General features: G+C 59.5%; 54 protein-coding genes and 1 tRNA gene (2 of these 55 only partly in view). 28 read left to right on the top strand and 27 right to left on the bottom strand.

Features of this window, described 5'->3' with window-relative positions:
- From O3S81_RS05445 to O3S81_RS05465, 5 genes are all read left to right on the top strand, one after another.
- A protein-coding gene (locus O3S81_RS05445) for a tripartite tricarboxylate transporter substrate-binding protein (protein ID WP_269341452.1) crosses the window boundary here: on the top strand, positions 1 to 371 show its 3' portion. 613 nt of this gene lie to the left of the window's left edge; the window shows 371 of its 984 coding nt (coding positions 614-984); the start codon falls outside the window, past its left edge; it ends in the stop codon at positions 369 to 371.
- A 99-nt stretch (positions 372 to 470) separates the two neighbouring features.
- Positions 471 to 932: a tripartite tricarboxylate transporter TctB family protein gene (locus tag O3S81_RS05450; RefSeq protein ID WP_269341453.1), complete on the top strand. Its 462-nt coding sequence runs from the start codon at positions 471 to 473 to the stop codon at positions 930 to 932.
- Between the two features lie 9 nt (positions 933 to 941).
- A complete protein-coding gene (locus O3S81_RS05455) occupies positions 942 to 2,447 on the top strand; it encodes a tripartite tricarboxylate transporter permease (RefSeq protein WP_269341454.1) in 1,506 nt (501 codons plus the stop codon).
- A gap of 149 nt (positions 2,448 to 2,596) precedes the next feature.
- The gene (locus O3S81_RS05460; protein WP_269341455.1) at positions 2,597 to 2,809 is read left to right on the top strand and encodes a SlyX family protein; all 213 of its coding nucleotides are present in this window, start codon (positions 2,597 to 2,599) and stop codon (positions 2,807 to 2,809) included.
- 11 nt (positions 2,810 to 2,820) lie between these two features.
- Positions 2,821 to 3,372: a DUF924 family protein gene (locus O3S81_RS05465; protein ID WP_269341456.1), complete on the top strand. Its 552-nt coding sequence runs from the start codon at positions 2,821 to 2,823 to the stop codon at positions 3,370 to 3,372.
- 67 nt (positions 3,373 to 3,439) lie between these two features.
- On the opposite strand, the gene dnaJ is transcribed toward O3S81_RS05465, so the two are convergent.
- The 4 genes from dnaJ to O3S81_RS05485 form a co-directional block, all read right to left on the bottom strand.
- Entirely contained in the window at positions 3,440 to 4,576 is a 1,137-nt protein-coding gene (gene dnaJ / locus O3S81_RS05470) for a molecular chaperone DnaJ (RefSeq protein WP_004439156.1), read from the bottom strand.
- 90 nt (positions 4,577 to 4,666) lie between these two features.
- A complete protein-coding gene (dnaK, locus tag O3S81_RS05475) occupies positions 4,667 to 6,568 on the bottom strand; it encodes a molecular chaperone DnaK (protein WP_269341457.1) in 1,902 nt (633 codons plus the stop codon).
- Between the two features lie 539 nt (positions 6,569 to 7,107).
- On the bottom strand, positions 7,108 to 7,923 hold the full coding sequence (locus tag O3S81_RS05480; RefSeq protein ID WP_442864874.1) for an APH(3')-I family aminoglycoside O-phosphotransferase: 816 nt from the start codon (positions 7,921 to 7,923) through the stop codon (positions 7,108 to 7,110).
- A 116-nt stretch (positions 7,924 to 8,039) separates the two neighbouring features.
- Positions 8,040 to 8,129 (bottom strand) — tRNA-Ser (locus O3S81_RS05485).
- Between the two features lie 222 nt (positions 8,130 to 8,351).
- Here O3S81_RS05485 and O3S81_RS05490 point away from each other — a divergent pair.
- The 10 genes from O3S81_RS05490 to deoA all read left to right on the top strand — a co-directional run bounded on the left by O3S81_RS05490 (position 8,352) and on the right by deoA (position 17,570).
- A complete protein-coding gene (locus tag O3S81_RS05490; protein WP_269341458.1) occupies positions 8,352 to 8,669 on the top strand; it encodes a hypothetical protein in 318 nt (105 codons plus the stop codon).
- A gap of 68 nt (positions 8,670 to 8,737) precedes the next feature.
- Entirely contained in the window at positions 8,738 to 9,388 is a 651-nt protein-coding gene (gene msrA, locus O3S81_RS05495) for a peptide-methionine (S)-S-oxide reductase MsrA (protein ID WP_269341459.1), read from the top strand.
- Positions 9,389 to 9,601: 213 nt separating this feature from the next.
- Positions 9,602 to 10,594, top strand: coding sequence for a BMP family lipoprotein (locus tag O3S81_RS05500; protein ID WP_269341460.1), 993 nt, complete (start codon positions 9,602 to 9,604; stop codon positions 10,592 to 10,594).
- Positions 10,595 to 10,677: 83 nt separating this feature from the next.
- Complete coding sequence (locus O3S81_RS05505; RefSeq protein WP_269342390.1) at positions 10,678 to 12,183, top strand: ABC transporter ATP-binding protein; 1,506 nt, start codon at positions 10,678 to 10,680, stop codon at positions 12,181 to 12,183.
- A 7-nt stretch (positions 12,184 to 12,190) separates the two neighbouring features.
- Entirely contained in the window at positions 12,191 to 13,294 is a 1,104-nt protein-coding gene (locus O3S81_RS05510; protein WP_269341461.1) for an ABC transporter permease, read from the top strand.
- 6 nt (positions 13,295 to 13,300) lie between these two features.
- Entirely contained in the window at positions 13,301 to 14,272 is a 972-nt protein-coding gene (locus tag O3S81_RS05515; RefSeq protein ID WP_269341462.1) for an ABC transporter permease, read from the top strand.
- Between the two features lie 4 nt (positions 14,273 to 14,276).
- The gene (locus O3S81_RS05520) at positions 14,277 to 14,681 is read left to right on the top strand and encodes a cytidine deaminase (RefSeq protein WP_269341463.1); all 405 of its coding nucleotides are present in this window, start codon (positions 14,277 to 14,279) and stop codon (positions 14,679 to 14,681) included.
- Positions 14,681 to 15,481, top strand: coding sequence for a purine-nucleoside phosphorylase (locus O3S81_RS05525; protein WP_006309954.1), 801 nt, complete (start codon positions 14,681 to 14,683; stop codon positions 15,479 to 15,481). Before O3S81_RS05520 ends, O3S81_RS05525 begins: the two co-directional genes overlap by 1 nt.
- A gap of 2 nt (positions 15,482 to 15,483) precedes the next feature.
- Positions 15,484 to 16,257, top strand: a complete 774-nt coding sequence (gene deoC, locus O3S81_RS05530; RefSeq protein WP_269341464.1) for a deoxyribose-phosphate aldolase — start codon at positions 15,484 to 15,486, stop codon at positions 16,255 to 16,257.
- On the top strand, positions 16,254 to 17,570 hold the full coding sequence (gene deoA, locus O3S81_RS05535) for a thymidine phosphorylase (RefSeq protein ID WP_269341465.1): 1,317 nt from the start codon (positions 16,254 to 16,256) through the stop codon (positions 17,568 to 17,570). Before deoC ends, deoA begins: the two co-directional genes overlap by 4 nt.
- Here the strand turns inward: deoA and O3S81_RS05540 are convergent.
- The 9 genes from O3S81_RS05540 to cyoA all read right to left on the bottom strand — a co-directional run bounded on the left by O3S81_RS05540 (position 17,563) and on the right by cyoA (position 26,362).
- Positions 17,563 to 18,084, bottom strand: coding sequence for a TIGR02281 family clan AA aspartic protease (locus O3S81_RS05540; RefSeq protein ID WP_269341466.1), 522 nt, complete (start codon positions 18,082 to 18,084; stop codon positions 17,563 to 17,565). The genes deoA and O3S81_RS05540 overlap by 8 nt on opposite strands.
- A 133-nt stretch (positions 18,085 to 18,217) precedes the next feature.
- Positions 18,218 to 18,847 (bottom strand): uracil phosphoribosyltransferase, encoded by a 630-nt coding sequence (upp, locus tag O3S81_RS05545; protein WP_269341467.1) that lies wholly within the window; start codon positions 18,845 to 18,847, stop codon positions 18,218 to 18,220.
- A gap of 95 nt (positions 18,848 to 18,942) precedes the next feature.
- The gene (locus O3S81_RS05550; protein WP_269341468.1) at positions 18,943 to 19,920 is read right to left on the bottom strand and encodes an adenosine deaminase; all 978 of its coding nucleotides are present in this window, start codon (positions 19,918 to 19,920) and stop codon (positions 18,943 to 18,945) included.
- On the bottom strand, positions 19,917 to 21,137 hold the full coding sequence (locus O3S81_RS05555; protein WP_269341469.1) for a phosphopentomutase: 1,221 nt from the start codon (positions 21,135 to 21,137) through the stop codon (positions 19,917 to 19,919). Before O3S81_RS05555 ends, O3S81_RS05550 begins: the two co-directional genes overlap by 4 nt.
- Positions 21,138 to 21,251: 114 nt before the next feature.
- Positions 21,252 to 22,013, bottom strand: a complete 762-nt coding sequence (locus tag O3S81_RS05560) for an SURF1 family protein (protein ID WP_269342392.1) — start codon at positions 22,011 to 22,013, stop codon at positions 21,252 to 21,254.
- A gap of 179 nt (positions 22,014 to 22,192) precedes the next feature.
- A complete protein-coding gene (gene cyoD / locus O3S81_RS05565; RefSeq protein ID WP_269341470.1) occupies positions 22,193 to 22,576 on the bottom strand; it encodes a cytochrome o ubiquinol oxidase subunit IV in 384 nt (127 codons plus the stop codon).
- Complete coding sequence (gene cyoC / locus O3S81_RS05570) at positions 22,576 to 23,202, bottom strand: cytochrome o ubiquinol oxidase subunit III (protein WP_269341471.1); 627 nt, start codon at positions 23,200 to 23,202, stop codon at positions 22,576 to 22,578. The genes cyoD and cyoC overlap by 1 nt, the downstream gene beginning before the upstream one ends.
- Before the next feature lie 6 nt (positions 23,203 to 23,208).
- A complete protein-coding gene (gene cyoB / locus O3S81_RS05575; protein WP_269341472.1) occupies positions 23,209 to 25,212 on the bottom strand; it encodes a cytochrome o ubiquinol oxidase subunit I in 2,004 nt (667 codons plus the stop codon).
- A gap of 76 nt (positions 25,213 to 25,288) precedes the next feature.
- Positions 25,289 to 26,362, bottom strand: a complete 1,074-nt coding sequence (gene cyoA / locus O3S81_RS05580) for a ubiquinol oxidase subunit II (RefSeq protein ID WP_269341473.1) — start codon at positions 26,360 to 26,362, stop codon at positions 25,289 to 25,291.
- Between the two features lie 306 nt (positions 26,363 to 26,668).
- Here cyoA and O3S81_RS05585 point away from each other — a divergent pair, with 306 nt between their 5' ends.
- From O3S81_RS05585 to O3S81_RS05595, 3 genes are all read left to right on the top strand, one after another.
- The gene (locus O3S81_RS05585; protein WP_269341474.1) at positions 26,669 to 27,991 is read left to right on the top strand and encodes an MFS transporter; all 1,323 of its coding nucleotides are present in this window, start codon (positions 26,669 to 26,671) and stop codon (positions 27,989 to 27,991) included.
- 406 nt (positions 27,992 to 28,397) lie between these two features.
- Positions 28,398 to 33,902 carry a glutamate synthase-related protein gene (locus O3S81_RS05590; RefSeq protein ID WP_331284183.1) on the top strand — a complete coding sequence of 1,835 codons (5,505 nt, stop codon included), beginning with the start codon at positions 28,398 to 28,400 and terminating at the stop codon, positions 33,900 to 33,902.
- The gene (locus O3S81_RS05595) at positions 33,899 to 35,668 is read left to right on the top strand and encodes a diflavin oxidoreductase (protein WP_331284184.1); all 1,770 of its coding nucleotides are present in this window, start codon (positions 33,899 to 33,901) and stop codon (positions 35,666 to 35,668) included. Before O3S81_RS05590 ends, O3S81_RS05595 begins: the two co-directional genes overlap by 4 nt.
- Before the next feature lie 39 nt (positions 35,669 to 35,707).
- Here the strand turns inward: O3S81_RS05595 and O3S81_RS05600 are convergent, their stop codons facing one another.
- From O3S81_RS05600 to fabA, 5 genes are all read right to left on the bottom strand, one after another.
- On the bottom strand, positions 35,708 to 36,301 hold the full coding sequence (locus O3S81_RS05600) for a TadE/TadG family type IV pilus assembly protein (RefSeq protein ID WP_269341476.1): 594 nt from the start codon (positions 36,299 to 36,301) through the stop codon (positions 35,708 to 35,710).
- Positions 36,298 to 36,891 carry a TadE/TadG family type IV pilus assembly protein gene (locus O3S81_RS05605; protein ID WP_269341477.1) on the bottom strand — a complete coding sequence of 198 codons (594 nt, stop codon included), beginning with the start codon at positions 36,889 to 36,891 and terminating at the stop codon, positions 36,298 to 36,300. Before O3S81_RS05605 ends, O3S81_RS05600 begins: the two co-directional genes overlap by 4 nt.
- Positions 36,892 to 37,078: 187 nt before the next feature.
- Positions 37,079 to 37,885 (bottom strand): enoyl-ACP reductase FabI, encoded by an 807-nt coding sequence (fabI, locus tag O3S81_RS05610; protein ID WP_065114546.1) that lies wholly within the window; start codon positions 37,883 to 37,885, stop codon positions 37,079 to 37,081.
- 6 nt (positions 37,886 to 37,891) lie between these two features.
- Positions 37,892 to 39,115 (bottom strand): beta-ketoacyl-ACP synthase I, encoded by a 1,224-nt coding sequence (gene fabB, locus O3S81_RS05615; RefSeq protein ID WP_269341478.1) that lies wholly within the window; start codon positions 39,113 to 39,115, stop codon positions 37,892 to 37,894.
- Between the two features lie 76 nt (positions 39,116 to 39,191).
- Positions 39,192 to 39,707 (bottom strand): 3-hydroxyacyl-[acyl-carrier-protein] dehydratase FabA, encoded by a 516-nt coding sequence (gene fabA, locus O3S81_RS05620; protein WP_269341479.1) that lies wholly within the window; start codon positions 39,705 to 39,707, stop codon positions 39,192 to 39,194.
- Between the two features lie 317 nt (positions 39,708 to 40,024).
- On the opposite strand from fabA, the gene irrA reads away from it, so the two are divergent.
- Positions 40,025 to 40,444, top strand: coding sequence for an iron response transcriptional regulator IrrA (gene irrA, locus O3S81_RS05625; protein WP_006309975.1), 420 nt, complete (start codon positions 40,025 to 40,027; stop codon positions 40,442 to 40,444).
- Positions 40,445 to 40,518: 74 nt separating this feature from the next.
- On the opposite strand, the gene O3S81_RS05630 is transcribed toward irrA, so the two are convergent.
- The gene (locus tag O3S81_RS05630; RefSeq protein ID WP_269341480.1) at positions 40,519 to 41,157 is read right to left on the bottom strand and encodes a trimeric intracellular cation channel family protein; all 639 of its coding nucleotides are present in this window, start codon (positions 41,155 to 41,157) and stop codon (positions 40,519 to 40,521) included.
- A gap of 77 nt (positions 41,158 to 41,234) precedes the next feature.
- Here O3S81_RS05630 and O3S81_RS05635 point away from each other — a divergent pair, with 77 nt between their 5' ends.
- Positions 41,235 to 41,753 (top strand): hypothetical protein, encoded by a 519-nt coding sequence (locus tag O3S81_RS05635; RefSeq protein WP_269341481.1) that lies wholly within the window; start codon positions 41,235 to 41,237, stop codon positions 41,751 to 41,753.
- Positions 41,754 to 41,765: 12 nt separating this feature from the next.
- On the opposite strand, the gene O3S81_RS05640 is transcribed toward O3S81_RS05635, so the two are convergent.
- A complete protein-coding gene (locus tag O3S81_RS05640) occupies positions 41,766 to 42,476 on the bottom strand; it encodes a YoaK family protein (protein WP_269341482.1) in 711 nt (236 codons plus the stop codon).
- Between the two features lie 206 nt (positions 42,477 to 42,682).
- On the opposite strand from O3S81_RS05640, the gene O3S81_RS05645 reads away from it, so the two are divergent.
- The 8 genes from O3S81_RS05645 (at position 42,683) to O3S81_RS05680 (ending at position 49,939) form a co-directional block, all read left to right on the top strand.
- Positions 42,683 to 43,624 (top strand): ABC transporter substrate-binding protein, encoded by a 942-nt coding sequence (locus tag O3S81_RS05645; RefSeq protein ID WP_269341483.1) that lies wholly within the window; start codon positions 42,683 to 42,685, stop codon positions 43,622 to 43,624.
- Between the two features lie 136 nt (positions 43,625 to 43,760).
- On the top strand, positions 43,761 to 44,534 hold the full coding sequence (locus O3S81_RS05650; protein ID WP_269341484.1) for an ABC transporter permease: 774 nt from the start codon (positions 43,761 to 43,763) through the stop codon (positions 44,532 to 44,534).
- Entirely contained in the window at positions 44,534 to 45,319 is a 786-nt protein-coding gene (locus tag O3S81_RS05655) for an ABC transporter ATP-binding protein (RefSeq protein WP_269341485.1), read from the top strand. Before O3S81_RS05650 ends, O3S81_RS05655 begins: the two co-directional genes overlap by 1 nt.
- Positions 45,320 to 45,354: 35 nt before the next feature.
- A complete protein-coding gene (hutC, locus tag O3S81_RS05660; protein ID WP_269342396.1) occupies positions 45,355 to 46,092 on the top strand; it encodes a histidine utilization repressor in 738 nt (245 codons plus the stop codon).
- A gap of 194 nt (positions 46,093 to 46,286) precedes the next feature.
- The gene (gene exbB, locus O3S81_RS05665; RefSeq protein WP_269341486.1) at positions 46,287 to 47,375 is read left to right on the top strand and encodes a tonB-system energizer ExbB; all 1,089 of its coding nucleotides are present in this window, start codon (positions 46,287 to 46,289) and stop codon (positions 47,373 to 47,375) included.
- Positions 47,376 to 47,381: 6 nt separating this feature from the next.
- On the top strand, positions 47,382 to 47,891 hold the full coding sequence (gene exbD, locus O3S81_RS05670; protein WP_269341487.1) for a TonB system transport protein ExbD: 510 nt from the start codon (positions 47,382 to 47,384) through the stop codon (positions 47,889 to 47,891).
- Positions 47,888 to 48,811, top strand: a complete 924-nt coding sequence (locus tag O3S81_RS05675) for an energy transducer TonB family protein (RefSeq protein WP_269341488.1) — start codon at positions 47,888 to 47,890, stop codon at positions 48,809 to 48,811. The genes exbD and O3S81_RS05675 overlap by 4 nt, the downstream gene beginning before the upstream one ends.
- Before the next feature lie 138 nt (positions 48,812 to 48,949).
- Positions 48,950 to 49,939 (top strand): Ldh family oxidoreductase, encoded by a 990-nt coding sequence (locus O3S81_RS05680; protein ID WP_269341489.1) that lies wholly within the window; start codon positions 48,950 to 48,952, stop codon positions 49,937 to 49,939.
- Positions 49,940 to 50,221: 282 nt separating this feature from the next.
- Here O3S81_RS05680 and O3S81_RS05685 read toward each other — a convergent pair whose 3' ends face one another.
- The 7 genes from O3S81_RS05685 to phnE (O3S81_RS05715) all read right to left on the bottom strand — a co-directional run.
- Entirely contained in the window at positions 50,222 to 50,467 is a 246-nt protein-coding gene (locus O3S81_RS05685; protein WP_331284187.1) for a transcriptional regulator, read from the bottom strand.
- Between the two features lie 455 nt (positions 50,468 to 50,922).
- On the bottom strand, positions 50,923 to 51,963 hold the full coding sequence (locus tag O3S81_RS05690; protein WP_269341491.1) for an AraC family transcriptional regulator: 1,041 nt from the start codon (positions 51,961 to 51,963) through the stop codon (positions 50,923 to 50,925).
- An 87-nt stretch (positions 51,964 to 52,050) separates the two neighbouring features.
- A complete protein-coding gene (gene phnN, locus O3S81_RS05695; protein ID WP_269341492.1) occupies positions 52,051 to 52,650 on the bottom strand; it encodes a phosphonate metabolism protein/1,5-bisphosphokinase (PRPP-forming) PhnN in 600 nt (199 codons plus the stop codon).
- Complete coding sequence (locus tag O3S81_RS05700) at positions 52,647 to 53,783, bottom strand: alpha-D-ribose 1-methylphosphonate 5-triphosphate diphosphatase (RefSeq protein ID WP_269341493.1); 1,137 nt, start codon at positions 53,781 to 53,783, stop codon at positions 52,647 to 52,649. Before O3S81_RS05700 ends, phnN begins: the two co-directional genes overlap by 4 nt.
- A complete protein-coding gene (locus O3S81_RS05705; RefSeq protein WP_269341494.1) occupies positions 53,780 to 54,478 on the bottom strand; it encodes a DUF1045 domain-containing protein in 699 nt (232 codons plus the stop codon). The genes O3S81_RS05700 and O3S81_RS05705 overlap by 4 nt, the downstream gene beginning before the upstream one ends.
- A 301-nt stretch (positions 54,479 to 54,779) precedes the next feature.
- Positions 54,780 to 56,129, bottom strand: coding sequence for a phosphonate ABC transporter, permease protein PhnE (gene phnE, locus O3S81_RS05710; protein ID WP_269341495.1), 1,350 nt, complete (start codon positions 56,127 to 56,129; stop codon positions 54,780 to 54,782).
- Positions 56,129 to 57,004 carry the 3' portion of a phosphonate ABC transporter, permease protein PhnE gene (gene phnE, locus O3S81_RS05715; RefSeq protein WP_269341496.1) on the bottom strand. Its footprint extends 111 nt past the window's final position, so the window shows 876 of its 987 coding nt (coding positions 112-987); its start codon lies beyond the right edge, outside the window; the stop codon is at positions 56,129 to 56,131. Before phnE (O3S81_RS05715) ends, phnE (O3S81_RS05710) begins: the two co-directional genes overlap by 1 nt.

A 57,004-nucleotide genomic window follows, 5' to 3' on the forward strand; every position in this document is an offset into this window, starting at 1 on the left:
ACCAGACCACCAACACCACCAAGCAAATCCAGGGCGGAACCGTGAAGGCCTATGCCGTGACCACGGCCAAGCGGCTTGATGTGCTGCCGGACGTTCCGACGGTTGTCGAAGCTGGCCTGCCGAAACTCGAAGTGGGCATCTGGCACGGCATCTATACGCCCAAGGGCACGCCTGCCGAAATCAACGAGAAGCTTTCCAAGTCGCTGCAGGTCGCGCTGAAGGACAAGAATGTCGCGGCCCGTTTTGCCGAACTCGGCACCACGCCCTCGTCGGAAAGCGATGCGACGCCGGCGGCGCTGAAGGCCAAGCTTGAAAGCGAAATCGCCCGCTGGAAGCCGGTGATCGAGGCTGCCGGCCAATATGCCGACTGATGGTAAAGGGATGACCGGCGGCACTCTGCCGCCGGTCTCCAGCCATCATTTTAACGCGCGGAACGGTTTGTCACTGGCCGCAGTGGAGGGGCATCTTTCATGAAATCGTTTATTGTTGACCCTGCCGAAGCAATCTGTGGGGCAATTTTTATCGGGCTTGGCGCATTTTTCGCCTTGCAGTCCTACGGGCTGGAGATCGGAACCGCCTTCCGGATGGGGCCGGGTTATTTTCCGCTCGTGCTGGCGGTCATTCTGGTCCTGCTTGGCGGGGTAATATTCCTGCGGTCGACCCGCGTGCAGGGCGAGGCCGTAGGCGCCATCGCCTGGCGGGGAATATTTTTCATCCTGCCCGCGCCGATCTTCTTCGGTCTCACCGTCCGGGGTCTCGGCTTCGTGCCGGCGCTGTTTTTCAGCGCGCTCATCGCAGCCTTCGCCTCGCACAGGATGAACCCGTTCATGGCGGTCATTCTTTCCGCGGCCATCACGGTCTTTTCCGTTGCTGTTTTCAATTATGGTCTCGGCCTGCCGTTCCAGCGCTTCGGCCCCTGGCTTAAATTTTGAGGTGCCGTGATGGATTTGCTCGATAATCTTGCTCTCGGTTTCGTCACTGCCTCGTCTTTGGCGAACCTCTTCTTTTGCCTGATCGGCGTGCTGCTTGGCACGTTGATCGGCGTACTGCCCGGTATCGGCGCGACGGCAACCATCGCCATGTTGTTGCCGATCACCTTCCAACTTGAGCCGGTCTCGTCGCTGATCATGCTCGCCGGAATTTATTATGGCGCGCAATATGGCGGCTCGACCACGGCCATCCTGATCAACATGCCGGGCGAATCGTCGTCGGCCGTTACCGCCATCGATGGTTATCAGATGGCGCGCAAGGGCAAGGCCGGTGCCGCGCTCGCCATCGCCGCCATCGGTTCATTCTTTGCCGGCACGGTCTCCACCTTCCTCGTGGCGATCTTCGCACCGCCCTTGACGGCGATTGCGCTGGAGTTCGGCGCGGCGGAATATTTCTCGCTGATGGTTGTCGGCCTCGTCTCGTCCATCGCGCTTGCCCATGGCTCCATCGTCAAGGCATTGGCCATGGTCGTGCTGGGGCTGTTGCTCGGTCTCGTCGGCACGGATATCTACAGCGGCACACCGCGCTTCACCCTCGGCATCCGTGAATATGCCGATGGTCTGAATTTCGTGGCCGTGGCCGTGGGTGTGTTCGGTATCGCCGAAATCCTGCGCAACCTCGAGAATGAACGGACCCGCTCGGTGCTGATTGCCAAGGTCAGCGGGTTGATGCCGACCAAGGATGATTTCAGACGCATGGTCGGTCCGGTGTTGCGCGGCACCGCCATTGGCTCGGCGCTCGGCATCCTTCCGGGCGGCGGCGCCATCCTCGCGGCCTTTGCATCCTACACCGTGGAAAAACGCGTCTCCAAGAACCCGGAGGAATTCGGGCATGGCGCGGTTGCCGGTGTGGCCGGTCCGGAATCCGCCAATAATGCCGGTGCGCAGACCTCCTTCATCCCGCTACTGACGCTTGGCATTCCCGCCAATCCGGTGATGGCGCTGATGATTGGGGCCATGATCATCCAGGGTATCGTGCCGGGTCCGAACGTCGCGACCGAGCAGCCGGCGCTGTTCTGGGGCATCATCGCCTCCATGTGGATCGGCAATCTGATGCTCGTCATCCTGAACCTGCCCCTGATCGGGCTGTGGGTGAAGCTGCTGACGGTGCCTTATTATGTGCTTTTCCCCATCATCATGGCCTTCTGCGCCATCGGGGTCTACAGCGTCAATTCCAATGTCTTCGATCTCTATGCCGTCGCCTTCTTCGGCTTCATCGGCTACGTGCTGGTGAAACTGCGCTGCGAGCCGGCGCCGCTGCTCCTGGGCTTCGTGCTCGGACCGCTGCTGGAAGAGAACCTGCGGCGCGCCATGATTCTATCCCGTGGCGATCCGACTACCTTCGTCACCCGGCCGATCAGCGCCACCCTGCTTTTCATCGCCTTGGCCGTGTTGATCGTCGTTTTCCTGCCAAGCGTGAAGAAGAAGCGCGAAGAGGTTTTCGTAGAAGAAGACTAAGCAATATCAAACTTCTAATGCCGGCGATGGAAACATTGCCGGCTTTTTCCGTTTGAGGATCGGCCATGACGAATTCGCTACACGAAAGCGACATATGGTTGACTCGGGAGCTTTTAGGCCCAAGGAAGGGGCTGGAAAGAGAGGTCGATATGACGTCGGAAACCGAAAAACGGATCATCGCGCTCGAAGAGACGATCGCCCATCAGGCGAAGGTGATAGAGGAACTGTCCGACCAGCTGGCGGAACAGTGGAAGGTGGTGGAGCAGACCCGGGCCAAGCTCGACCGGCTGACGGAGAGGTTCCTCAGTCTCGAGGAACAATCGCTCGAAGCGCCCGCCATCACCCGACCACCGCATTATTGAGAAAGAGCCCCATGAAGAACGATAGAGCCGCGCTTGCCGCCGATATTGTCGATTTCTGGAAAGAGGCCGGACCTGACAAGTGGTTCGACAAGGACGCCGCCTTCGACAGCCATTTCCACGACCGTTTTCGGGAGGCTCATTTTGCTGCGGCCAGGCGCGAGCTGGACGGCTGGCTGGTGGGGGCGGAAAGCAGCCTCGCGCTGATGCTTCTTCTGGATCAGTTCCCGCGCAACTGCTTTCGTGGCACCGCCCATATGTATGCCACCGATCCGCTGGCGCGACTTTTCGCCGACGAGGCCATCCGCCGTGGTCATGATCAGGCCGTGAGCGAGGATCTGCGGGTTTTCTTCTATTTACCCTTTTCCCATGCGGAGGACATCGTGGCCCAGCGGCGCGCCTGCGATCTCAATAGGCCGCTGGGCGGGCTGTATCTCCACCACGCCGAAGAGCATCGCGATATTGTCGAGCGTTTCGGCCGTTTTCCCCATCGCAACGACATATTGCTGCGGGAAACGACGCCTGAGGAACGGCAATATCTGGAAGAGGGCGGCTTTTCAGGCTGAACCCGAAACAAAAACGCCGCCAATCCCGAAGGATGGCGGCGTTTCTGATTTTTAAGACCGGTGGCAATCAGCCGTCGAAGAATTCCTTCATCCGGGCAAAGAAGCCCGTCGATTCCGGGTTGTTCTCCTTGGAGGAAAGCTGCTCGAACTCCTGCAACAGCTCGCGCTGGCGCTTGCTGAGCTTCTGTGGCGTTTCGATCTGGATCTGGATGTAGAGGTCGCCCGTCTGCGCTGAGCGCAGTACCGGCATACCCTTGCCCTTCAGACGGAACTGCTTGCCCGGCTGGGTACCTTCCGGAACCGTGACGCGCGATTTCGTGCCATCCAGTGTCGTGACATCGAAAGTGCCGCCAAGTGCTGCCGTGGTCATCGAGATCGGCACGGTGCAATAAAGATCGGCACCGTCGCGCTGGAAGAACTCATGCGGACGCACGGACAGGAAGATATAGAGATCGCCCGCCGGCCCGCCACGCATGCCGGCCTCGCCTTCGCCCTGCAGGCGAATGCGGGTGCCGTCCTCGATGCCCGAGGGAATGTTGACGGAAAGCGAACGCTCTTCGGTCACGCGGCCCTGGCCGTGGCACTTGCCGCAGGGGTCGGAGATCGTCTGTCCGCGGCCGTGGCAGGTGGGGCAGGTGCGTTCCACCGAGAAGAAACCCTGTGCCGCGCGCACGCGGCCGGAACCCTGACAGGTGGCGCAGGTCTTGGGCTGCGTGCCGGGTTTGGCGCCCGAACCGGAGCAGACATCGCAGGTGATCGAGGTCGGAACCCTGATCTGCGCCGTCTTGCCGGTGAAAGCCTCTTCCAGCGTGATTTCCATGTTGTAGCGAAGATCGGCGCCGCGTTCGCGACCACCGGAAGACCGGCGCGCACGGCCGCCGCCCATCATCTCGCCGAAGATATCTTCGAAAATATCGGAGAAACCGCCATTGGCGAAACCGCCGCCACCAAAGCCGCCACCGCCGCCCATGCCGCCATTTTCAAAGGCCGCATGGCCGAAACGGTCATAGGCCGCGCGCTTCTGCGGGTCCTTCAGCGTTTCGTAGGCTTCGTTGATTTCCTTGAATTTCCGTTCGGAATCGGCGTCGTCCGGGTTCTTGTCCGGATGGTATTTCATCGCGAGTTTGCGGAAGGCGCTTTTCAGCTCTTTTTCGTCCGCGGTTTTGCTGACGCCGAGTGTTTCGTAAAAGTCTGCTTTCGCCATTAAGTTAACAAGCCCCGCAAATGGATTTCCGGCTGCACGTCGGCAGCCGGATGTCTTGCATATGGTGTGAGGAGTCGGGAAGCCGCGCGATTATGCGGACTTCTTGTCGTCCTTGATTTCTTCATAGTCGGCATCGACGACGTCATCCTTGCCTTCTGCGGAAGCATCGCCGGCCTCGGCCTGCTGCGCTTCGTAGATGGCCTGACCGAGCTTCATGGAGACTTCCATGAGGGTCTGGGTCTTGGCCTGAATGTCGTCTGCGTCAGGCTCAGCGGCTTCGACAGCGGTCTTCAGGCTGGCAATGGCGTCTTCGATCGCCTTGCGGTCGGTCTCGGAAACCTTGTCACCATATTCCTTCACCGACTTCTCGGTAGAGTGAATGAGGCTTTCTGCCTGGTTCTTGGCTTCGACACCCGCACGACGCTTCTTGTCGGCTTCGGCATTGGCCTCGGCGTCCTTGACCATCTTTTCGATGTCGGCGTCGGAGAGACCACCGGAGGCCTGGATGCGGATCTGCTGTTCCTTGCCGGTGCCCTTGTCCTTGGCCGAAACCTGCACGATGCCGTTGGCGTCGATATCGAAGGTCACTTCGATCTGCGGAACGCCACGCGGCGACGGCGGCAGGCCAACGAGGTCGAACTGGCCGAGCAGCTTGTTGTCCTGAGCCATTTCGCGCTCACCCTGCGAGACGCGGATGGTCACGGCCGACTGGTTGTCTTCGGCGGTCGAGAAGGTCTGGCTCTTCTTCGTCGGGATCGTCGTGTTGCGATCGATCAGACGGGTGAAGACGCCACCCAGCGTTTCGATGCCGAGCGACAGCGGGGTCACGTCGAGCAGCAGAACGTCCTTGACGTCGCCCTGCAGAACGCCTGCCTGGATGGCGGCGCCCATGGCAACCACTTCATCCGGGTTTACGCCCTTGTGCGGCTCCTTGCCGAACAGCTGCTTGACGACTTCCTGAACCTTCGGCATGCGGCTCATGCCACCGACGAGAACAACTTCGTCGATCTCGGAAGCGGAAACGCCGGCATCCTTGAGCGCTGCCTTGCACGGCGCAACGGTGCGCTGCACGAGGTCATCCACCAGGCTTTCGAACTTGGCGCGGGTCAGCTTCAGCGTCAGGTGCTTCGGACCGGAAGCGTCCGCCGTGATGAACGGCAGGTTGATTTCGGTCTGCTGCGAGGACGAAAGCTCGATCTTTGCCTTTTCGGCAGCTTCCTTGAGGCGCTGCAGGGCGAGCTTGTCGTTCTTCAGGTCGATGCCCTGATCCTTTTTGAACTCGCCGGCCAGATATTCGACCAGACGCATGTCGAAGTCTTCACCGCCAAGGAAGGTATCGCCATTGGTGGACTTCACTTCGAAGACGCCGTCGCCGATTTCCAGAACGGAAATATCGAAGGTACCGCCGCCAAGGTCGTAAACGGCGATGGTCTTGCCGTCCTTCTTGTCGAGGCCGTAAGCCAGTGCTGCTGCAGTCGGCTCGTTGATGATACGCAGAACATCAAGACCGGCGATGCGGCCAGCATCCTTGGTTGCCTGGCGCTGTGCGTCGTTAAAGTAGGCCGGAACGGTGATGACGGCCTTCTCGACCTTTTCGCCGAGATAGGATTCAGCCGTTTCCTTCATCTTCTGAAGGATCATCGCGGAAATCTGCGAAGGGGAATAATTCTTGTCCTGTGCCTTCACCCAGGCGTCGCCATTGTCACCCTTGACGATTTCGAAGGGAACGAGGGCCTTGTCCTTTTCGACGGTCGGGTCTTCATAACGACGGCCGATGAGGCGTTTTACCGCAAACAGGGTGTTGGTCGGGTTGGTGACCGCCTGGCGCTTGGCCGGCTGGCCGACAAGGCGTTCGCCATCGTCGGAAAATGCCACCATGGACGGCGTGGTACGCGCGCCTTCTGCGTTTTCAATGACTTTCGTGTCCTTGCCGTCCATCACTGCGACGCAGGAATTGGTCGTGCCAAGGTCGATACCGATTACTTTTGCCATGCTCTTCTCTCCTTGAAGCGAGCTGCCGGAACCCCGTGAGGCATTCTTGTGGCAGCTCCTTGACTTGGATTTGCAACATTCGCTGCAGTTCTGCGGCGTATATAAGGAGCGATTTTTCCTGCTGCAAGGCGCAACAGAGGGGGAAGCGCAGCAAAAAAGCGCAAGAAACCCCTGTCTGTGCAGAAGCATAGCCATCCACGCCTGCCGAAATGGAAAAACGCGACTTCGGCATTACGTTGCAGCGTCATCCCATGCGGCGCAGCAAGAGCCGCAAATTCGGTCTTAGAGCGGCTTCGGCCCGGGAAGGGGCCTGCTTCGCCACATTGATTGTTGCGTCGATCACTGTCTGGTCGAGCTCGCGTGGCAGATCATGTCCCATGCCGTCGATTGGCACATAAATCGCGTTCGGGATCGAAAGCGCCGTATCCTGACCGCAGGCGGGCGGGATCAAAGGATTGTCGGTTCCATGGATGACGAGCAACTGTCCCAGGCGAGTTCGATGCCGTTGGATTTTGCAATCTTCACGGCTGCATCCCCATTCAGAAAAGCTCGTCGAGCATCAGGTGGAATTGCAGCTTGGCCTGATCGGGGTTCGGCACCCCATATCGCGCGAGAAACCTGCGCTGAAGATCGCCCCCGAACTCCTCGAGGCAGTTCCAGGCTATGGCAATGTCCCGATACCGATCCGCAATACCAACACGTCCCGTGTCGATACAGCCGATAACCTTGCCATCCACCATCAGGAGATTGTCGAGCGAAAAGTCGCCATGGGTCACGACCGGATCGGAGGCCAAGGGTAGCAGGTCGTGCATGGCCTGCCAGACCTGCTCGGCCGTCCAGCCCTCTCGCTCGGCATCAAAATCGTCTTCCTCCACCAAGCCTGAATCGATTCTCTTCCGCGCGAGGCCGAGCCTGTAGGCATGATCGCTATTGAACGGACAATCATGAATGGGAACCGCATGGAGGCTCTGGAGAAAGTCTGAAAGCGCATCGACAATGGCCATGCTGTCTTCGGGCCGTTCTTTCAGAACCTCGTAGGCCGTTTTTCCGGGCAGTGCGGTCGTCAGCAGCCATGCTTCGTCAGGGGTGACGACAAAATGCTGGATTGCCGGCACCGGAATGTGCTTCGCCAACCAGCGCAGCCGGGTCATCTCGTCAATCAGATCATCAGTGACGGTGCCGCGGCCGTGTTTCAGGAAAAGATCGGGAGCTCCCGGCTTGCCGTAGAGCCGATAGACGGCTGCGCCGGACTGGCCGACATTGTTCCGCGACCACTCGTACCCTCTCAACTCGACAGATGCGCCTGCCGGCACCACTATTGCCGCAGAGTGCTCTTCGCGATCCATATCCATCAACCGGCTTTCCCTTCGCTGGCATCACTTGATAGCGAAGGACGAAAAATCTGCAAAGGGGGAGGAGCCGGCCGAGGCTGGCGTCGCGTTGCTGCTGGTGTCTGATTATCTGTGGTGAATGGCGGACAGGGTGGGATTCGAACCCACGGTACGCTTTCACGCACACACGCGTTCCAGGCGTGCGCCTTAAACCACTCGGCCACCTGTCCTTTTTTCAAATCTGCATGTTTTGAAGAAATGCAAATCACTGGAACGGCGCGATATATACCGATGAATTCGCAGGGATCAACACGAATCTGACAGTTTTTTGAAATGTCGGCAATTTCCTGCGTTTCGACGCGGTTGCAAAGCGGTTTTCCCGGCTTTATCGATGCAATATATGTTTCAAAACGTGGCTGTCTAAATGATGGGCCGTAGCCGAGGTGTGCCAAATGAAAGCTTTTTTGCGGTTTTTGAGCTTTCTTCTCCTCATTGCGGCGATTTTTCTCGGCGTGCTCGATTCGATCCGCTCGGTTTCCACGTCCTCGGTGAACATCACCGGCATCCTGTGGGTCTGGAACTATCTTCTTCCTGCCTCGCGCACCATGGTGGAAGCGGCCATGGCTCACTATATTCACCCTGAAGCGTGGCGCTTCGTTGAAAATGCCCTGTCGGGACTGCCCGCATTTGTCTTTTTCCTGGCCCTATCCCTGCTTTGCTGGATGGCCGGCTACAGGAAGCGCAAAGTGCTGAGGCGTTCAGCAGTCTGACAGGGGGAAGCGCGCCGCGCGGATGTGAACCCTTAAGACGCGGCGGAACCGGCCGCACGGAGGACCGAATGTTCCTGTTCGATACGCTTTCAAAAAAGACGACGATGCCGACCGAAGAAACGGCCTTGCCCGGCCGTGAGGAGGCGCTTGCGGTGCCGGAAAACCATTTCGTGAATGGCCGGCCTTTGAAGGGTCCTTATCCGGACGGTCTGGAAATCATCTATCTCGGCATGGGCTGCTTCTGGGGCGCGGAGCGGCTGTTCTGGAAAACGCCGGGCGTGTGGGTAACGGCGGTCGGATATGCCGGCGGCTTCACCCGCAACCCGACCTATCAGGAAACGACGACCGGCCAGACGGGTCACGCCGAAGTGGTGAAGGTGGTCTACGATCCGGCCGTGATCTCGCTGTCGGGCCTGCTCAAAATATTTTTCGAGGAGCACGATCCGACCCAGGGGATGCGGCAGGGCAACGATGTCGGCACGACCTATCGTTCCGCCATCTATGCGACGACGGAAGGCCAGTTGCAGCAGGCGCAGAAGGTGCATGATGCTTTTCAGCAGGCTCTGGACGAGGCCGGCCATGGTCGCGCCATCACCACCGAAATCGGCCCGCTGGAAACATTTTATTATGCCGAGGACTATCATCAGCAATATCTTGCCAAGAACCCGGGCGGCTACTGCGGCCTCAGGGGAACCGGCGTAAGCTGCAATATAGGCTAGATTTTTTGCAGGTAACCCCGGTGGAAAGGCTAAAAAAACGCCAGATCAAAGTTTTTCCACCGGGTCAAAAAAACCGGATGAATTTTTCATTGAGCCATGCAAGGATATGAGGCAAGCACAGCCGGGATAACGGCTGGCGGTTCCGCAGACATTCCCGGTCAACGGGATTGCGGGAGGACCCTAAAATATCAATTGCAACAACAGGGCTGCACAATGAAAAAATCCCTTCTGACACTTTTTGCGCTTGCCGCAATGTCGGCTTCCGCGCTCGCTGCGGATATCAAGCCGGCGCTGGTCTATGGCACGGGCGGCAAGTTCGACAAGTCGTTCAACGAGGCCGCTGCGGCCGGCGCTGAAAAGTTCAAGGCGGAAACGGGCATCGAGTTCCGCGACTTCGAACCGACCAGCGACACGCAGGGCGAACAGGCCATCCGCAACTTCGCCAGCAAGGGCTTCAACCCGGTCGTTGCCGTATCCTTCGCCTGGACCTCGGCCATGGAAAAGGTCGCGGCCGAATTCCCCGACACCAAGTTCGTCATCGTCGATTCCGTCGTCGAGCTGCCGAATGTCCGCTCCGTCGTCTACAAGGAGCATGAAGGTTCCTACCTCGTTGGTCTTCTGGCGGGCATGGCTTCCAAGACCGGCAAGGTCGGGTTCATCGGCGGCATGGACATTCCGCTGATCCGCAAGTTCGCCTGTGGTTATGCACAGGGCGCCAAGGCTGCCAACGACAAGATCGAAGTCTTCCAGAACATGACCGGCACCACCGGCGCTGCCTGGAACGATCCGGTGCGCGGCGGTGAACTCACCAAGAACCAGATCGACCAGGGTGCGGACGTGATCTACGCGGCGGCCGGTGCGACCGGTATCGGCGTGCTGCAGACCGCGGCCGACAACAAGAAGTTCTCGATCGGCGTCGATTCCAACCAGAACCACCTGCATCCGGGTTCCGTTCTGACCTCCATGGTCAAGCGCGTCGATCTGGCCGTCTACAACGCCTATAAGGATGCCAAGGACGACAAGTTCACCTCCGGTATCGTTGCACTCGGCGTCAAGGAAGACGGCGTGGCCTACGCGCTGGACGACAACAACAAGGCCCTGATCACGCCGGAAATGACTGCCGCCGTGGACAAGGCGAAGGCCGACATCATTGCCGGCACCGTCAAGGTTCATGACTATATGGCGGACAACTCCTGCCCGAAATGATATGATATGTGTCTGGGGCGCATGGTGATTTTTCACCTTGCGCCCTTTTCATATCCAGCCTTCGGAGAGGTTTCGGTTTGAGTATGGACCCTGCAATCGAGCTCGTGGGCATCGACAAGAAATTCGGTGCCGTTCACGCCAATAAAAATATCAATCTGACCGTTGCCAAGGGTACGATCCACGGCATCATCGGTGAAAACGGTGCCGGAAAATCGACCCTGATGTCGATCCTCTACGGTTTTTACCAGGCGGATGCCGGTGAAATCCGGGTGAATGGCACGCCCGTCGCGATCCGTGACAGCCAGGCTGCGATCAGTTCAGGCATCGGCATGGTGCACCAGCACTTCATGCTGGTGGAAAATTTCACCGTGCTGGAAAATGTCATGCTGGGCGCGGAAGGCGGCGCATCGCTTGCCAAGGGCCGGGCGGCGGCACGCAAGGAGTTGCAGCGTCTCGAGGATGATTACGGGCTGGAAGTCGATCCCGACGCGGTGATCGAGGAATTGCCCGTCGGCTTGCAGCAGCGCGTCGAAATCCTGAAAGCCATGTATCGTGGCGCCGAAATCCTGATCCTCGACGAGCCGACCGGCGTTCTGACCCCGGCCGAGGCCGATCACCTGTTCAAGATTCTCGGTGTCCTGCGCGAGCAGGGCAAGACCGTCATCCTCATCACCCACAAGCTGCGCGAGATCATGGCGATTACGGATTCCGTCTCCGTCATGCGCCGCGGCGAGATGGTGGCGACCCGCAAGACCTCCGAAACCAGCGTCGAGGAACTGGCCGAACTGATGGTCGGCCGCCGTGTGCTGCTTCGGGTGGAAAAGGGCGAGACGACGCCCGGCGAGGTTCTCCTCTCCATCCGCAATCTCACCGTCAAGGACAGCCGCGGCATCACCATGGTGGATGATGTTTCGCTCGATGTCCGCGCCGGTGAAATCGTTGGTATTGCCGGTGTTGCCGGCAACGGCCAGTCGGAACTGCTGGAAGCCATCGCAGGCATCCGCAAGCCCCATTCCGGTGAAATCTGGGTGGACGGACAGAAGGTAGACCGCCCCGATCCGGCCATCCTGCGCAAGCTTGGCCTTGCCCACATCCCGGAAGACCGTCACCATATGGGGCTGGTGCTGAAATTCGAGGAATATGAAAATTCCATCCTCGGTTATCACCATGACGAGCGTTACGGCCGGGGACCCTTCCTCAACCCGGAGGCCATTCGTAGGGACGCGGTCGAGAAGATCGAGAAATACGATATCCGCCCGCCGAACCCGCAGCTGAAGACCGCCAATTTTTCCGGCGGCAACCAGCAGAAGATCGTCGTTGCCCGCGAAATCGAACGCGACCCGAAGATGCTGATCATCGGCCAGCCGACTCGCGGCGTGGATATCGGCGCCATCGAATTCATCCATCGCCGCATCATCGAAATGCGCGATGCCGGAAAGGCGATTTTGCTGGTTTCGGTCGAACTCGATGAAATCCGTTCCCTTTCGGACCGGATCATGGTCATGTTCGCGGGCCGTGTCGTTGGAGAAAAAACGGCGGAAGCCGAAGAACAGACGCTGGGCCTGATGATGGCCGGCATCGCCGCATGAGGCATGAATGAGCACCGCTTCCACTCCCCTGCCAAACTGGATCAGCTACGGCCTTTTGCCGCTGCTGAACGTCGTCACCGCCTTTCTGATTTCCGGCCTCGTCGTCTGGTCCATCGGTGAAAATCCGCTGGCGGCGCTTCGCCTGCTCATCGAAGGCGCACTCGGCCGCGGTGACGCCATCGGCTTCACGCTGTTTTATACGACGAGCTTCATCTTCACCGGCCTCTCCGTCGCCGTGGCCTTTCATGCCGGCCTGTTCAACATCGGCTCCGAAGGCCAGGCCTATATTGGTGGTCTCGGTGCGGCGCTGGTGGCGCTGGCGCTTGATCGTTACGTGCCCTGGTATGTGACGATGCCCTTCGCCGTCATCGGCGCGGCCCTCTTCGGCGCGGCCTGGGCCTTCATTCCGGCCTGGCTTCAGGCCAAGCGCGGCAGCCACGTCGTCATCACCACCATCATGTTCAACTTCATCGCCGCGGCGCTGATGGTCTATCTCCTGGTGAACGTGCTGATCGTGCCCGGCAAGATGGCGCCGGAAACACGCACATTCCTTCCCGGCGGCCAATTGCCGAAGCTCGACTGGCTGATGGCGCTGTTTGGCCTCAAGCTCGGGCCTGCGCCGTTCAACGTGTCCTTCATCATCGCGCTGGTCATGTGTTTCCTCGTCTGGGTGCTGATCTGGCGCACCAAGCTCGGTTATGAGATGCGCACGCTCGGCATCAGCCCGTCCGCAGCCATATACGCCGGCATTCCCTATGCCCGCACAGTCATCATCGCCATGCTTATTTCCGGCGGTCTGGCGGGCATGATGGCGCTGAACCCGGTCATGGGCGCTTCAGCGCGCCTGCAGGTGGAATTTGTCGGTGGCGCGGGCTTTGTCGGCATCGCAGTGTCGCTCATGGGGCGAAGTCACCCGCTCGGCATCATCTTCTCGGCGTTGCTGTTCGGCATTCTCTATCAGGGCGGTGCAGACCTTTCCTTCGAGATGCCTAACATTACCCGCGAGATGATCGTGGTCATCCAGGGTCTGGTGATCCTGTTTGCCGGCGCGCTGGAATATATGTACCGGCCGGCGGTCGTCCGCATCTACCAGCGTCTGGCAAAGGGGTGAGCTGATATGGATTTCTTCGATATGCTGGTCAGCATTTTGGGCTCGACCGTCCGCCTCACCATTCCGTTGCTCTTCACCGCGCTTGCCGGGCTGTTTTCCGAACGCGCCGGCGTGTTCGATATCGGTCTTGAAGGCAAGATGCTGGCGGCGGCATTCGCTTCCGCCTGCGTCGCTTATATCACCGCCAATCCCTGGGCCGGCCTGCTGGCCGGTATCGCGGTCTCCATCCTGTTCTCGCTGATCCATGGCTTTGCGGTCATCACCAATCGCGGCAACCAGATCGTGTCGGGCGTGGCGCTGAATTTCATCGCCGCCGGCCTAACCGTGGTTCTGGGGCAGGCCTGGTTCGGTCAGGGCGGCCGCACACCGCAGCTTCCGGGGGAAGGGCGTTTTACGCCGATCATCCTGCCCGGTGCGGATGCGATGCGCGAAGTGCCCTTCATCGGCCCGCTTTATGCGAACGTCATTTCCGGCAACAATATCCTGACCTATTTCGCCTTTCTGGCGGTGCCACTGTCCTGGTGGGTCCTTTACCGCACCCGTTTCGGCCTGCGCCTGCGTGCCGTCGGTGAAAATCCGGGTGCTGTCGATACGGCAGGCATCTCGGTGACGTGGATGCGCTTCCGCGCCGTCATCGTTGCCGGTTTTCTTTGCGGTTTCTCCGGTGCCTATCTCGCCGTCGCGCAGTCGGCTGCCTTCATCGCCAACATGTCCGCCGGCAAGGGTTATATCGCGCTCGCAGCGCTTATCTTCGCGAAATGGAAGCCGGTGCCGGTCATGTTCGCCTGCCTGCTCTTCGGTTTTCTCGATGCCTTCGCCAATTTCATGCAGGGCAAATCCGTGCCTGGCATCGGCGAGGTGCCGGTGCAGATATTCCAGGCCATGCCCTATATTCTGACCTGCATCCTGCTTGCCGGTTTCATCGGCGTTGCCAAGCCCCCCAAGGCCGGTGGCGTTGCCTATGCGAAGGAGCGTTAAACCTATGTCCTCCGACCCCAAATCCCATGCCCTGTTTGAGGCGGCAGTGGAGGCCATGGCCTTTGCTTATGCGCCCTATTCGAAATTTCCGGTCGGTGCGGCGATCCGCGCCGAAGATGGAAAAATCTACAAGGGCGCCAATATCGAGAATATCTCTTTCCCGCAGGGCTGGTGCGCGGAGCCTTCCGCCATCAGCGCCATGATCATGGGCGGAGCGAAAAAGATCAGCGAAGTCGCCGTCTTTGCCGAAAAGCTGCCGCTCTGCTCGCCCTGCGGTGGCTGCCGCCAGAAGATCGCGGAATTCGCGACGCCGCAGACGAAGATTTATCTTTGCGACGAAACCGGCGTTCAGAAGGTCATGACCATGGAAGAGCTTTTGCCCTCCGTCTTCAAGACCGAGCTGCCCTGATGACGGATGGTTTGATCGATATTCTGGTGGAGCGCCTGAACGGCCTGATGCCGCGTGTCGCCATCGTTCTCGGCTCGGGCCTGGGGTCATTGGTGGAGGAGGTGAGCGATCCGATCCGTGTGCCCTATGCCGATCTTCCCGGTTTTCCCGCAAGCGGCGTTTCCGGCCATGCCGGTGAGCTGGTGGCCGGTTATCTGGGTGGTGAGCCGGTGATGATGCTTTCCGGCCGGGTGCATTATTACGAAAAGGGCGATCCGGCCGCCATGCGCGCGGTCATCGAGGCGCTCGCCGGTCTCGGCGTGCAGTCGCTTATCCTCACCAATTCGGCGGGTTCGGTGAGGCAGGATATGCCGCCCGGCTCCGTCATGCAGATCACTGATCACATCAATTATTCCGGCATGAACCCGCTGATCGGCGAAGAAAGCGACCGCCGTTTCGTTGGCATGACGACTGCTTATGACCCGGACCTGATGCTCGCGATGCGCAATGCCGCGATCCGCGCGACGGTGCCGTTGTTCGGCGGCGTCTATATGTGGTTTTCCGGTCCGAGCTTCGAAACGCCGGCGGAAATCCGCATGGCGCGGGTGCTGGGTGCGGATGCCGTCGGCATGTCCACCGTGCCGGAAGTCATCCTCGCGCGCTTTTTCGGGATGCGCGTTGCCGCCGCATCGGTTATTACCAATTACGGTGCCGGCATGACCGGTGCGGAACTGAGCCATGAAGAAACCAAGGACATGGCTCCCGTGGGTGGCAAGAGGCTTGCCGCTATTCTGAAGGAAATGATCGCAGGAGGAGCGTGACCATGGAACTCCAGCGTCCGCGCGAAGCGGCTGCCCTCACCCTGTCCTTGCTGGACCTGACCAATCTCAAGGAAGACTGCACGCCGGAGCAGATCGCTGGCCTGTGCCAGCGTGCGCATACGGAGTTTGGCAACACGGCCGCCATCTGCATCTGGCCACGTTTCGTGGCGCAGGCGCGTGCCGCTTTCGGAAAAGAACACGCGATCCGCATCGCCACTGTCGTCAATTTCCCCTCGGGCGAACTCGACGTCGCAACCGTGGTTGCGGAAACGGAAGCCGCGATCGGCGACGGTGCCGACGAAATCGATCTGGTTATCCCCTACCGTAAATTCATGGCAGGCGATGAATCGGCGGTTGCTGAAATGGTAGCGGCCGTGCGCAAGGCCTGCGCAGCCCCCGTGCTGCTCAAGGTCATTCTCGAAACCGGTGAGCTGAAGGACAAGGCGCTGATCCGTCGCGCTTCGGAAATCGCCATCGCCGAAGGGGCCGATTTCATCAAGACCTCGACCGGCAAGGTTGCCATCAATGCCACGCTGGAAGCGGCCGACATCATGCTGCAGGCGATCCGCGACAGCCGGCAGAAGGTGGGCTTCAAGCCCGCCGGTGGCATCGGCACGGTGGAGGACGCCACGCTTTATCTCAGGCTGGCGGAAACCATCATGGCGCCCAACTGGGCCATGCCGTCCACCTTCCGTTTCGGCGCGTCCGGCATTCTCGATGATGTGCTGAACGTGCTGGCCGGTGGTGAACCGGCCAAGGCCGCCAGCGGGTATTGAGCTTGATCCCGCAGGAGATCATCCGTCGCAAACGTGATGGCCTGTCGCTCGCGCCACAGGAGATTGCCGCTTTCATCGAAGCGCTGTCGAAAGACAGCATATCGGAAGGGCAGGCGGCCGCCTTTGCCATGGCGGTGTTCTTCCGTGGCATGAACCGCGACGAAATGGTGGCGCTGACGCTTGCGATGCGCGACAGTGGCGATGTCCTCTCCTGGCGCGACATCGGCAGGCCGGTGGCGGACAAGCACTCCACCGGTGGTGTGGGCGATAACGTCTCCCTGATGCTGGCTCCCATCGTTGCCGCCTGCGGTCTTGCCGTGCCGATGATTTCAGGTCGGGGTCTCGGTCATACCGGTGGCACGCTCGACAAGCTGGAAGCGATCCCCGGTTATGATGTCATGCCGGATGAGGCTCTGTTTCGCCGGACGGTACAGTCGGTCGGCTGCGCCATCATCGGCCAGACGGGCGATCTCGCACCCGCCGACAAACGCCTTTATGCCATTCGCGATGTGACCGCGACGGTCGATTCCATTCCGCTGATTACCGCTTCCATTCTCTCGAAGAAGCTCGCAGCCGGGCTTGAGACGCTGGTTCTTGACGTGAAGGTCGGCAACGGCGCCTTCATGCAAAGCCTGGAGGATGCCCGCATTCTCGCCCGCGCGCTGGTCGACGTGGCGAATGGCGCGGGCCTGCCGACGAGCGCGCTGATCACCGACATGAACCAGCCGCTTGGCGATGCGGCGGGCAATGCCGTCGAAATCGTCAATTGCCTGGCGTTTCTGGCCAGTCGCAAGGCCGGCACCCGTCTGGAAACGGTGGTTCTATCCTTCGCGGCGGAAATGCTGGTGCAGGCTCGGAAAGCCGCGACGTTGGAGGAGGGCGAGGCGCTGGCGTCGGCGGTTCTTTCCTCAGGCCGAGCCCTGGAGGTCTTTGGGCGGATGGTTTCGTCACTGGGAGGCCCGTCGGATTTTGTCGAGAATCCATCCCGTTACCTGCCCTCTGCGCCGGTCGTCATCCCGGTTCCTGCCATACGAAGCGGCTGGCTTGCATCCTGCGCAACACGCGATCTCGGCATGGTCGTTGTCGAACTCGGAGGCGGCAGAACAAAGCCGTCGGACACCATCAATCCGGCAGTCGGTATTTCGGATATCCTGCCGCTTGGCGTAAGGGTGGAGAAGGGTGAGCCGATCGCCGTCGTTCACGCAGCTTCCAGCGAAGACGCGGAACGTGCGATCAAGAGAATAGAGGGCTGTTACGGGATTGCGGACAACGCCCCGGAAATCGCGGCACCCATTCTTGAGCGGATTATCTGACCAGCCGCATTTCGCCGCCAGACACCTTGAACGACGATAGTTGCTTCAGAAAGCTCATGCCAATCAGCATCTTGCTCAGCGCATTGTCCTTCAGCACCATGGCATCGACATTCTGAACGCGGATCGCGCCAATTTCCACCCGGTCGAGTTTTACAAGGGCCGCCTGGGTCTGCCCATTGGCTGTCGAGATGGCATATTTGAAATCGAGGCTGTTGACGCCGTAACCAAGCCGGCGCGCAATCGTTTCGTTGATCGCCACCGTCGAGGCACCGGTATCGACAAGCCCGTCGAAGGATTTGCCGTTGATACGGAAGGTGGCATTGAAGTGACCGCGCGCATCCGCTTTCAGGCTGACACTGCCCAGCGAAACCGGCTGGGGCTTGGCAACTTCGACGGTTGCGCCGGATTTTGCCGCGCCGGTTTCCGGACGCGGCTGAAATTTTTCCATCAGCGCCGGAAATTGCGTGACGCCGACCGAAAGACCGACAAGCAGAAAAATCGCGCGCGCCAGCAAGTGATTGCTCCCCAAGGACAAGGTTATCCATGCGCAGCATAGGCGCAAAACATGCTGAAATCTTAAAAGAAAAAGCCATCCGCCGCGTTGCCTGCGGCGAATGGCTCAAACGGTTAAGCAATGATGAATGGCGTTACTTGGTGCCGTACATGCGGTCACCGGCATCACCGAGACCGGGAACGATATAGCCTTTTTCATTCAGGTGGCTGTCGATCGCAGCCGTGTAGATCGGCACATCGGGGTGCGCTTCACGGAAATTCTTGATGCCCTCGGGTGCGGCGAGCAGACACAGGAAGCGGATGTTCTTCGCACCGCGCTCCTTCAGCTTTTCGACGGCGGCGATGGAGGAATTGCCGGTCGCCAGCATCGGATCCACCACGATGATGAGACGGGCATCGAGGCTTTCCGGCGCCTTGAAATAATATTCGACGGCCTCCAGCGTATCGTGGTCGCGATAGACGCCGATATGGGACACGCGCGCCGAAGGCACGAGTTCGAGCATGCCTTCCAGCAGGCCGTTGCCGGCGCGCAGGATGGAGGCGAAAACCAGCTTCTTGCCTTCCAGAACCGGTGCCTGAATGGTCTCAAGCGGCGTGTCGATGGTTTCCATCGTCATTTCAAGATCGCGCGTCACCTCATAGCAAAGCAGCGTCGAAATTTCCCTGAGCAGGCGGCGGAAGCCGGCCGTGGAAGTTTCCTTCTTGCGCATGATGGTGAGTTTGTGCCGCACCAGCGGATGTTCGATGACTGTGACGCCGTCCATGAAACTGGCCTTCCTTTTATCTTCTGCCCTTGTCATTCACCGAAAGCGCACTTTTCGCAAGTCTTCTTCACGGTTTTACCCTGCCAACAGCCGTCTCAGGCGTGGTCCAGTCTTGCCAGCAGTCGCTGGCGCGTTGCCTCGTCCACGAAGGCGCATTCCAGCGCGGTGCGGGTCATGTGGTTGATCTCGGCATCGCTGAAACCGAAGGCGTCCGCAGCCAGTGCATATTCCCGCGCAAGCGAGGTGAAGAAGAACGGCGGGTCGTCGGAACTGATGCAGACGCGCACCCCGGCATCGCTCAGGGCTTTCAGCGGGTGGCTGGCGAAATCGGGATAGACGCTGAGCGCGATATTCGAGCCGGGGCAGACTTCGAGAATCGTTCCCGTTTCGGCAAGCCGGGAAACGAGACCGGCATCTTCGATTGCGCGCACGCCGTGGCCGATGCGTGACGGTTTGACGAGGTCGAGCGCATCGGCAACGCTTTCCGGTCCGCAAACCTCACCCGCATGGATCGTCAGGCCAAGACCCGCATCGCGGGCGATGTCGAAAGCGCGGGCGTAATCGGCAACCCGGCCCATGCGCTCTTCGCCCGCCATGTTGAAGCCGGTCACCAGCGGATGCCCGGCGCGCGCCGCATATTCGGCCGCTGCGATCACCCGTTCCGGGCCGAAATGCCGCTCGCCGGTGACGATGATGCGGGTTTCGATGCCGGTCTTTTCCTTGGCGATGCGAATGCCCTCGGCGATGCCGGCGAGATAGGCGTCCGCGCCAAGCCCGATGCGGTCGCCGTGATCCGGCGAGATGATCAACTCGCTATAGATCGTATTGGCCTCGGCCAGTTCCGCCAGATAGGTTTCCGTCAGGAGCGCATAGTCCTCATCCGTCTTGAACACCTGCGCCACCGCATCGTAGCACTGGATGAATTCGGCGAAATCCGACCAGACATATTGGCCATCGCGCAGAAAGCCGCTCGTATCTATGCCGTATTTCTCCGCCTGTTTCGCAACAAGGGCAGGCGGTGCCGCACCTTCGAGGTGGCAGTGAATTTCCGCTTTCAGCAAATGCGATGTCAAATGAAGCTCCTGCCGTGTGAACCGGCGTCAATACCAAGATGGTGGGCGATGCTTTCGCCGATATCGGCGTAGCTTGAACGAATGCCGACATCGCGGGAACGGATGCCGGGGCCGAATGCCATGATCGGCACCCTTTCGCGTGTATGGTCCGTGCCCCGCCAGGTGGGATCACAACCATGGTCGGCGGTGAGAAGCGCTATATCGCCAGGCGCCATCTTGCGGTGAATTTCCGGAATACGCGCATCGAAAGCCTCGAGTGCGGCCGCATAACCGGCAACGTCACGGCGATGGCCATAAAGCATGTCGAAATCGACGAAATTGGTGAAGACGAGATCGCCGTTTTGTGCCTCGTCGATGGCCTGTAGCGTTGCATCCATCAAGGCCGCGTTGCCATTTGCCTTGATAACGCGCGAGACGCCCTGATGGGCATAGATATCGCCGATCTTGCCGATCGCATGCACCTTGCGACTCGCCTCCACCAGCCGGTCGAGCAGGGTCGGTTCGGGCGGCAGGACGGAGAAATCACGGCGGTTGCCGGTGCGTTCGAAGGTCGCGACTGTCTCACCGATGAAGGGGCGGGCGATCACACGGCCGATATTCAGCGGATCGAGCAGCTTCCGCACCGTCTCGCAGAGCGAGATAAGCCGTGCGAGGCCGAAATGGGTTTCATGGGCGGCGATCTGGAAAACGGAATCGGAAGAGGTGTAGCAGATCGGTTTGCCGGTCCTGATATGTTCTTCACCGAGCGCCGCGATGATCTCGGTGCCGGAAGCATGGCAATTGCCGAGGATGCCAGGAATATCGGCCTCCTTGCAGATGGCCTCAACCAGCTCCGGGGAAAAGGCGTCGCCCTCCGTCGGGAAATAACCCCAGTCGAAGGTCACTGGCGTGCCGGCAATTTCCCAATGGCCTGAAGGCGTGTCCTTGCCCTTGGAAATTTCGCTGGCTGAGCCGTGCAGGCCGAAAATCCGCTCCGGCGGCTCCATACTGGCGGGAATGTCGCCGCTTGCCTGTCTTGCGATCTCCAGGAGGCCTAGCGAACACATGTTCGGCAGCTTCAGCGGGCCGGCCCGAAGCCCGGCTCTATCCGCCGCACCTGCGGCGCAGAATTCCGCGATGTGACCGAGCGTATTAGCACCAAGGTCGCCATAACGCTCCGCATCAGGCGCGCCGCCGACGCCGAAGGAATCCAGAACGAGAAGAAATGCTCTTGCCATAACTCACCGAAACAAAATTGCGCCGACGGGCAATGTCAGGCCGAACTGTCGTTATAGATCAGCAAAACGTGAAGAAGGAAGTGCTTTTATGAACCATCCGGTAAAACCAGCGGTTCAATCAGCATCCCGTTTCGATTTCGGTGCGTTGAGGTTGCGCAGGACATACCAGCCGGCAGCCACCACCATGGCTGCCAGAATATACCATGTCACGGCATAGGAGAGGTGGTTGTTGGGGAAGGTGAGCATGGTTTTACCGCCAACCGGCAGGCCACCCGGATTGGGTGTCGCATCCGCATCGACATAAAAGGGCGCGACGTCGGAAAGCCCGGATGCCTGCGTGATCTCAGGGATATTGCGGGAATACCAGCGGCCATTTGCCGGATCGTTGGTTCTAAGGAAAAGCCCGCCGGTTTCCGGCGCGCGCATCAGTCCGACAATCTCGACGTTTCCGGTCGGTTCACCTTGCCGGCGCGAGGACGGATCGCGGCGGTCGGAGGGCACGAAGCCGCGATTGACGATGATGCTTGAACCATCGTCGCGCCGAAGCGGGGTCATGACCCAGTAACCCGGGCCGAGATCGGTGACCGTGTAGACTTGAACTTCCCTGTCGTTGAGGAGGGTTCCGGCCAGTTTCACACGACGATATTCGTAATCCGAGGGATTGCCGAGGGCCGGCCATTCGCTGGCGGTAGGCGCATTGATGGGCTCGGCATGGGCGCGGGCGTCAACGCGCTCGATCAGGTCGAGCTTCCAGAAAAGGCGCTGCACCTGCCATGTTCCAAGCGCCAGCAGGCAGCCCGTCAGGACAATGGTCAAAAACAGGACGACGATTGCCGCAGGGCGGATGCGCCGGTTTTGGGGTGTGATTTCGCTCATGTCACGGTCCTTGCGAAGCGCCACCGGCAGAGAGATCGTCTGCTCCGGCGGGTATCGTTGCACCCGCTTGCGCTTCCTCCAGCAAATAACCCCATAAATCGCGCCACGATTCATGGGGTTATGTGTTGGCGCGGAAAGCGGCCCGCCGGAAACCCGGCAGGCCGCTGATTTGTGCCTGCTCAGGGCAGGTTCTTCACATCTTCGATGTGCAGCGGCATCATGTTCTTGTTCATGTTGTACATGACCCAGAGCGAGCCGGAGAGCGTGATCAGGAGCACCACGACGGTGAAGATCAGTGCCATGAAGGTCCAGCCGCCTTCGGACTTGGTGTCCATGTGCAGGAAGTAGATCATGTGCACGAAGATCTGGATGACACCGAGGCCCATGATGGCGATGACGAGCAGGGTCTTGTTTTCAAGAACGCCACCCATGACCAGCCAGAAGGGGATCGCCGTCAGAATGACCGACAGGATGAAGCCGATCATGTAGCTTTTGAAGGTGCCGTGGCTTGCGCCATCATGGTGATGATGGTCGTCGTGATGTGCGTGTGCTTCGGAACTCATCAAAGAACTCCCATGAGGTAAACGAAGGAGAAGACGCCGATCCAGATGACGTCGAGGAAGTGCCAGAACATCGAAAGGCACATCAGGCGACGCCTGTTGGCGGCGATCAGGCCATGTTTTGCCACCTGAACCATCAGCGTAACGAGCCAGATGGTGCCGAAGGTGACGTGCAGGCCGTGGGTGCCGACCAGAGCGAAGAAGGACGACAGGAACGCCGAACGCTGCGGTCCGGCACCTTCTTCGATCAGGTGGTGGAACTCGTAAAGTTCGACGGCAAGGAAGGCGAGGCCGAAGAGGCCGGTGATGCCGAGCCAGACCAGCGTCGACTTCACCTTCTGCTTTTCCATTTCCAGCATGGCGAAGCCATATGTGATGGAGGAGAGAAGCAGGAAGCCGGTGTTGACGGCCACGAGCTTGAGATCGAACAGATCCGCGCCGGAAGGACCGGCCGCATAGCTGCGGCCGAGAACGGCATAGGTGGCGAAAAGCACGGCGAAGATCAGGCAGTCGCTCATCAGATAGAGCCAGAAGCCGATCGAAGTTCCGTTTTCCGGGTGGTGGTCTTCCTTCAGGTAAAAGACCGGTGGTTCAGCGCCGTCGACGCTTTGTGCAGGTGTATGAGCCATGTTCCGTTACGCCTGTTTCGCGAGCAGCTTCGTACGCTCCGCCTCGACGGTCGAAACGTCGGACGCGGGAATGTAATAATCGCGATTGTAGTTGAAGGTGTGGGCGATGGAGACCGCAACGACGCCGATGAAGGACAGCGCAGCGAGCCACCAGATGTGCCACACCAGGGCGAAGCCGAGCACCACGCTGATGGCGCTGATGATGACGCCTGCACCGGTATTCTTCGGCATGTGGATCGGAATGAAGCCTTCCAGCGGACGGTTGTAACCACGCTTCTTCATGTCATGCCAGGCATCCACGTCATGAATGACCGGCGTGAAGGCGAAGTTGTACTGCGGCGGCGGCGACGAGGTCGACCATTCCAGCGTGCGGCCGTTAAAGGGATCGCCGGTCACGTCGCGCAGCTGGTCGCGCTTCAGGAAGCTGACGATGAGCTGGATGATGAAGGCGGCGATGCCGAGCGCGATCAGGAAGGCGCCAAAGGCGGCGATCACGAACCAGATCTGCAGCGAATTGTCCTCGAACTGGCTGACGCGACGGGTAATCCCCATCAGGCCGAGCACGTAAAGCGGCATGAAGGCGAAATAGAAGCCGATGAACCAGAACCAGAAGGACAGCTTGCCCCAGAACGGATCGAGGCGGTAACCGAACGCCTTCGGGAACCAGTATACGATACCCGCAAGTACACCGAAGACAACGCCGCCGATGATGACGTTGTGGAAGTGGGCGATGAGAAATAGCGAGTTGTGGAGTACGAAGTCCGCCGGCGGAACGGCGAGAAGAACGCCGGTCATGCCGCCGATGACGAAGGTGATCATGAAACCGATCGTCCAAAGCATCGGAACGTCGAACTTGATGCGGCCCTTATACATGGTGAAGAGCCAGTTGAAGATCTTCGCACCCGTCGGGATCGAGATGATCATCGTGGTGATGCCGAAGAAGGCATTGACGTTGGCGCCCGAACCCATGGTGAAGAAGTGGTGCAGCCAGACGAGGTAGGAGAGGATGGTGATGACGGCGGTGGCGTAAACCATCGATGCGTAACCGAAGAGACGCTTGCCCGAGAAGGTGGCGACGATTTCGGAGAAGATACCGAAAGCCGGCAGCACCAGAATATAGACTTCGGGGTGGCCCCAGATCCAGATGAGGTTGACATACATCATCGGATTACCGCCGAGGTCGTTGGTGAAGAAGTTCGTGCCAGCGTAGCGGTCAAGGGTCAGAAGCGCGAGCGTCGCAGTCAGGATCGGGAAGGATGCCACGATCAGGATGTTCGAACACAGTGACGTCCAGACGAAGATCGGCATGCGCATCATGGTCATGCCGGGCGCGCGCATCTTGATGATCGTCACGATCAGGTTGATGCCCGATAGCGTCGTTCCCACACCGGCGATCTGCAGACCCCAGATGTAATAATCGACCCCGACCCCCGGGCTGCCGTCGATGCCGGACAGCGGCGGATAGGCGAGCCAGCCGGTCTGCGCATATTCACCCACGAACAGCGAGATCATGGTGATGACGGCGCCGGCCGTGGTCATCCAGAAGGAGAAGTTGTTGAGGAAGGGGAACGAAACGTCGCGGGCGCCGATCTGCAGCGGCACGACGAAGTTCATGAGGCCAGTGATCATCGGCATGGCCATGAAGAAAATCATGATGACGCCATGGGCCGTGAAAATCTGGTCGTAATGGTGTGGCGGAAGATAACCTTCCGAGCCGCCGGAGGCAATCGCCTGCTGGACGCGCATCATGATGGCGTCGGCAAAGCCGCGCAACAGCATGACGAGTGCCAGAATGATGTACATGATACCGATCTTCTTGTGATCGATGCTCGTGAACCATTCGTTCCAGAGATAACCCCAAAGCCGGAAATAGGTGAGGGCGCCGACGACAACGATGCCGCCCAGGGCCACAGCCGCGAAGGTGGCGACAAGAATGGGCTCGTGAAGCGGGATGGATTCCCATGTCAGCTTCCCGAACAGGAACGACGTTTGATCGGAATTGACGATCATTTTCAGCCTCTTGCGATTCTAAGACGTAAGATCGGCGCAGCCATTGGCCGCGCCGCAGAATGCCGGGACGTATCCGTCAGCCAGCGACTTGTTTCGTTTCCGGGAGCGCCGCAGGTTCAAAAGTCTGACCTTTGATCGCAGCCGGAGTGGATTGGGGTCCGCTGGCGACACCGTAAGGCGCAAGCGGGGTGCAGACGACGGAATTGAGCGCCTTGGCGATGTCGATGCCTTCCTTGCCGCCGCCGCCATTGGCGTCGATATGCATCATGTCGCGCATGCAGAGCTTGTTGGGTTCCACGCAGCGGTTGAGGATGGCATTGTAGAGTTCCGGGTCGACCGAGGCGAAATATTGCACCGGCTCACGCTCGGAAGGCTTGGCGAATTCCAGATATTCCTGCCGGCCGAAGCCCTTGCCGCCTTCTTTCACCTTGGCCACCCATTGCTCGAAGCCCTGCTGGCTCAGACCATGGAACTTGAAGCGCATATGCGAGAAGCCGGGGCCGGAGAAGTTGGCCGAGATGCCGTCATAGACACCTTCCTTGTTGATGACCGCGTGCAGCTTGGTCTGCATGCCGCCCATGGCGTAGATCTGGCCGGCAAGTGCCGGAACAAAGAAGGAGTTCATCGCGGTCGTGCCGGTGATCTTGAAATTGATCGGAACATCGACCGGCGCGGCGAATTCATTGACGCTGCCGATGCCGAGTTCGGGATAGAAGAACAGCCACTTCCAGTCCATGGCCACCACTTCGACCGTGATCGGCTTGATATCGGCGGTCACCTGACGGTTCTCGTCGATCCGCTCCAGCGGGCGGTAGGGGTCGAGGCGGTGGGTGGAAATCCAGGTCACCGTGCCGAGCATCAGGATGATGGCGACGGGAGCCGACCAGATCACCATTTCAAGGCGTGTGGAATGGTGCCACTCGGGATCGTAATCTTCGGCCTTCGCAGATTCGCGGTACTTCCAGGCGAAGAACAGCGTCAGGACGATGACCGGGACGATGATCAGCAGCATCAAGACCGTGGACGTGATGATAAGATCGCGCTGCTGGATGGCGACGTCGCCCGAGGGGTTCATGACGACGAGGTTGCAGCCGCTGAGCAACAGCAGGGCCGGGATTGCCAGAAGGGCGGACGGGATTTTTTTGATCATGCGCACGTTCTTTGAACTCGTACAGTTTGGATTATGCCGCGAATAATTGCCGAACATCATTTTTCAAATGAGGTATATTGTCGCGGTGCAGCGAAACCTTCGCGATGCACCATGTACCGGGCAGAGCTGCGTTTGAAGGCGGAGCGGCTGCATTATCGCATGGTCGACCGGCTGGGCAAGCCTTTCTTGCCAAACTTCAATTGACGTTACGTAGGGTGCGTGTGACAATCCGTCGCATCGTAACGCAACGGAAGAGGAGCCCGCGCGTTACAGGAAATGGTTCGTCCATGACGCAGGAGGGATATTATGAGTTATACCAATGCTGCTCCATCCTTTGGGCAGGCGCCGGAGGCAAACGGGGCTGGCCCCACGAGCGTCGATCCGGATCGCATCACGATTGCGGTTATTCTTGCAAGAATGACTGAATTCTTTGACTTTTTTATCTATGCCATCGCCTCCGCGCTCGTTTTCCCGCATGTCTTCTTTTCCTTCGTCGACCCGCTGACGGCCACGCTTTATTCCTTCGCGGTGTTCTCGCTTGCCTTTATAGCAAGGCCGATCGGCTCGCTGATCTTCCTCCAGCTCGACCGCAGGTTCGGCCGGGCCGTCAAGCTGATGGCAGCGCTTTTCACGCTCTGTGGTTCCACCATGGCGATCAGCTTTCTTCCGTCCTATGCGGAAGCGGGCATGCTTGCGCCCTGTCTTCTGGCCGTGTTCCGTATCGGTCAGGGCCTTGGGCTCGGCGGCGCCTGGGACGGTCTCGTTTCTCTCCTCGCCATGAATGCACCGCCGAAGCAGCGCGGCTGGTATGCCATGATGCCGCAGATCGGTGCGGCCATGGGTTTCGGTCTCGCCAGCGCCTTCTTCATCGTTTTCGTCACGCAGCTTTCCAATGCGGAATTCCTCGCCTGGGGCTGGCGTTTCCCCTTCTTCGTGGCGCTGGCGCTTAATGTTCTGGCACTCTTTGCCCGCCTGCGCATGATCGTGACGCCGGAATTCCAGGCCATGCTGGAACAGCATGAGCTGGAGCCGCGTCCGATGTTCAAGATGCTGCGCTCACAGTTTCCCGTCGTCGTCACCGGTGCCTTCGTGCCGCTGGCAAGCTTCGCGCTCTTCCATCTCGTCACGGTCTTCCCACTGAGCTGGGTCTCCCTCAACACCAGCCAGCGCGTTTCGGACTTCCTGTTCGTGCAGTTCGTCAGCGCCATCATTGCCGGCGGCATGATCGTGGTATCGGGCATTCTGGCTGACCGGATCGGCCGGCGAAAGCTTCTGGCTGTCGCGGCGGTGCTGATCGGCCTTTTCAGCCTCGTTGCTCCGGTTCTTCTGAGTTCGGGCGATATCGGCCGCTATCTGTTCGTGCTGATTGGTTTCTCGCTGCTTGGCCTGTCTTTCGGCCAGGCGGGCGGTGCGCTCGCATCCCGCTTCAGCCGGGAATACCGCTATACCGGCGCGTCGCTCACCTCGGATATTTCCTGGTTGATCGGCGCCGGTTTCGCACCGCTGGTCGCACTCGGATTTTCGTCCAAATTCGGACTGTTCGCAGTCGGGATTTACCTGATGTCGGGTGCGCTTTGCACGCTGGTTGCGCTCTGGTTCAGCCGCACGCTGGATATGCCCTCGGAGTGATCCGGGCAATTTAACAATCCCTGCAGCCATCGCGCCGCGGAATCCTGTCGGATTTCGCGGCGTTTTTGTTTTTTTATTGCGTCTGGTCGATTTTAATCTTGACTCGGTCGGTCATCAAATATTATGTAAGCAATACTGACATAATTCAGTGTGTCTCACCGCCGGAAAGCCGGCCTTCAGGGAACGCGATGCGAACGATGACGATCATTATTTGCGAGAAAGCGGCCATTGCCGCCACGCCGTTTGGCGGCCGCAAAACGACCGTTCGCGCCATTAAACGCCGATAAGCAGAAGAAGAGGAGCAGCCAGGTCGCCTGCGGCTCCGCCCGCAGAGTGCCGGCTGCCGCGCCGGGTTTCGGGAAAAGAGGGCGATGCCGCGCGAAATGCGCAACGAGAGGAGAGTGCCTTGAGTGTGACGGAGCAAAAATTCGGCCTTTACGATGCGGCTTTTGAGAAAAGCAGCTGTGGCGTCGGTTTCATCACCCGCAAGGATGGCGTGCAGACGCATGATGTGCTGAAGCGCGGCCATGAAGCGCTCTGTGCCGTGCCGCATCGCGGTGGCATGTCGGCGGAAGGCGTGGGTGATGGCGCCGGTGTTTCGCTGGATCTGTCGCTCTCCTTCTTCAGGACCTTGGCCGGTGACGAAGGTTTGCAGGCCGGCCGGTTTGGCGTCGGCAATTTCTTTCTGCCGCAGAACGTCGCTTTTCACGATCGGGCGGTTGCCATCATCGGCGACGCATTGCAGGAGCAGGGCTTTTCGGTCCTCCTCGTCCGCGATGTGCCGGTGAATGACGCGGCCATCCGTCCCGCCGCCATCCCCTATCAGTTGCCGATCCGGCAATGGGTTTTCGCTGCCCCGGCCGAATGTGCAAGCCTTGTCGAATTCGACTGGCGCATCCACAAGGCGCTGCTCGCCATCGAGGCGCTTGCCTATACCGTGCCGGACCTTGCAGGCTTTTATCCGCTGTCACTCAGCGCGCGGACACAGGTTCTGAAAGGGCGCCTGAACTCGCATGAGGTCATGCCCTATTTCTGCGACCTCACCGACCCGCGTCATGAAGTGCATACGATGTATTTCCACACGCGGTTCTCCACCAATACCGATCCGCACCCTTCCATGGCGCAGCCCTTCCGCCTGATGGCGCATAATGGCGAGCTCAATACAGACAAGAAGAACCGCCTGTCGGAAGCGGCCGTGGCGCTGGCGAAGAATGCCAGCATCATCCGGCCGAAGGGCCAGTCGGATAGCTGCCGTCTGGACCAGACCTTGCAGGCGCGGGTGATGGAGGACGGGCTCGACCTCGTGACCGCCGTGGTTTCCATGATGCCGCCGGCATGGGAAAACGACGACACGCTATCGCCGGGCGTGAAGGCGATGCTGGAATATTTCTCGCTCTATGAGGAGAAGAATGACGGCCCTGCCGCACTGATCTTCGGCGACGGCACCATCATCGGCGCGCGTCTTGACCGCCTCGGTCTGCGCCCGCTGCGCACGGTCGAGACCGAGGATTATCTCTGTGTCATGTCGGAAGCGGGACAGATAGCCTTTCCCGCAGAAAGCGTCATCCGCCGCGGCCGTATCGAGGCGGGCGGCATGCTCTATTACGATCACGCGGAACGGCGCGCTTTTTCCACCGTCGAGGCACTGGAGCTTCTCGCCTCGCGGCGGAACTATCCGTCGCTGCTGTCCGAAGCGCGAATCATGCTGGAAGATTTGGCGGAAGTCCCGGCGGAAAAGCAGGGCTCGCCGCTGCGTTATAATGGTGATCTGGAACGGCACCAGCGTTACGTCGCCTACTCGCACAATCAGGAAAGCTTCAAGTTCCTGATGGACCCTATGCTGGCCTCCGGCGCGGAAAAAATCTCGGCCATGGGTTATGGCAATGCCATCAACGCGCTTTCCGATCAGGAAGGCGGGGTCGCCAAATATTTCTCGCAGCGTTTCGCGCAGGTCACCAACCCGCCGCTTGACAGTATTCGCGAGGCCGATGGCATGACGCTGCGGGTGGCTCTCGGCGCCAAGCCGAACAGCGGTGCGAAGAAGGCCCGCCAGATCGTCGTGCGGTCGCCCATCCTGACCCACCTCGATATGCTGCGCATTCGCGAACAGCCCGAGACGCCGGTTCGCCGTTTCGAAATGCTCTATACGCCGGTCTTCGATGTTGCAGAGGCCAATGAAGCGGCCTTGCGGCAGGCTATCGACGGTCTCTGCGACGAGGTCGTCGCTTTCGCGGCTGACGAAGGCGGCATTGCCATCGTCACCGACCGGCACGTTTCGGCCGGCCGTGCCGCTCTGCCGATGATCATGGTCGTTTCCGCCATCAATCAGCGGCTGATCGAGGAAGGCCTGCGGCTGCGCGTTTCCCTGATCGTCGAAAGCGGGCAGTTTTCCTCCTCGCATCACATCGCAGCCGGCCTGGGCTTCGGCGCTTCGGCGATCTATCCGCTCGGCGTGCAGTTTCGCGCCGAGGAGAAGTTCGGCGCCGAGGCCGACAAGGCCTTCAAGCGCTTCGCCAAGGCGGCGGAAAAGTCGCTGATGAAGACCATGGGCAAGGTGGGCCTGTGTACGGCGGAAAGCTATATAGGCGGCGAGTTCTTCGAGCCGAATTTCCTCGATACCGACGATCCGGTGCTGAAGCGTTATTTCCCCAATGTGAAGACCCCGGTCGGTGGCGTCAATTTCACCGTCATCGCACAGGCGGTGGCGGACTGGCACCGCAAGGCCCTGTCCGTGAAGGGCGAAAACGACATTCCGCTGCTCGGTCTCTTCAAGGAGCGCGCCGAAGGTGCGGGCCACTCCTATGGCACGACGGCGGTTCGCGGTTTCGTGGACATGACGGAGGAAAAGATCGGTTTCGATGAGGGGACCGAAAACGAGGAGGCACTGCGCCTGCTACCGCTCAACCGGCTGGAAGATGCCTTCGGTCTTAACGATGCTGCCTATTATCATAACAGCTTCGACCGGCTGACTCCGGAAGCGATCGATAAATTCGAGGTGACACCCGGCTATCGCGCCTTCGCCCGCATGATGGCGGAAGAAAGGGCGCGCCGCCCTGCCGCCCTGCGCGATGTTCTGGAGCTGCCGGCGGACGTGACGTTCGCGGGGTCGGCGGAAGAATTCCGCCGGGAAATGGGCCGTTTTTCCCGGCAGGGCAATAACAGCTTCATGGTGCGCGGATTGCGCTGCGAAGAGGCTCAAGAAGGTGCGTTCCGGCTGCAATTGACCGGCTCGCACGGCCACGAACTTGCCCGCCTTGCGGCGCTTGGCCAGTCACTGCTCGACCGTTTTGGTGACGATATCGCCGGCCATTGGCTGGAAGGCGGCGCGCTGCTGGTTCAGGCCAGGGGTGAGGCCTCCGCCTATCTGTCGCTGATCCGCACCGCGCCACAGAGCATTCCGCTCGACACGGTGCAGAAGGCAAGCGAGATCACCAGGACGCTTGCATCAGGCGCCATGAGCCATGGTGCGCTGGTCGCCGCTGCCCATGAGGCGGTGGCGCATGGCACCAACATGGTCGGTGGCATGTCGAATTCGGGTGAGGGCGGCGAGCATATTTCCCGTTACGGCACCATCCGTGCCTCGCGCATCAAGCAGTTCGCCTCGGGCCGCTTCGGTGTCTGGGCGGGTTATCTTGCCGATCCGATGCTGGAAGAGATCGAGATCAAGATCGGCCAGGGCGCAAAGCCGGGCGAGGGCGGGCAGCTGCCGTCTCCCAAGGTGACGGTGGAAATCGCCGCCGCGCGTGGTGGCACGCCCGGCGTGGAGCTCGTCTCGCCGCCGCCGCATCACGATACCTATTCGATCGAGGATCTGGCCCAGCTCATCCACGACGCCAAGGCGGCGCGCGTGCGCGTCATCGTCAAACTGGTGTCGTCGGAAGGCATAGGCACGATCGCGGTCGGTGTCGCCAAGGCGGGTGCGGATGTCATCAATGTCGCCGGCAATACCGGTGGCACGGGGGCTGCTGCCGTCACCAGCCTCAAATATACCGGCCGTGCTGCGGAAATCGGTATCGCGGAAGTGCATCAGGCGCTGTGCGCCACGGGTCTGCGCGCCAAGGTGCTGCTGCGCTGCTCCGGTGCGCACCAGACGGCGAGCGATGTGGTGAAATCGGCTCTTCTCGGCGGCGACAGCTTCGAATTCGGCACCACGGCGCTGATGATGCTGAAATGCGTCATGGCCAAGAACTGCAACATCAAGTGCCCGGCCGGTCTCACCACCAATCAGGAAGCCTTCAACGGTGACCCGCGGGCGCTGGCGCAATATCTCATGAATATCGCCCATGAAACGCGCGAAATTCTGGCCGCACTCGGGCTGCGCTCGTTGCGGGAGGCACGCGGTCGTTCCGATCTTCTTCACCTCCTCGATCATCCGGCGAGCGTCGGCCAGCTTGACCTCCGGGCAATGCTTGCCGTGGTCGAAGAGGTGAAGATCGACAGTCCTGTCTATATGGAAAAGGATTTCGCGCTGGACGATGCCTTCATCGAACTCGTGCGTTCGGCGCTGGTCGACAGCAAGCGGGAGAGCATCGAGCTTGGCGGCAACCGTTTCCTCAACAATTGCAACAAGAGCGTCGGCGGCCAGCTCGCCGTCGATATCGAGCGCATGCTGAACCATGAGCTTTCCGACGAAGAGGTGGATGCGCTGCCGGCGGTGAAGCGGGACAGCCGTGGCCGCCGGTTCCTGGAAGCGGGGTCGGTGCGCATCGACACATCCGGTTCGGCAGGACAGTCTTTCGGCGCTTTCTGCAATGACGGCATGGTCATGGTCCATACCGGCACCTGCAATGACGGCGTCGGCAAAAGCGCCTGCGGCGGCACCATCGTCGTGCGCTCTCCCGGCGGCGGTTCGCAAGAGGCGGGTGGCAATGTGCTGGTCGGCAATTTTGCGCTGTTCGGCGCCACCGGCGGCCGCACCTTTGTGGAAGGTCAGGCGGGTGACCGTTTCGCAGTGCGTAACTCGGGCGCCACCGCCGTGGTCGAAGGTGTGGGTGACTTCGCCTGCGAATATATGACCAATGGCGCAGTCTTGAACCTCGGCAGTTTCGGCAAGGGTTTCGGCAACGGCATGAGCGGCGGTTTCGTCTACCAATATGATCCCTATGGCGATCTGCCGAAGAAGGTCAGTCATGATTCGATCCTGCTCGGCTCGATCACGGGTGAGGATGAACAGGCCGCGATCCATAATCAGGCCGTTCATCAGCTTCTGAGCTGGCATGTGGCGGAAACCGGCTCGGCCAAGGCGGCATGGCTTCTGGAAAACTGGGAGAGCGAACAGCACAATTTCGTCTACGGCATGCCGCGCGCCCTGCTACTCTATCAGGACAGCGACGAAATTCTGAAGGCTAAGCCCCGCAAGGAACTTCTGGAAGAACTGGCCTCCGCGCTTGCCGCTCATCAGCTGCGCAAGTTCAAGCTCGCCTATCGCGATCGCAAGTCCGTGTTGAACGGAACGGTGCCGGGTTATGGCGAGACGGACACGGAGGACATGTATGCGCTCATCAACAACTACACGGTGTTGAGCATGGCGCAGGCGATTGCCCTTCAGCGGCTGCCGATGGCGTCAGGCCCTTCCGATCCGGCAATCGAAAAAGCCGTGCGCAATCTCATCCTCACGGAAGACTACGCATTGATGCAGCGTCTGTTGAAATATGCGCGTGAGGCGCTTTCCGATCATGACGACGAACAGCTTGCGGTGATGATCGCCGCCAAGCGCCTCGATGATTACAAGCAGGCGCTGGCGCGACGCAACATCTGGTCGGTGGACAGCCCCGGCACCTATGGCTGGATCATCCAGCAGAACCGGAAAAACATCGAGAAGATCGGCCGCCTGCCGGGGCTCGAGGAGCTTTTCGCGGCCCGTGCCATTCCGGACCTCGCCACCGTATCCAGCCAGAACAGGGCAGCATGATGAAGATACCTTACATACCCGAAGATGCGCCCTTCAATGGCGACCAGCGCGCCTGGCTTGCCGGCTTTCTGGCCGGGCTGCATTCCCGCGTCGCCATCGGCATGGAGGCATCCGTTGCCGCCGCTACTCCCAAAGCGGCGGCCAGCGTGCTCAACATCCTGTTCGGCACCCAGACCGGTAATGCCGAGGCTCTGGCAATGGATATCGCCGCCGCTGCCCGGGCGCAGGGCATGCAGCCGGTGGTGGCCGCACTGGACGATGTTTCCATGGATAGTCTTGGCTCCATGAAGCGGGTCATTGTCGTCACCTCGACCTATGGTGAAGGCGAAATGCCCGATAATGCCCAGCTTTTCTGGGAGGCGCTTGCAGCTGACGGCGCGCCACGGCTGGATGAGATGAATTTCGCCGTGCTTGCGCTTGGTGACACCGGTTATGATGGTTTCTGCCAGGCGGGCAAGCTCATCGACACGCGCTTCGAGCAACTCGGCGGCAAACGCATGAAGACGCGTATCGATTGCGATATCGATTTTGAAGATGCGGCCGCCGCGTGGATTGGTGAGACCCTGCCGCTTGCCCTTGCCGTCGACGGCGGCAAGGCGGCCGTTGTCACCATGCCGGACATCGCCGAGCCGCCCGCGCGGGCAAAACCGGGCTGGAACCGCAAGAACCCCTATTCGGCCGAGGTGAGTGTCAATCGCCGCCTGTCCGGTCCCGGCTCGTCCAAGGAAATCCGCCACTATGAATTCGGTCTCGGCGAAAGCGGGCTCGACTATGAGGCGGGTGATGCGCTTGGCGTCGTTCCCCTTAACGACCCGAAACTGGCCGGCGCGCTGCTCGAACACTTCGGCATAGGTGCAGACAGCGAAGTCGCCGGGCTGGACCGGCCGGTTGGCGATGCGCTTCTCAACATGTACGAAATCTCGACGCCCTCGCGCGAACTGGTGACTGAAATCGGCAAGCGTGCGGGCCATGACGAACTCGGCCACATCCTGGCGAATGGGGACAAGGAACAGCTGGCCGCATTTCTCTGGAGCAAGGATATTCTCGACCTGCTCAATCTCGGCGGAAAGCCTCTCTTCGAGCTCGCCGAATTCATAACCTTCCTGAAGCCGCTGCAGCACCGGGCATACTCCATCTCCTCCAGTCCGCTGGTTGCGGAAAACAGCGTGCATCTGACGATCGCCAGCGTGCGGTATCGCGCCGAGGGGCGTGAGCGTGGCGGCGTATGCTCCACCTATCTCGCCGACCGGGTGGAGGCAGGAGGGAATGCCGGAATTTTCGTCTCGCCGAACAAGGCATTTCGTGTGCCGCAGGACAATGAGGCACCGATGATCATGGTGGGGCCGGGCACGGGCATCGCGCCTTTCCGGGCCTTTTTACAGGAGCGACAGGCGCGCGGCGCCAAGGGCAAAAACTGGCTGTTTTTCGGCGATCAGCACCGGCAATCGGATTTCATCTACGAAAACGAACTTGGCGACATGAGCCGTGACGGCGTGCTGAGCCGTCTCGACCTCGCCTTCTCGCGGGATCAGGCGGAGAAGATCTATGTCCAGACCCGCATGCGGCAGAACGGCAAGGCGCTCTATCAATGGCTTGAAGAGGGCGGTTATTTCTACGTCTGCGGTGATGCGACCCGTATGGCAAAGGATGTCGACGATGCCCTGCACGGCATCATCAGCGATGAGGCGGGCATCTCCGCCGAGGCCGCAAGCGATTATGTGAACCGGCTGAAGCGCGAAAAGCGCTATCTGCGCGACGTCTATTAGTCTTCGATAGGGGAGATCGCCTCTGATACGCCGATTGCCTCAGCAATTGGTGCAGGCGGTCTCCACATCACGCTGCTTGAAGAAATAATCCCGGCTGATGGTGATCGACTTTGTCCCGGATGAGGCGAGATCGGGCATGAACATCAGCAGTTCATGCGGGACGGAAAGCTCGACATGGATGAGGAAACTGTCCTGCACCAGCAGGCGGGTTGGAACCACGACTGCCGATCCCACCGCATAGGGTCTCTGGTTTTTCTCATCCCAGGACCAGGTGATTTTCGCCTGTTTTTGTGCGTCGATCTTGATGCCGCTGATCTTCAACTGAAGACCCTTGATGCTGTAGGGCGCAAAGACTGCGGCCGCGACATCCTGCATGCCAGCAAGATAGGTTTTATCGACGGAACCTGTTTTCGATATCAGGTCGTTGATGGTGGCGGATGCGGTGCTCGCCCGCTTGTAGGTATTGTAGCCGATCGTCAATTCGAAAGAGGTCAAATAAAGCGCGAGCAATATCGGGAAGATGATGGCAAATTCCACCGCCCCCACGCCCCGGCGATCTTTGGCGAAGCGTGAAACAAGCGCGATCAGACGCCGTTTGCCGTTTGTCGCAACGGATACCAGCCCGGCCATCATGAGCCCCCGCTTGTGATGTATTTCTCGTTCATGAAAGCATCGGTCGCGACGATGAGGAAATGGGAGGGCATCGATCCATCGGCCGGACGTATTTTGGTGAGATATGGGCGGATGATATCGGCGACCACGCGCCAGCGATAATAGACGCGCAACATGTTGATGGTTTCCGGTCCGCCCGGCTTGAAGCCGAATTGGGCCGTATCGAGATCGTAATATTCGCCAACGGCTTTCAGGGGTATCGCGGTCGGAATATCCTTGAAGGCGGTAAAGGAGCGAAGGTCGATATAAAGTTTCTGCTCCTTCTGGATCTCATCTGCGCAGGTGATCATCACCGCAACCTCATTGCAGAAATTCTTGCGAAAATCCTCTTTGGAGATGGCGCTGCTGATCTGCCCGGTGCGCAGGCGCCGCGCCATGGTCTCGGTGGCATTCACGACGACCTGCTCCGCCATCAGGGCGATGAAGGTCTCGATGATGGCAAAGACGACGAGGAAATACGGAATTGCCAGGATCGCGAATTCGATGGCTGCTGTCCCATCGCGCGAGAGCCCGAATTTTTCCAGCAATGGCTTCAGTCTGGCCAGTCGCATGAGGTGGTGTCGATCTCTAAGAAATGTAGCAAGCGCAACCGTTAATTTTGTTGCGGACCATAACCACCCGATGTTTAGATTCAGTTACTTCGCCGAACTACACTTTAATGATTTCCGAATTTGATACGTTGCATGAAAAAGCCCGGCACTTGGCCGGGCTCTTGTCGAATATAAAGGGCGGTTTAGTTTATTCGGCGTCAGCCTTGGACAGAACCTCGAGCGTGGGTGTCGAGGTGATATTATAACCGCAATCCACGTAATGGCATTCGCCCGTTACACCGCGCGACAGGCTGGACAGGAGGTAGAGTGCCGATCCGCCGATATCGTCGATATCGGCCGTCCGCCGCAGCGGCGCGTTTTTCTGGTTCCATGCGTAGATCGCGCGCGCATCCGAAATTCCGGCACCCGCGAGCGTGCGGACCGGGCCGGCCGAGATGGCGTTGACGCGAATATCGCGCGGGCCGTAATCGGCGGCGAGATAACGAACCGACGCCTCAAGAGCTGCCTTGGCGACGCCCATGACGTTGTAGTTCGGGATGACGCGCTGCGAACCATTATAGGTCAGCGTCAGCATGGAACCGCCATTGGTCATCAGTTCAGCGGCGCGCTTGGCGATTTCCGTGAAGGAGAAACAGGAAATGACCATGGTGCGGCTGAAGTTGTCACGCGTCGTGTCGGCGTAGAGGCCCTTCAGCTCGTTCTTGTCGGAAAAGCCAATGGCGTGCACGACGAAATCCAGCGAGCCCCATTTTTCGCGGATCGTCGCAAACAGCGCGTCCACGGAAGCAATATCCTCGACATCGCAAGGTACGATGAAGTCGGAGCCCAGTTCCGCGGCGAGCGGTTTCACGCGCTTGCCAAGCGCTTCACCCTGATAGGTGAAGGCCAGTTCCGCGCCCTGTGCCGCAAGTGCCTTGGAAATACCCCAGGCGATGGAATGATTGTTTGCGACGCCCATGATGAGGCCGCGCTTACCTTGCATGATGCCGTTCATGGGCAATTATCCGTTATGACGCTGGAAGACGAGCGTGGCGTTGGTCCCGCCGAAGCCGAAGGAATTGGAAAGGATGGTGTCGATCTTGGCATTGTCGATGCGGCTGCGAACGATCGGGACGCCTGCAAATTCCGGATCGAGTTCGGAAATATGCGCGCTTTCGCCGATGAAGCGTTCCTGCATCATCAACAGGCCGTAGATCGATTCCTGCACGCCCGCCGCACCCAGCGAGTGGCCGGTGAGCGACTTGGTCGACTGGATATGGGGAATCCTGTCACCGAAGACTTCGCGGATCGCGCCGATTTCCTTGCTGTCGCCAACCGGTGTCGAGGTACCGTGGGTGTTGATGTAGTCGATGTCACCCTTGACGGTGGAAAGCGCCTGTCGCATGCAGCGGATCGCGCCTTCACCTGAAGGAGCCACCATGTCGTAACCGTCCGAGGTTGCGCCGTAGCCGACGATCTCGGCGTAGATCTTGGCGCCGCGCGCCTTGGCATGCTCCAGCTCTTCGAGAACCAGAACGCCCGCACCGCCGGCGATCACGAAACCGTCGCGGTTGACGTCATAGGCGCGCGACGCGAGGCTGGGCGTTTCATTGTATTTGGACGACATTGCGCCCATGGCGTCGAAGAGGTTGGACATCGACCAGTCAAGATCCTCGTGGCCGCCTGCAAACATCACATCCTGCTTGCCCCACTGGATCATCTCGGCGGCGTTGCCGATGCAATGCGCCGAGGTGGAGCAGGCCGACGAGATCGAATAGTTGACGCCGTGAATCTTGAACCAGGTCGCGAGCGTGGCCGAGGCGGTGGAAGACATGGCCTTCGGCACGGCGAAGGGGCCGATGCGCTTCGGGCTGTTGTTCTTGAGCGTGATATCGGCAGCTTCAACGATGGTGCGGGTGGAAGGACCGCCCGAACCCATGATGATGCCGGTACGCTCATTACCGCTGATATCGCTCTCTTCGAGACCGGAATCGGCGATCGCCTGCTTCATGGCGACATGGTTCCACGCGCCGCCCTGCGACAGGAAGCGCATGGCGCGGCGGTCGACCAGATCGGTCGGGTCGAGAGAGGGCTTGCCCCAGACCTGGCATTTGAAGCCGTGTTCGGCAAAATCCGGCGAAAATGAAATGCCGGATCTGGCTTCGCGCAGCGACGCGGTGACTTCAGCGGCATCACCGCCGATGGAAGAAACAATACCGAGGCCGGTGACAACAACTCGTCTCATGAAAGGGACCTTTTCTTAAGATTTCGGCTGGACGACCGAAGCCGCCCGGCGTTTGTCTGAACTATTTCCGTCTGTGTCAGGCGGTCTTTTCCTTGGACAGGCCGACCCGAAGGTCCGACGCCTGATAAATGGTTTCGCCATCCGCCTTCAGCCAGCCATCGGCAGTTCCAAGCACCAGACGGCCACGCATCACGCGCTTGAAATCAATACCATACTGAAGCAGCTTGGTGTGAGGGCGGACCATGCCCTTGAACTTCACTTCGCCGGTGGAAAGCGCCATGCCGCGGCCTTCTTCGCCCAGCCAGCCGAGGAAGAAACCGGTCAGCTGCCACATGCCGTCAAGGCCGAGGCAGCCCGGCATGATCGGATTGCCCTGGAAATGGCAGGGGAAATACCAGTCATCGGGGCTGACATCGTATTCGGCGCGGATGAAGCCCTTGTCGAAGGCGCCACCGGTTTCGGAAATTTCGGTGATCCGGTGAACCATGAGCATGGGGGGCAATGGGAGCTGGGCATTTCCAGGGCCGAACAATTCGCCGCGACCGCAGGAAAGAATCTCCTCGTAATTGTAACTTGATTGCCTCGTTGCCATACCGCTTTCACTTCCCCAATCACTGGTGTTGAACGACTTCACTAGAGCAAGTTAGGTTCAAAATGAAGCGCTGCAAGGGCAGAGGCCGATCCGGCCCCATTCTTTGTCTTCAGAACCTTCTTTGCAGAAGTCATTACCTCAATATGCCGTCCGCATACAGGAACCATCCGGCAGGAACCAGAGGAAATTTGCAGGAATGGCTGGTTTGCAGCCATTTGCGACACTCTGCGGCGCTGAAACTATTGAAAGCATTCCCTGCAAAAGATATATGCTATTGCAATTGACGGGTTTCATACCTCTGTTTGGAATGGGATTGCATGGCATTTGACGCCACATTGGATATCGGAACGAGGCTGCGGCGCTCTGGGCTGCGGCCCACGCGCCAGCGCGTTGCTTTGGGCGATCTTCTTTTCGCAAAGGGTGATCGGCACCTGACGGTCGAGGAACTGCATGACGAGGCGGTTACCGCCGGCGTGCCCGTTTCTCTCGCCACGGTCTACAACACGCTGCACCAGTTTACCGAGGCCGGTCTGATCCGCGTTCTCGCCGTGGAAGGTGCCCGCACCTATTTCGATACGAACGTCTCGGATCACCACCACTTCTTCGTGGAAGGTGAGAACGAGGTTCTCGATATCCCCATCAACAATCTCCAGATCGACAATCTGCCGGAAGCGCCAGAGGGCATGGAAATCGCCCATGTGGACGTGGTCATCCGCCTTCGCCGCAAGCGCGGTTGAAGTTTTTTATCCGATAGAGAATGTGAAAATGGCGCCCATGGGCGCCATTTCTGTTTTCAGCGGTCATTTCCATGTCACTTCATGACGTCTTCCGGTCGCCTGCCGGGCTTTGCCTTGTAGGGCGGGAAAGTCCAGCCGAAGATCAGCGCGCCCGACCGCACGCAGAGGGCTGTCAGGAAACCCGCCGCTGATGCGGCATAAAGCGGTGCGCCGAGGAAATAGACGACAATAAAGGTGGAAGAGCCCAGAAGCGCGCAGGTGATGTAAATCTCCGGCCGCAGCAGAACGGAAGGTTCGCCTGCGAGAATATCACGCAGCACGCCACCGAATGTTGCTGTCAGAACGCCGGTGACGATGGCGACGGTTGCCGAGCCGCTCGCGGCAAGGCCCTTGGCCGCTCCCATGACGCAATAGGCGGAAAGGCCGAGCGCATCGAGCCAGATCAATACCCGATAACGGGATTCGAAAAGATGCGCGGTAAAGAACAGCAGAACCGCGACCGAGACGCAGACGAGAATATAGGTGGGATTTATCACCCAGAAGACCGGCGTTCTGCCCAGCACGAGATCGCGCACGGTGCCGCCGCCAATGCCGGTCGCGGCCGCGAAGAACAGGAAGCCGATCAGGTCGAGCTGCTTGCGCGAGGCGGCCAATGCGCCGGTTGCGGCAAAGACGGCGACACCGGCATAATCGAGAAAACCCAGAAGCGTCATGAAAAGGTTCCCCCCGAAACACGGGCTGCGAACACGTCAGTGTCGCGCAAGCACTAAACTCTAGGCTGGCCGCCCGGATGATCGCAACATCCATAACCGAAACGGATGCAAAGGAAAATGCCGTGCGAATCGCTCTCGTTGCCGCTCTTCAGGCGTTGGTTCTCTTGATGTTTCCAGCGGCGCTCTCGGCCCAGCAGCAGTTGGTGAGCGACCCCGAGATTTACGAGAAGGATCATTTCCGCAACGAGTGCAAGGTGGCGGCTTTCGGCGATGATTTCGTCACGCGGTTGGATATCAACAATGACGGCCTGATGGACGCCGTCGTCAATCACGGCGTTCTGGATTGCGACGGCGAAAAGGGCCGCAGCTGCGATGACGAAGGATGCCCCTATAATTTCTACGTCCAGGTGAAAGAGGGCGGTTATCTGATGATCGCGACGGCCCGGATTTACGGTTATGAGTTCATCAAGCGGTTCGGCAACATGGTTTTTGTGTTGAAGATGCATCCGCGTTATTGCGAGCGTACCGACAAGGAACCCTGCCTGATGACGGTCAGGGTCCGCGGCACGAAATTCGTCACGATTTCGCGAAAGTGACGGCGGCAACGGTCAGGGTGCAATCCGCCGGATTTTGACCCGCTGATTATAGCGCTGGCGCAATGAGCGCGGAATGATGAGGGTGGCGATGGCGACCGCGAAAACCGCGCCCGCAACCACCCACAGGGCATCGGACTGGAGAGTCGCGCCGAGAATGGCGCCGCAGATCGCACCGCTCAGCATGCCGAGCCACGGAACGATCTGGATGCCCCAGTCAAGGCTCCGGTCACCGAGAAGAAAACGGCCGATGCCGCGGCCAAAGCGGGAAAGAGCGCCCGTAACATAGGTAAGGCCGATCGGCAGCCCCTCTATATGCTCCACGGCGGCATTGACCATGCCCATGGCGAAAACCACGAGGTAAAACTGCGCAAGCGCGGTAGCCTCGCCGCGCAGCAGTGCGGCAATCGCCACCAATGATCCCACACCTAAGAGAACGGCAAAGATGCGCCGCTCAAACTTATGTGCCACCATGATGCCGCCGGCATTGCCCGCCACGAAAGCAACGATGGCGAAAAGCAGCTTCGCGGCGTGGGGATAGAGACCCGCCTGTGCCGAGACGGCGGCGCGGGTGGTGTTGCCGGTCATGAAAGATACGAAGTCGCCTGAAATATGCAGGCCCACCGCATCCGTCATGCCCGCTATAAAGGAGATAGCGGCCACCAGCGCAATTCCGGTTCCGGTGCGCCTTGCCCTGATGATATTGCGACGTCTTTGTCTGGTCATGGGAACGCTCGATATCGAAAAACAGCGGCGCGACAGATAGGCCGTGTTATCCTATGTCTAGAATGCCGGAGGGCCGGTTTGCAATCTTTCCGGAGGTGTTCGAGCGCTTCTATTTTGTCTAGACAAATATAAAATCCCTGCCTACCATGCCTCAAATAAGGCGAAAAATAACATCGCACAAAAATAAATCAAAAGGGGTCCGGATCATGAAAAGAACGTGGGTTCTCGCCACTATTGCCGCACTTGCCTCATCCGCTGCCGCCTATGCCGAAACGTCGGTGACGATCGGCATGTCCGGCTGGACGGGTTTTGCACCGCTGACGCTTGCCAAGCAGGCCGGCATTTTCGAAAAGAACGGCCTGAAGGTCGATATCAAGAAGATACCGCAAGCCAGCCGCCACCTAGCTCTCGCTTCGGGTGACATTCAGTGCGCCGCCACCACGGTGGAAACATGGATCGCCTGGAACGCCAATGGCGTGAAATCCACCCAGATTTTCCAGATGGACAAGTCGCATGGCGCCGATGGCATTGCCGTGCGTAGCGATGTTTCGAAAGTAACGGATCTCAAGGGCAAGACGGTTGCTGCGTCCGCGCCGGGCACCTCGCCTTATTTCTTCCTGGCCTGGATCCTTAAGGAAAACGGCCTGACGCTGAAGGACGTGAAGGTCGTCAACCTTGAGCCGGGACCGGCCGCACAGGCTTTCGTCGCCGGCCAGAATGATGCGGCCATGACCTATGAGCCCTATCTCTCCACCGTGCGCGCCGCCCCCGACAAGGGCAAGATCCTCGCCACGACGCTCGATTATCCCGCAGTCATGGATACCTTCGGCTGCACGCCGGACTTCCTGAAGGCCAATCCTGAGGCGGCCAAGGCTCTGGCGGACAGCTATTTCCAGGCGCTGGAACTCATCAAGGCCGATCCTGAAAAGTCCTATGCGACGATGGGCGCGGACGTGAAACAGTCCGGCGAGGCCTTTGCCGCTTCGGCAAAATTCCTCGAATGGCAGGACAAGGCCGCTAACCAGAAATTCTTCGAGGGTGAATTCAAGACATTCTCCGAAAAATCGGCGGATCTGCTTCTTGAAATCGGCGTGATAAAGTCGAAACCCGATCTTTCGACGCTCGCGGATACGTCTTTCATCAAATGAGAGAAAGGCGGGCGCAGCCCTTCGAGGAATGTGCAGCCAGTGCAATGTGAGAGCGTCGATTGTGTGCCCTGAAAGGCATGCGGTGCTCTGATGGCGCGGCGAAAGTGCCGCGCCGGTTTTCCGGACAGGCGATAGAATGCAACCTCTTCAACCCATCAAGAACAGCACGAGGATCATCCTCGGTATCCTGTTCTTCGTGCTGTTTTTTTCCGCCTGGGGCTTTGCGACGCTCGGCGGTTTCGTGTCGCCGACCTTTCTGGCCGACCCGATCACCATGCTCAAGGACGGCATTTATCTGCTGACCGATCAGGGCTTTGCCGGCGATATCGGTATGACGATCTGGCGTGTGGTGGGCGGTTTCGTGCTGGCATCGGTCGTCGCCGTGCCGCTCGGCATCGCCATGGGCGCCTATAAACCCATCGAGGCGCTGCTTGAGCCCTTCGTGTCCTTTGCGCGCTATCTTCCGGCTTCCGCTTTCGTGCCGCTGCTCATTCTCTGGGCGGGCATCGGTGAGATGCAGAAGCTGCTGGTGATCTTCATCGGCGCCGTCTTCCAGATCATCCTGATGGTGGCCGTGGCGGTTGCCGGCACAAGGCGTGATCTGGTGGAGGCCGCCTATACGCTGGGTGCGAAAGACCGCGGCGTGGTGCGCCGCGTCCTCATTCCCGCCAATGCGCCGGACATTGCCGAAATCCTTCGCCTCGTCCTTGGCTGGGCCTGGACCTATGTCATCGTTGCCGAACTGATCGGCGCGTCTTCGGGCATCGGTTATATGATCATCAACAGCCAGGCGCTGATGGCGACGGGGCAGATCATCTTTGGCATCATCGTTATCGGTGTCATCGGCCTTATCTCGGATTTCGCGTTCAAATCGCTGAACCGGAAGCTTTTCGCCTGGAGGCTTGCCTGATGAGCGAACTCGTTATCAAGGGCGTCAGCCGCACCTTTCCGGGCGTGCAGGGTGGCCAGCCGACGCTGGCACTGCAGCCGACCAATCTGGAAATCCCACGCAATGATTTTGTCACCATCCTCGGTCCGTCGGGATGCGGAAAATCGACCTTGTTGCGCATCATAGCCGGCCTTGACCGTCCGACGACGGGCGAGGTGCTGCTGTCCGGCAAGGCGGTGACGGGGCCGGGGGCGGATCGCGGCATGGTATTCCAGTCCTATACGCTGTTTCCCTGGCTGACGATCCGGGAAAACGTTGCCTTCGGCCTGCGCGAGCGGGGCGTGGCCGAGAAGGAAAAATGGGAAATCGCCGACAGTTATATCGACAAGGTCGGCCTGCGCGGTTTCGAAAACCATTGGCCGAAACAGCTGTCCGGCGGCATGCAGCAGAGAACCGCCATCGCCCGCGCCCTGGCGAACGGCCCGAAAATCCTGCTGCTCGATGAACCTTTCGGCGCCCTCGACAACCAGACGCGCGGCCTGATGCAGGAATTGCTGCTCGGCATCTGGGAGCGGGAGCAGAAGACGGTTATTTTCGTCACCCATGATATCGAAGAGGCGGTCTTCATGGCCTCGCGTGTTGTGACCATGTCCGCAAGACCGGGCCGCATCAAGTCGATCACGCCGGTCGACCTGCCGCATCCGCGTCACTACACCGTCAAGGCCAGCCCGGAATTTTCCGAACTGCGCGCGAAGCTTACGGAGGAAATCCGCAGCGAGGCGATTGCCGCCGCTGCCCATGGATAGTTGATCCGAGAAAAGGGGAGGACAGAAGCATCGGGATAAGGAGCACAGGCGCCGATCTTCAGGAAAAATCGCTGCACGAGCGCATCCGCAACGATGTCGAGCGCCACATCATGTCTGGCGAATGGCCGCCGGGATATCGTATTCCGTTCGAGCACGAAATGACCCGGCAATACGGCTGTTCGCGCATGACGGTAAACAAGGCTCTCGGCGAACTGGTACAACGCGGCCTGATTGAAAGACGCCGGCGTCTCGGCACCTTCGTTCGCCAGCCCCATGCGCAATCCGCTGTGCTGGAAATCCACGATATCGAGCGGGAGGTGCAGGCGCTCGGTCTCGTTTATGGCTACCGTCTCGATAAGCGACGGTTGCGCCCTGCGGGCAAGGACGATGGTGCGGCCATGGCGCTTGCCGCCGATGCCCCGGTTCTGGAACTCACCTGCACGCATTTTGCCGGTGGCGTTCCATTTTGCCTTGAGGAACGCATTATCAATGTCACCGCTGTTCCCGAGGCGGAAGGCACCGATTTTTCGCAGGTCGGCCCGGGAACCTGGTTGCTGAAAATGGTACCCTGGAGCGCCGCCGAACATCGCATCAGCGCCGTTTCCGCAGACCGCAAAAACGCCGCGGCGCTGGGTATAGCCTCCGGTGCGGCCTGTCTGGTCATCGATCGCCGCACCTGGCACGGGGCGGATTACATCACCAGCGTCCGGGTCACCTATCCCGGAGACCGGCACGCTCTGGTGGCGCAGTTTTCGCCTTCTCAAAGCGGCTGAAGCGTCTCGGACAGTCAATTTTTTGTAAAGAAGAGTTTACGGGTCGTCTTTTGACAATATAATAGTTGTCAAAAGAACTCAGGTTTATTATCGGAACGTCGAGCTTTTACGGCGGTATCCGTTCATGGCCCCGGTTTTCAGGAACCGGTCAATCTGCGGATGAGTTCATCGACGGAAATCCGGGGATAAAAATTATGTCAGCTGAGACCTTCACTTCTTCCGTGTCCTTCAACAAGGCAAATACAACACGGCATGCCTCCCTTGCCATGGTTGCTGCCTTGCTGACAGGTTTGAGTGCCGGTGCGGTTTTTGCTCAGCCAGCCCCCGAAACCCAGATTCAATCCGCACCACAGACGGTTCAGCCCTCACAGGCGCCGGTAGCTCCCGCAACGCCGAGCGCACCAATCGCTGAGCCTTCCGCAACAGCGCAGCCATCATCGCCCCAGCCCGCGCAGACCGAGCAACCCGCACAGGTCAATCAGACGGTAACGCCGGGCGAAACTTCCACCCCGGTAGAACCCGTCAGCGCCGAGCCGGCCAGTGCCGCACGTCGCGCGGACATCCCGCACAACCTGTCCCCTTGGGGCATGTTCATGGCGGCGGACTGGGTTGTGAAGGGCGTGATGATCGGCCTCGCCTTTGCCTCGCTCGTCACCTGGACGGTCTGGGTGGCGAAATCGATCGAGCTTGCGGGTGCGCGGGTGCGTGCCGGTGCGACGCTCAAGGTCATTCGCAGGGCAAAAACTCTGACCGAGGCCACCGAGGCCGTCGAGAAGAAGGGTGGACCCGCCGCGCTGATGCTGCGCATGGCTACCCATGAAATGCAGCTTTCCGATGCGGTGGTCGAGCACACGGATGGCGGCGGTATCAAGGAGCGTGTTTCCTCGGCGCTGTCGCGGATCGAAACCCATGCCGGCCGCCGTATGTCGCGCGGAACGGGCGTTCTGGCGACCATCGGTTCCACCGCGCCTTTCGTCGGCCTCTTCGGCACGGTCTGGGGCATCATGAATTCCTTCATCAGCATTTCGGAATCGCAGACCACCAATCTCGCCGTCGTCGCGCCAGGCATTGCGGAAGCGCTTCTCGCAACCGCCATCGGCCTCGTCGCGGCCATTCCGGCCGTGGTCATCTACAACGTCTTCGCCCGCTCGATTACCGGATATCGCCATCTGCTGGCGGATGCCGCAGCCGGTGTGGAACGCCTCGTCAGCCGCGACCTCGATTTCCGCCGCATTCCGCCGGGCAGCGCCAGCAAACCTGCCGTGTCGCTGGTTGGACGGTGATCGGTCATGGCTGGCGGTATTCGCGACAATAGCGGAGACGATCTCTCCGAGAACCATGAAATCAACGTCACGCCCTTTATCGACGTGATGCTGGTCCTGCTCATCATCTTCATGGTGGCCGCACCGCTGGCCACCGTCGATGTGAATGTCGATCTGCCCGCATCCACCGCCAAGCCGGCGGAGCGCCCGGAAGAGCCGCTTTATCTGACGGTCAAGGACGATCTCTCGCTCAATCTCGGCAATGATGCGGTTGCCCGCGAGGCCCTGGCGGCCGCCATTGATCGCCAGACGGGCGGCAAGAAGGATACGCGCATCTTCCTGCGGGCCGACAAGGCCGTTGATTACGGTCACTTCATGGAAATCATGAATCTTCTCAGGGATGCTGGTTATCTGAAGATCGCCCTGGTGGGACTGGAAAATGCGGCTGCGGCATCTCAGCCTGCCGGTTCCGTACAGCCTGCGGCCCAACCCTCTGACCAGCCCGCCGCGCCGGCAGGGCAGGGAACTGCGCCATGACCGAAAACGGCTACCCGCAGGCCCGCCATTCCCGCCTTGGGGAAGTGGTGCTGTGGTCTGCCGCGGCGCTGCTCATGCTGAGCGTTCATGCCGGCTTTGCCTATTATCTGATGCAGGCGCCTGAGGAACAGGATGCCGGCGGGCAGCCGCCTGCAGCGATCATGATCGAAATGGCGGCGATACCGGAGGCCGTCAAAACCGAGGAGACGACACCGGCGCAGGATGTCGAAGACACCGAAGAAGTGAAGAGCGATAGCAGCGAACCGGTGGAGGAAGCAGCCCCGGAAGAGCCGCCGCCACCGGAACCGGTTGCCGAAACACCACCGCCGGAACCGGTGCAGCCGCCTGAGCCGCCGGTCGAAGAGATCGTCGAACCGCAGGAAATTCCCGAGCCGGTGGAGCCGATCGACCCCGTTCAGGAACAGATGATGGCGGAACTCGAAAATGTCGAGGTTCCTCTGCCCGTCATGCGCCCTCCACCGCCACTCGTTGAAAAGAAGGTGGAGAAGAAAGAGCCGGAGGAGAAAAAGAAGGTCGAGCGCCAGCGTCCCAAACCGCAGCAGGCATCCGAATTGCGCGAAACGGCGAAGGCGGAGGCCCAGCAGTCCGACCGAACGGCGGCATCGCAAAACAATGCCGGCTTCTTCTCGTCATCGTCCAGCTCAAATGCCGATTGGGGTGCAAAAGTCCGTTCGGCGATGCAGCGGCGACTGGTTCGCTCGGCTGGAAAATCGGGAATGACCATCACGGTGTCATTCAAGATCGACAGTGGCGGATCTGTGGGTGGCGCGAGGATCCTCTCATCCACCGGCGACTCCGCGATGGACCAGAAGCTTTTGGCCGTCATACAAAAGACGTCCGTCTCACCGCCACCGCAAGGCGCTAATACGAGTTTTACTCTGCCTATTCTTTTCAAATAAGGTTGGAAGGGCATAAGGGCATCCCGACTCTGAAGGGGATGCCCGGTTCATTTTCCATGTTGATTTGCGGTGACCCTATACCGCAGAGTAGGGTCACTCCGTCCCATCGCTCGCAAGCCAACAGGAATCACGAAAATCATGAAACTCTCAATCGCAGAGGCGGAGGATCTCGTATCCTCTATCTTTGAGCGCAATGGCGTTCTGCCGCAAAATGCCCGTTCGGTGGCGAAGGCGCTGGTCGCTTCCGAGGCGGCAGGCCAGGGCGGCCATGGATTTCGCCGCATCCCCGTTTATGTCCGCCAGGCGCGGGTCGGCAAGGTGGATGGCAAGGCGCGTCCGGTGGCGACGCGGGTGAAGCCGGGGGTGCTCTCCATCGACGCCAATCATGGCTATGCCTATCCGGCGATAGACTGCGCTCTCGAGGAATTGCCGGATATGGCCCGGCAGCAGGGCATCGCGCTTGCAGCCATCCATCGCTCCCATCATGCAGGCGTCATGGCTCTGACGGTCGAACGTTTTGCGGAAATGGGCCTTGTCGCGCTCATGTTCGCGAATGCGCCGGCCTCCATGGCTCCCTGGGGCGGCCACACGCCGCTTTATGGCACCAACCCCATCGCCTTTGCGGCGCCCATCGACGGCGCCGATCCGCTGGTTATCGATCTGGCCCTTTCAAAGGTCGCGCGCGGCAAGATCATGGCGGCACGCCAGAAGGGTGAAACCATTCCCGGCGACTGGGCGCTCGACAGAAACGGCCGACCGACGACCGATCCCGAAGAGGCGATTGCGGGAACCATGGTGCCTGCGGGCGAGGCCAAGGGCGCTGCTCTGGCGCTGATGGTGGAGATCATGGCGGCTGCGGTGACCGGTGGAAACTTCGGTTTCGAGGCCTCATCCCTTCTGGATGACAAGGGTGCGCCACCCTCCCTCGGCCACACGATCATCGCCATAGATCCCATATCATCGGGCGGTGCGGCCTTTACCGGGCGGTTGGCGCTCATTGCCGGAGAGATAGAAAAGCAGGAAAATGTGCGCCTGCCCGGTCGTCGCAGCCAGGGCGTCCGCAAACAGGCGCTGGAAAGCGGCATCATGATCGAAAGCGATATTCTGGCCGAAATTCAATCGCTCTGAAGCCGGGTCGGAATAATGAAACCCGGCGGATCGAATATGATCCGCCGGGCAAACCGTCTATGGCCGCTTTGCATTGCGTCGATAGGGCCAGACATCATGTCCGGTCCGCTTTTTGGTCCGCCATCCCGCCATTGATATGGAAGGATTTTGACGCATAAAGCCGCTCATTCGGTTTTCAGCCTACGGGAAGGGGACGATTTCGCGTAAGCTTGGATATAGTCACGGCAAAACCGGGGTGGTTTTGATCTGGCCCCGGTTTCCGTCCGGAAATGTCAAAACCCTTTAGGCATCCCGTTCGATCAGACCGCGCAGCAGCGCGATGCTGACGGCATTCAGCAGATTGGTCGCGCCCAGCCTGTTTCGCACCCGGTCCAGAGTATCCTTCACATCGGCTTCGTCCGCGCCGGTCATCAGGGCGACGTGGGAGGGGTGTTTGCCCCGCGCCACCAGCCCCAGATAGTGCCGTTCACGATCCGAAAGAACGATTTCACGCGTCTGGCGATGTTCATGCGGCATTTTTGAAGACATTTTTTTCAGCCCCAAAAGAGATCGACCTTCCGACATGCGATCAGCTAATAATTTCATATTCTGAAACCGGCTCTTTGGCCGCTCTGTCTCTACGCGAACAGAAACGCCAATTTCACCAACAGGTTTCATCCGGCATCAGGAGTTATGCGATAAAGGGCTGCTGCCGCAGCCAGCCTGCCCCATGATATGGACACTATTTCCTGCGCACCGATATAGTCAGGAACCGTAAGTGGTTCTGACTAGAACAATATGCAGATTCAAAGCTTTGTAACGGTTTCCGTCATGGCTTCAGGCTTACGCGGCGCTCTATTAGGCGATATCCCGCGACGATAGAATAACATCTCGCGCCAAGTTTTGCGATTTTATTGTTATGTTTCGACACAAATCTCGGAAAATGCCGACATATTTTTAAATTTAAAAGTTTATTTTCGAAATATTCATGCCGTAAATATGGATTATCCGGCGGAATGATGCGCGTGTTTCTTGCGTATATCCGTTGGTGTTGCCCCGAACCAACGGGAAACGGAACGCGAAAACGCACCGGGCGTCGAATAGCCAAGCCTGTAACTGATGTCGGAGACTGGAAGATCGCTTTCTACAAGAAGCTTAAATCCCGCATTCTTGCGAATGATATCCTTTATCTCGTTGAGATTGGTGCCAAGCTCGGCGAGCCGTCGCTGGAAACTGCGTTCCGACAGGTTGAAATAGGGCGCGATCTCGCCGAGTGAAAGCTCCGCATCGGAAAGCCGCATCTGCATATACCGTGTCACCTGATCGATGAAATGCGTGGCGTCCGCCGATGTTTCCGGCCGCAGCATGCGGCATTGCAAATTCATCAATTCGAACAGGCGTTCATCCGCATTTGGATTGACCACATCCAGAAGCGATATCGGCAGCCGCATCGTATGGATGGGCTGGGAAAAACTGATCCGTCTGGTCATTCTCTCTTTAAATAACTGAATATTATTCGGTTTCGGCCGTTCCAGACCGATTTCGACCTGGTTGATGCGCTCTCCGAGAATGTCACGCAGGCGCTGTATCAGAACGGCGAGAGACAAATCCACATATTGATCGCGCTTGGCGATGACGGGCGCAAAGGACCATGACAGGGTCACCTGCGTGGCATCCGTCACCATGGTGAAGTTGCTGTTGTTGGTCGCGTAATAAACATGGTCCTGAAGAAACCGCAGGAACGCCCGCACCGTCGGTGCGCTGATCAGCCCATATCCAAACGCACCGGATGCGCCGGCTGGAAAGGTGGAGGCGCACTGCAGGCCAAACGCATCGTCACCGGAAATCAATGCGCAGGTCTCGAGCAGACGGCACAATCTATCGAGGCTGATACGCTCCGTCAGGCTGGTGAATGTGGCGGGATCGATGCCGAGAGCCTTGCAGATGGGCGCGATATCGATGCCCCGTTCACGCGCATAATTGCTGACGCCAGCGGCCAGACCAGCCACCACAGTTATCTCGTCGCTGACCCTCTTTTCAGGCATCCCTCGCCTTGGCGCACCATGTTTGGAAATTGTCGCCTGATGGTAAGCTTAGAGTGCGCGTTTGTCGAGCAGCCCGATTCCGGGATTTTATGTGCGGCTGAGGCCGGCGCTTTGCTCCAGCACCTGCATGATGGTTTTGCCTGCATCCTCTATGGCACCGCTATTATCGACGGTGGTTACGTCGAAATCTCCGACGACCGTGAGTGAGCTGCGTTCCAGCCGGCGAAGAATATCGTCCCGGCTTTCCCGCCCGCGCTGCTCAAGCCGCCGCGCCAATACATCCGGCTGCGCAACGATATTCACCACCTTGAGGCGGGAAAAGGCGGTGCCGAAATGGGGCAGGGCCGAGCGGGAACCGTTGGCGATGACCACTTCACCCGCATCGAGATGACGATGGACGGCGGCGGGAATGCCGTATTTCAACCCATGCGCCTGCCAGGAGACCGCAAATGCACCCTCATTTTCCAGCCGGTTGAATTCGTTCATCGAAACGGCATCGTGGTTTTCACCGCCGGCATCGCCGCTGCGGGTTATGACGCGGCGCGTGAAATGGAAACCTGGCCGGCCGGAAAGCTGTGCCGCGGCATAATCCATCAGCGTGTCCTTGCCGGCCCCGCTCGGGCCGACAATCACGATCATCGTGCCGGGCGACAATGCGCGCCGGCTATCTTCTCCATCGGTGGTCATGCCACGCGCTTGCCCTGGCGCCAGACCGAACGGGCGACCGGCACACCATCTTCGCGATGAACCCGGACCAGATCGGCGCGCAATCCCGCTGCGATACGGCCGCGGTCAACAAGGCCGACGGTGCGGGCGGGCGTGGCAGTGACCATGCGCAGAGCTTCCGGCAGAGAGATGGCTTCCACCTGATCGGCGAGCAGGAAGGGAGCGAAAAGCAGGCTGAACGGCACGTAGTCGGAAGAGAGAACATCCAGCACGCCGATCTCGGCAAGATCGCGGGCGGCGATATTGCCGGAATGGGACTTGCCGCGAACGATGTTCGGGGCGCCCATCAGCACGCTCATGCCGGCGCTGTGCGAGGCCTTTGCGGCCTCGACGCTGGTGGGGAATTCCGCCAGTTTCACACCGTGGCCGATCGCTTCGCCGACATGCGCTTCGGTGGCGTCGTCATGGCTTGCGACGGTGATGCCGCGTTCGGCGCAGCGGGCGGCAAGATAATCGCGGTGCTTGGCGGAAAATTCCGCCGAAGCAGCCTGCCGCCGCCGCACGAACTCGGCGAAAGCCTCGTCGCTCAACCCGCGCTTCTTCTGGTAATAGAAAATGTACTGATCCATCGACTGGAACTGGCGCTGACCCGGGGAGTGGTCCATCAACGAAATCAGCCGCACGCGCGGATCGGTTTCGAAGTCTTCGAAATGCTCCAGCACGTCGGCGGAGGCGACTTCGCAGCGCAGATGCAGCAGGTGGTCCGCACGCAGACGGTTCTGATCCGCCGCCGCCTCAATGGCGTCAGCCATTTCGCGCATTTCGCCTTTCTTGAAACCACCGTCCTCATCCGAGCCGAGGCGCAGGCAGTCGAATACGGTGGTGATACCGGAAGCCGCCACCTGGGCGTCATGGGCCTGAATGGCGGCGATCTTGTCCCAGATGACGCCAGGACGCGGCGAATAATGCTGCTCCAGATGGTCAGTGTGCAGTTCCACCAGGCCGGGGATCAGGAAGTCACCTTCGAGGTCTTCTCCGGTTTTGGAAGCACCTTCGCTGATATCGGCGATCTTGCCATCACGGATCAGGACGGAGCCCAGAATAATATCGTCTTCCAGAACGATACGGGCGTTGGAAAGGGCGTGCTCGGTCATGGGTTCGCATCTTTCTTTGGCTGCTGGCCAAGCGGGTGCCAGCGGTGAACGGTGAAGGGAGCGCCGCGCGTTTCTTCAATGAACAAAGCGAGGCCGGAAATAGTGAGGGGCTGATCGACAAATTCGGCAAACCGCGCCGAAAGGACCTCATGCATGGCGGGCTGGTCGCTTTCATCGATGCGGCCGGTCAGCGTCATGTGAAAGCGGAAATCATCCATGACATGCGGATAACCCCAGAGAGACAGATTTTGCCGCTGGCTCTCCGTCAGCATTTGCGGTCGCCGCCGGGCAATATCGGTCTCGGACAGGGGCGCACGGAACCGGTCGAAATGATCGACGATCTCGGCGGCAAAATCCTGCAGCGGCTGATAGGTGCGGTCCGGAACCAGCGCGAAAAACGGTCCGAGCGCGCCGACGACCACGCGCGGAATCTCGAAGGCGGACTGGCTGGCCGCGAAATCTTCGACGGCCGCGAGCAGCTCCGCTTCGCTGTATTTTTCGGCAAGTTCGAACGGGGCCTTCAGGGTTGCGTGGAAACCGTAACGGCGGGGCTCTTCCGTCATGTCGGAATAATCGTCGTGGTCGTCATGCAATGTGCCGGAAAACGCATTCCGGCCCAGCCAGCGCGAGGCTGCTTCAGTCAGCGGATGATCCTTAGCCGGAGAAAAATAGATAGCGTAGCGCACGGCAAGCACTCTTCAGTGTCATGGGAAACCAAGGATGAGATGCTATTTGGCGTGACTCGCCTGCTTCCCGCAAGGTCAGGAGTGCGAGGTAATCGGTTTCCGTGACAGAATGATGATGTCGAAGGAAAAAAAGCACGGGCAATGCGGCAAGCATCCCAAATAGGCTGAAGCGCGGACAGAGATGGCGGAGAGATAGGGGGAAGAGATATCGCCGACATTCATCGGGACCGTGCGAATATCAGGACTGCGCGAGTGTTCGGGGTGGGATGACGGTCGTCGTTGCGACTTTTGTCATCCCGCTCCCTTAGCCTTAGTGATGCGTTTTTCCGATCAGGCGCGAGCGCAGTGAATTCGAAATATGGTCAAACAGGAAAACTACGAACAGGATGAGCAGGACCATATAGGCCACCTTATCCCAGTCGGCATTGGTGCCCATTGCTTCCAGCAGTTTCAGGCCGATGCCGCCGGCGCCCACTGCACCAATGATCGTGGCGGAGCGGGTGTTGCTTTCCCAGAAATAGAGGGACTGGGAAATGAAGACCGGTAGAACCTGCGGCAACACACCGAAGCGATTGACGGCAATGGGGGAGGCGCCGACGGATTTGACGCCCTCACGCTGCTTGTCGTCGACATTCTCCAGCGCCTCGGCATAGACCTTGCCGAGCGCCCCGGTGTCGGTGAAGAAGATCGCGGCAATGCCGGGGATTGGTCCGGGGCCGAAACTGCGGGTGAAGAACAGCGCCCAGATCAGCATGTCGATGGAGCGCAGGAAGTCGAACAGACGCTTCATGCCCCAATTGGCGGCTTTGTTGGCGGTGATATTGCGGGCGGCGATGAAGGCGAGCGGCAGGGCGACAAGCGTGCCGAACAGCGTACCGACGAATGCCATTACCAGTGTCTGCATCAGCTTGGAGAGAATATCGGCGTGTTGCCAGACGCTATTGTCGAGGAAATCATCGGCCATGTGGCCGATATTGGAGCGCTCGGGATCGAGCCTGTCTCCCCAGAGCGCAAGAGCGGTAAGTTCGCCATAACCCTTGCCCCAGAATTCCGATTTGGTGTCGAACAGGAAATTCGCCCATCCGAGGAAGCGACGCTGCACATAGACCTGACTGGTGCGGATTTCCGCCTGGCCGGCAAAACCGTAATGCACGAGGACCTTCTTGCCGTCCTGCTGGATTTCGTCCGGCAGGCCCTCCGGCGCGACTGCCGCATCGTCATTGATGATGACGGGGTAGTTCTTGCCGTCGACATAGACATCCACCCGGGTCGGGGTCACGTCGAGGCGGTTTTGCGTACCGGCATAGACCACACTGTAGCCGCCGCCCGGCAGGGGTTGCAGCCAGTCGATCTTCGCATCGGCGGGATATTGGCCGCGGCTTGACCATTGCGGCTCAACCTTGTCGTTTGTGAAACGCAGGCGTGGCTGGGCGCGCCAGGAATACCAGTCCTGAATATAGCTCGAAGCGCGGTCCCACCGGCCCTGCATGAAAGCCGGCCCGACATTGAAGAAGAAAAAGCAGCCGATGAGATAGATGGCGATGATGACAAGACCGGTCAGCAGGCCATATCGCTGCATGAAGCTGCGATTGAACACTTCGGGATGCGCGGCCGTCAGCCTTTCGCGCTCGGCGGTGTTGAGAATGAAGCTGGACGACATCAGGCCGCTCCCCGTCCGAATTCGAAGGATTGATGGCCGATCAGCTTGCGGCGCAACCAGCCGGAAAACTGATCGACAGCGATGATGGTGATCAGCAGCAGGATGATGATGGCATAGGTCTTCGATGCGTGATCGTTGCCGATCGAAAGCCGGAAGACCTCGCCGATGCCGCCGCCGCCGACGGCGCCGATGATGGTGGAGGCGCGCACGTTGATTTCGGCGCGCAGCAGCGCGTAGGAGACGAAATTGGGCAGAACCTGCGGCACGATGGCGAAACGCACCCGCTCCAGCCAGTTGGCACCGGCGGCGCGCAGGCCTTCATCCGGCTTCATGTCGGCATTTTCCACTACTTCGAAAAAGAGCTTGCCCAAAGCGCCGATAGTATGGACCGAAATCGCGATGATGGCCGCGATCGGGCCGATGGACAGGATGGCGGTCAGCAACCCGGCGACAACGATTTCGGGAAAGGCGCGCAGCACTTCCATCACCCGGCGCACCACCCAGCGCACGAGACCGGCGCCGACGAGATTGGTGGAGGCGAAGAAGCAGAGCACGAAGGCGAAACTCGTGCCGATGATCGTCGAGACCAGCGCGATATTGAGCGTGATGATCAGCTGGTAGATGAAATGCGGGATGTAGAAGCCGTCGGTAATATAAACGCGATCCGCGACATAATTATATTTCAGCGAACCATCCGCATAGGGCGACGGCAGGTCGAACATCGCCCGGAAGATTTCCAGCGGGCTGTCCGGCACGAAGGTCTTCATGAAATCGAAGAAATAGGGCAGGCGCTCGAAGAATTTGCCTGAATTGGCCGCATTGGCGAAATTCAGGGAGGCGGCGAGGATGACGAGAAAGATCACGAGCGAAATGAC

Source organism: Agrobacterium sp. SOY23, from assembly GCF_027212525.1.
Lineage (GTDB): Bacteria > Pseudomonadota > Alphaproteobacteria > Rhizobiales > Rhizobiaceae > Agrobacterium > Agrobacterium tumefaciens_I.

What these genes read in the sequence shown, in the direction of transcription:
- O3S81_RS05450 (WP_269341453.1), top strand. Translation starts at nt 471, where the DNA reads ATGAAATCGTTTATTGTTGACCCTGCCGAAGCAATCTGTGGGGCAATT.
- O3S81_RS05455 (WP_269341454.1), top strand. Translation starts at nt 942, where the DNA reads ATGGATTTGCTCGATAATCTTGCTCTCGGTTTCGTCACTGCCTCGTCT.
- O3S81_RS05460 (WP_269341455.1), top strand. Translation starts at nt 2,597, where the DNA reads ATGACGTCGGAAACCGAAAAACGGATCATCGCGCTCGAAGAGACGATC.
- O3S81_RS05465 (WP_269341456.1), top strand. Translation starts at nt 2,821, where the DNA reads ATGAAGAACGATAGAGCCGCGCTTGCCGCCGATATTGTCGATTTCTGG.
- dnaJ (WP_004439156.1), bottom strand. Translation starts at nt 4,576, where the DNA reads ATGGCGAAAGCAGACTTTTACGAAACACTCGGCGTCAGCAAAACCGCG.
- dnaK (WP_269341457.1), bottom strand. Translation starts at nt 6,568, where the DNA reads ATGGCAAAAGTAATCGGTATCGACCTTGGCACGACCAATTCCTGCGTC.
- O3S81_RS05490 (WP_269341458.1), top strand. Translation starts at nt 8,352, where the DNA reads ATGAAAGCTTTTTTGCGGTTTTTGAGCTTTCTTCTCCTCATTGCGGCG.
- msrA (WP_269341459.1), top strand. Translation starts at nt 8,738, where the DNA reads ATGTTCCTGTTCGATACGCTTTCAAAAAAGACGACGATGCCGACCGAA.
- O3S81_RS05500 (WP_269341460.1), top strand. Translation starts at nt 9,602, where the DNA reads ATGAAAAAATCCCTTCTGACACTTTTTGCGCTTGCCGCAATGTCGGCT.
- O3S81_RS05505 (WP_269342390.1), top strand. Translation starts at nt 10,678, where the DNA reads ATGGACCCTGCAATCGAGCTCGTGGGCATCGACAAGAAATTCGGTGCC.
- O3S81_RS05510 (WP_269341461.1), top strand. Translation starts at nt 12,191, where the DNA reads ATGAGCACCGCTTCCACTCCCCTGCCAAACTGGATCAGCTACGGCCTT.
- O3S81_RS05515 (WP_269341462.1), top strand. Translation starts at nt 13,301, where the DNA reads ATGGATTTCTTCGATATGCTGGTCAGCATTTTGGGCTCGACCGTCCGC.
- O3S81_RS05520 (WP_269341463.1), top strand. Translation starts at nt 14,277, where the DNA reads ATGTCCTCCGACCCCAAATCCCATGCCCTGTTTGAGGCGGCAGTGGAG.
- O3S81_RS05525 (WP_006309954.1), top strand. Translation starts at nt 14,681, where the DNA reads ATGACGGATGGTTTGATCGATATTCTGGTGGAGCGCCTGAACGGCCTG.
- deoC (WP_269341464.1), top strand. Translation starts at nt 15,484, where the DNA reads ATGGAACTCCAGCGTCCGCGCGAAGCGGCTGCCCTCACCCTGTCCTTG.
- upp (WP_269341467.1), bottom strand. Translation starts at nt 18,847, where the DNA reads ATGGACGGCGTCACAGTCATCGAACATCCGCTGGTGCGGCACAAACTC.
- O3S81_RS05555 (WP_269341469.1), bottom strand. Translation starts at nt 21,137, where the DNA reads ATGGCAAGAGCATTTCTTCTCGTTCTGGATTCCTTCGGCGTCGGCGGC.
- O3S81_RS05560 (WP_269342392.1), bottom strand. Translation starts at nt 22,013, where the DNA reads ATGAGCGAAATCACACCCCAAAACCGGCGCATCCGCCCTGCGGCAATC.
- cyoD (WP_269341470.1), bottom strand. Translation starts at nt 22,576, where the DNA reads ATGAGTTCCGAAGCACACGCACATCACGACGACCATCATCACCATGAT.
- cyoC (WP_269341471.1), bottom strand. Translation starts at nt 23,202, where the DNA reads ATGGCTCATACACCTGCACAAAGCGTCGACGGCGCTGAACCACCGGTC.
- cyoB (WP_269341472.1), bottom strand. Translation starts at nt 25,212, where the DNA reads ATGATCGTCAATTCCGATCAAACGTCGTTCCTGTTCGGGAAGCTGACA.
- cyoA (WP_269341473.1), bottom strand. Translation starts at nt 26,362, where the DNA reads ATGATCAAAAAAATCCCGTCCGCCCTTCTGGCAATCCCGGCCCTGCTG.
- O3S81_RS05585 (WP_269341474.1), top strand. Translation starts at nt 26,669, where the DNA reads ATGAGTTATACCAATGCTGCTCCATCCTTTGGGCAGGCGCCGGAGGCA.
- O3S81_RS05595 (WP_331284184.1), top strand. Translation starts at nt 33,899, where the DNA reads ATGATGAAGATACCTTACATACCCGAAGATGCGCCCTTCAATGGCGAC.
- O3S81_RS05600 (WP_269341476.1), bottom strand. Translation starts at nt 36,301, where the DNA reads ATGATGGCCGGGCTGGTATCCGTTGCGACAAACGGCAAACGGCGTCTG.
- O3S81_RS05605 (WP_269341477.1), bottom strand. Translation starts at nt 36,891, where the DNA reads ATGCGACTGGCCAGACTGAAGCCATTGCTGGAAAAATTCGGGCTCTCG.
- fabI (WP_065114546.1), bottom strand. Translation starts at nt 37,885, where the DNA reads ATGAACGGCATCATGCAAGGTAAGCGCGGCCTCATCATGGGCGTCGCA.
- fabB (WP_269341478.1), bottom strand. Translation starts at nt 39,115, where the DNA reads ATGAGACGAGTTGTTGTCACCGGCCTCGGTATTGTTTCTTCCATCGGC.
- fabA (WP_269341479.1), bottom strand. Translation starts at nt 39,707, where the DNA reads ATGGCAACGAGGCAATCAAGTTACAATTACGAGGAGATTCTTTCCTGC.
- irrA (WP_006309975.1), top strand. Translation starts at nt 40,025, where the DNA reads ATGGCATTTGACGCCACATTGGATATCGGAACGAGGCTGCGGCGCTCT.
- O3S81_RS05630 (WP_269341480.1), bottom strand. Translation starts at nt 41,157, where the DNA reads ATGACGCTTCTGGGTTTTCTCGATTATGCCGGTGTCGCCGTCTTTGCC.
- O3S81_RS05635 (WP_269341481.1), top strand. Translation starts at nt 41,235, where the DNA reads ATGATCGCAACATCCATAACCGAAACGGATGCAAAGGAAAATGCCGTG.
- O3S81_RS05640 (WP_269341482.1), bottom strand. Translation starts at nt 42,476, where the DNA reads ATGACCAGACAAAGACGTCGCAATATCATCAGGGCAAGGCGCACCGGA.
- O3S81_RS05645 (WP_269341483.1), top strand. Translation starts at nt 42,683, where the DNA reads ATGAAAAGAACGTGGGTTCTCGCCACTATTGCCGCACTTGCCTCATCC.
- O3S81_RS05650 (WP_269341484.1), top strand. Translation starts at nt 43,761, where the DNA reads ATGCAACCTCTTCAACCCATCAAGAACAGCACGAGGATCATCCTCGGT.
- O3S81_RS05655 (WP_269341485.1), top strand. Translation starts at nt 44,534, where the DNA reads ATGAGCGAACTCGTTATCAAGGGCGTCAGCCGCACCTTTCCGGGCGTG.
- exbB (WP_269341486.1), top strand. Translation starts at nt 46,287, where the DNA reads ATGTCAGCTGAGACCTTCACTTCTTCCGTGTCCTTCAACAAGGCAAAT.
- exbD (WP_269341487.1), top strand. Translation starts at nt 47,382, where the DNA reads ATGGCTGGCGGTATTCGCGACAATAGCGGAGACGATCTCTCCGAGAAC.
- O3S81_RS05675 (WP_269341488.1), top strand. Translation starts at nt 47,888, where the DNA reads ATGACCGAAAACGGCTACCCGCAGGCCCGCCATTCCCGCCTTGGGGAA.
- O3S81_RS05680 (WP_269341489.1), top strand. Translation starts at nt 48,950, where the DNA reads ATGAAACTCTCAATCGCAGAGGCGGAGGATCTCGTATCCTCTATCTTT.
- O3S81_RS05685 (WP_331284187.1), bottom strand. Translation starts at nt 50,467, where the DNA reads ATGTCTTCAAAAATGCCGCATGAACATCGCCAGACGCGTGAAATCGTT.
- O3S81_RS05690 (WP_269341491.1), bottom strand. Translation starts at nt 51,963, where the DNA reads ATGCCTGAAAAGAGGGTCAGCGACGAGATAACTGTGGTGGCTGGTCTG.
- phnN (WP_269341492.1), bottom strand. Translation starts at nt 52,650, where the DNA reads ATGACCACCGATGGAGAAGATAGCCGGCGCGCATTGTCGCCCGGCACG.
- O3S81_RS05700 (WP_269341493.1), bottom strand. Translation starts at nt 53,783, where the DNA reads ATGACCGAGCACGCCCTTTCCAACGCCCGTATCGTTCTGGAAGACGAT.
- phnE (WP_269341495.1), bottom strand. Translation starts at nt 56,129, where the DNA reads ATGTCGTCCAGCTTCATTCTCAACACCGCCGAGCGCGAAAGGCTGACG.